This window comes from Couchioplanes caeruleus (assembly GCF_003751945.1).
GTDB lineage: Bacteria > Actinomycetota > Actinomycetes > Mycobacteriales > Micromonosporaceae > Actinoplanes > Actinoplanes caeruleus.
In genome coordinates this window covers 6,160,402-6,215,871 of record NZ_RJKL01000001.1, presented here as the reverse complement: position 1 = coordinate 6,215,871, position 55,470 = coordinate 6,160,402, and the positions used below count along the sequence as shown (strand labels likewise).

Below are 55,470 nucleotides of genomic sequence, written 5' to 3'. Positions count from 1 at the left end.
GAAGCGACGACGCGGCCGACGCCGGCCGCCGAAGCAACCCCGCGGCCGACGCCGGCCGCCGAAGCGACGAGACGGATGCGGGCAGAGGCCTAAAGCTGCTGCCACCAGCCGTCGACGGAGGGCGGGTTGTCGACGTCGACCCGCTCTCCGGGCCGCGGAACGGCCAGGCGCACGTCGCGGGCCTTGGCCTCGCGCCAGGCCCGGTCGGCCGGCTCCGCCCAGTCGTGCAGCGCCAGGTTGAACGTCGCCCAGTGCACCGGGATCATCAGCCCACCCCGGACGTCCACGTGCGTGGCAACGCCGTCCTCGGGCGTCATGTGGATGTCGGGCCACGCGTCGCCGTACGCGCCGATCTGTACCAGCGTCGCGTCGAACGGACCGTGCTCCTCGCCGATCCGCGCGAAGCCGGGGAAGTATCCGGTGTCGCCGGAGTAGAAGACCTTCCGGTTCGGCCCCGCGATCACCCACGAGGCCCACAGCGTCTCGTCGCGCGAGAAGCCGCGCCCGGAGAAGTGCCGGGCCGGGGTGGCGACGAACTCGACGCCCGCCACGGACGCGCGCTCGTCCCAGTCGAGCTCGACGATCCGGGTCGCCGGCACGCCCCAGCGCTCCAGATGCGCGCCGATGCCCAGCGGCACCAGGAACGGTGCGGCCTGCAGGTCCACCAGGTTGCGGATGGTCTCCATGTCGAGGTGGTCGTAGTGGTCGTGGGAGATGAGCACCGCGTCCAGCGGCGGCAGCTCCCGCAGCGGCACCGGCGGCTCGTGCAGGCGCTTGGGGCCCTGCAGCCGCGACGGGGAACAGCGGTCGCTCCAGAGCGGGTCGATCAGGACCCGCCGGCCCTCGATCTCGATCAGCGCGGACGAGTGCCCGTACCAGGTGACGTAGAGGCCGTCGCCGCCGGTCTCCGGGGTGAGCACCGGGATCGGCCTGGTCGGGTACCGGCGCTCGCGGTCGGTCAGGGCCGCGGCCAGCAGGCGCGGCATCGACGCGATCGCCACCTCGCTCGCGGGGATGGTGTTGCGGAACTTGCCCTCGGCGAACTGCGGGGACCGGCGGTAGCGCTCGGCCCGCTCTCCCGCGGCGCGGTCGCCGATCCTGCGGGACCCCATCTGCAGAGGGATGTCGCGTGCGGCCCATACCGCGGCCGCGCCCAGTGCGAGGGAGATCCACACTCCCTTGCGCCCTCGACGGCCGTCTGCCTGCTTCGCCATGCGCGGTTCCTCCGTGTCCGTTCCATCCCCGGCGACCCAGTCTGACCGGCCGCCGGGCCCCGCCGCCACCGGGCGCGGGTGCTCCGTCCAGCATCACGCGTGTGCCACACTGCCGCCGTGACGATCAACACTCTGCAGGCCCAGCAGCAGCTCATCGTGCGTCAGCGCGTCCGCATGATGGTCAACCAGTACGAGGTGCACGCGGCGAACCCGGACGGGTCCGAGGGTGGGCTGCTCGCCTTCGCCCAGCAGAAGCGGATGGCGTTCAAGGAGCAGGTGACGATCTACGCCGACGACAGCAGGTCCACCCCGGTCCTGGGCTTCAAGGCGCGCCAGGTGATCGACCTGGGTGCCACCTACGACGTCACGGACGCCGCGGGTAACCCCATCGGCCTGTTCCGCAAGAACTTCAAGGAATCGCTGCTGCGTTCGACGTGGCGCCTCGAACAGCCGGGCCACGGCGAGATGGTGGGCCGGGAGTCGAACCTGGCCGTGGCCATCCTGCGCCGGTTCGTGGACGCGCTGTCCTGGCTGCCGTACCACTTCGAGTTCGTGCTGGGCGACCGGCCGGCCTTCTCCGTGGTGAAGAAGTGGGGCCTGCGCGACCGGTACGTGGTCACGATCCACGACCCGCAGCTCGACCGCCGCCTCGTCGTCGCGATGGCGGTGGCGCTCGACGCACTGCAGGCGCGCTGACCGGCCGCCGCCGGGCATGTAATAGCGTCGCTCCCATGGAGGATCTCCGCGCCCGGCGCCTGTTCGGCGACAGCCTCGTCGCGCCCGGCGACCTGGCGGCCAGCCCGTTCCGCGTCGACCGGGACCGGATCGTCAGCTCGCCGTTCTTCGCCCGGCTGGGCGGCGTCACCCAGGTGATCAGCCCGGGCGGGGCCGGCCTGCTGGTCCACAACCGGCTGACCCACAGCCTCAAGGTGGCCTCGGTCGGCCGGGCGATCGCCGAACGGCTGCTCCGCGAGTACGCCGACACGCTCGACAAGCTCGGCGGCTGCGACCCGGACGTGGTGGAGGCCGCCGCGCTGGCGCACGACCTCGGGCACCCACCGTTCGGGCACCTCGGCGAGCGGGTGCTCGACAACCTGGCCCGGCAGCGGCTGCGGCTGCGGGACGGCTTCGAGGGCAACGCGCAGTCGTACCGGATCGTGACGAGCACCGAGATCCGGGGCCAGACGACGCTCGGCCTGAACCTGACGGCCGCCACCCGCGCGGCGATCCTCAAGTACCCGTGGACCCGGCGTACGCATCCGTCGCCGCACCCCCGCCTGCTGGACCCGCCGCCGCGGGGTGCCGCCGCTCCCCCGGACGATCCGGACGGCGGTTCGCTGAAGTTCGGGGCGTACACGACCGAGGTCGAGGACATGACGCAGGCCCGGCTGCCCTTCGCGGGCCGGGTCGCGGACTGGCAGCAGACGCCCGAGGCCTCGGTGATGGACACCGCCGACGACATCGCGTACGCGATCCACGACCTGGAGGACGTGCACCGCGTCGGCGTGCTGCAGCAGGGTGCGGTGGCGGCGGAGCTGATGGCCTGGCAACGCACGTCGCTGCGCCAGGTGCCGGACGCCGATCTGGTCGCGCGGCGCCCGGGAAGCTCCATCGAGGCGCTGCGGCGGCAACTGCACCGCAAGGACGGCTGGGTGGCCGACGACGACGCCTTCGCGGCGGCGGTCGAGCAGGTACGCGCCGAGCTGGTCGACGGCCTGCTCAGCGCGCCCTTCGACGGCTCCCTGGAGGCGGAGGCGCAGGTGGCGGCGTTCTCGGCGACGTGGACCCGGCGGCTGGTGGAGTCGATCACGGTGACCGAGTCGCCGGCGGTGCGCTCGGGACACGTGCTGCTGGCTCCCGCGCAGTGGCACGAGGTGCAGGTCCTCAAGTTCGTGCAGAACAGGTTCGTGCTCGCCCGTCCCGACCTGGCCCTGCACCAGCGCGGCCAGGCCCGGCTGTTGAGCTCGCTGGTCGAGGCGCTGCTGGCCTGGCTGGCGGACCCGGACGAGGCCGAGCGGCTGCCGCGCCGGCTGCGCGACCTGGTCGAGCTGGCCGAGCTGGAGCTGCCCGACGGCACCCCGGACGCGCTGACCCGGGCCCGCGGCCGGGCAGTGATCGACTTCGTGGCGGCGCTGACGGACAGCCAGGCGGTGGCGCTGATGGAGGCGTTGTCCGGGCGTACGCGTCAGCTCTGGACCGACGCCTTCGTCCTCTAGGGTGGGGCCGTGCTTCCCGAGATCGCCGCCGTCCGCTACGTCACGCCGCTGCGCGAGGGCGGTTCGCTCCCCGGGATCGTCGAGGGCGGCAATCTCGGCACGTACGTCGTGAAGTTCCGTGGAGCGGGTCAGGGCCCCAAGGCGCTGGTGGCGGAGGTCGTCGCCGGCGAGCTGGCCCGGCGGCTGGGCCTGCCCGTGCCGGAGCTCGTCGTCGTCGGCCTCGATCCGGTCGTGGCTCGCGCCGAGCCGGACCAGGAGGTCCAGGAGCTGATCAAGGCCAGCGCCGGCGCGAACCTCGGCATGGACTACCTGCCCGGCGCCCTCGGCTACGACCCGGTCGCCCACCCCGTGGACGCCGGCCTGGCCTCCCGCGTCCTGGTGTTCGACGCCTTCGTGGAGAACGTCGACCGTAGTTGGCGCAACCCCAACCTGCTCGTCTGGCACGGCGACCTGTGGCTCATCGACCACGGCGCGACGCTGTACTTCCACCACAATTGGCCACGGGCCGCCGACGTGGTGCACCGGCAGTACACATGGGACGATCACGTGCTGAAGCCGTACGCGACCGCCGTCGCCGCCGCGGCCGCCGACATCCTTCCGCGGCTGACCGCGGACCTGCTCGACGAGGTGCTGACGCTGGTGCCGGACGAGTGGCTGGCCGAGTTCGACTTCGACTCCGCGGCCGCCGCCCGGCTCGCGTACCGGGATCATCTCCTCGCCCGCGCGGCACGGCCGGAAGCGTGGCTGCCGTCATGAGCGTCCCCTACGAGTACGCCGTGATCCAGGCCGTCCCCCGGGTGGAACGAGGCGAACTCATCAACGTCGGGGTGATCCTCTACTGCCACCGGCACGACTTCCTCAACGCCCGGACCCTCCTGCACGAGCAGCGCCTGCTCGCCCTCGACCCGAACGCCGACCTGGACGGCATTCGCGCGGCCCTCAAGTCCTGGGAGATCACCTGCGCGGGCGGCGCCGACGGTGGCGCGGCCCGCGAGATGAAGCAGGGCGAGCGCTTCCGCTGGCTGGTCGCCCCCCGCAGCACGATTCTGCGCGCCGGCCCGGTGCACATGGGACTGGCCGACGACCCCTCCGCCGAGCTTGACCGGCTCGTCGCGCTGCTGGTCCACTAGCTTCCCGGGGGGTACGAGCGTCTGGGTGGTGCTCGCCGCCGACCTGCTGCTCGCCTACCGGGTCGCGGATTTCGGTCCCGCCGTTCTCGTGCTGCACGGGCCGGACTGGGCGACGGCGGCCGGCGTCACCGTCGTCGGCGCGTGGGTCCTCCTGCGCCGGGCCGGACGCCGTGGGCTTTCATGGCAGCAGTCTTCACCCGGCACCAGGGGGACGGGTGAAGACCTGTCAGCGCACGCGCAGTCCCCGGCGCAGCGCCAGCGCGGCCGCGGCGCCGAGTGCGAGCGCGCCGGCGGCCGCGGCGCCGACCGCCGTGCGGCCGTTGCGGGCCGGGCCGCCGTCGGACCGGGGTGTGCTGGCGAAGACGTTGCCGGTGTCGGCGGGCGCCGGGCGGCGGGACAGGCCGAGCCGGTACATCAGCGGGCCGACGAGCGCGTCGTACACCGGCGGCAGGCCGTAGAAGCCGAACTCGACGATCCGGTTCGCGGCGCCCACCGACAGCTTCCGGCGGGGCCGGTCGGCGAGGCGTACGACCGCCGCGCCCAGGCGCTCGGCGCTGTCGACGGGCGGTGGCGGGCGCCCGACGACACCGGCGTAGTTCGCGGCGCTGGTGTAGATCGGCGTGTCGACGCTGCCGGGCACGAGCTGGCAGACGTGGATGTCCGGGGCGTCCCGGGTCTCCTGCCGCAGGGTCCGCGCCAGCGCGCGCAGGCCCCACTTCGCTGTCGCGTACGCGGACATGGACGGCGCGGTGACGTGCCCGACCAGCGAGCTGCACAGGATGAGGGTGCCGTGGCCCTGCGCCCGGAAGACCCGCAGGGCGGCGCGCGCCACGTTGGCCGGGCCGAGCAGGTCGGTGGCGATCACCTTGTCGAAGACGTACGGCGGCAGGTCCTCGAAGCGCCCGTACGCCATCACGGCCGCGGTGTCGGCCCACACGTCGATGCGCCCGAAGCCGTCCAGGGCTACCCGGGCGAGGTCGTCGACCTGCGTCCGTACGCTCACGTCGGTCGGGACGACCACGACGTCGCCGCCGCAGTCCGCCGCGACCTTCTGGAGGTCGGTGAGGCCGCGCGCGGCGAGCACGAGCTTGTCGCCGCGGGCCGCGAAGGCCCGCGCGGCCGCACGGCCGATCCCGCTGGACCCGCCCGTCAGGACCACCACCCGAGAGCCCACGACGAAGGCATTACCCGCCGCAGAGGCCGCCGAACGGCACTTCGCGCTTTCTTTTCCGCCGTCAGCGGGGAGACTGTCGGCATGGACCTGCCCGTCAATCCGCCTGTGAAGCCGATGCTCGCCAAGCCGGTCGCCGAGATCCCGCCGGGGCAGCTCTACGAGCCGAAGTGGGACGGCTTCCGCTCGATCATCTTCCGCGACGGCGACGAGGTGGAGATCGGCAGCCGCAACGAGAAGCCGATGACGCGGTACTTCCCCGAGGTCGTCGAGGCGGTCCTCGCCAGCTTCCCGGCGCGGTCGGTGATCGACGGCGAGATCGTCGTCGCCGACACCGAGCGCAACACGCTCGACTTCGAGGCGCTGCAGCAGCGGATCCATCCCGCGGCGAGCCGGGTCAAGCTGCTCTCCGAGCAGACGCCGGCCGGCTTCGTCGCCTTCGACCTGCTGGCGCTCGGCGACGAGGACCTGACCACCCGGCCGTTCGCGGAGCGGCGGGCCCGGCTCGAGGAGTGCCTGGCCGGCGCGAAGCCGCCGGTCTATGTCACCCCGGTCACCGACGACCTGGAGACCGCGCGGCGCTGGTTCGCCGAGTTCGAGGGCGCCGGGCTCGACGGGCTCATCGCCAAGGGCAAGGACCTGGGCTACGAGCCGGACAAGCGGGTCATGACCAAGATCAAGCACAAGCGTACGGCGGACTGCGTCGTCGCGGGATACCGCCTGCACAAGTCCGGCGACAACCGCATCGGCTCGCTCCTGCTCGGCCTCTACGACGAGCGGGACGTGCTGGTGTCGGTCGGCGTGATCGGCTCCTTCCCGATGAAGGTGCGCGAGGAGCTCTTCGTCGAGCTGCAGCACCTTGTCACCACCTTCGAGGGACATCCGTGGAACTGGGCGGCGCACGAGTCCGGCGAACGCACCCCGCGCAAGAACGAGGTGAGCCGCTGGAACAACGGCAAGGACCTGTCGTTCGTGCCGCTGCGGCCCGAGCGGGTGGTCGAGGTGCGCTACGACTACATGGAGGGCGTACGGTTCCGGCACACCGCCCAGTTCGAGCGGTGGCGTCCGGACCGGCAGCCGCACACGTGCACGTACGAGCAGCTCGAGCACCCGGTTCGGTTCAACCTGGCGGACGTGCTGACGAGCCGCTGAGCGACTCTGTCAGGGTCACCGCGTAGCCTCGTGCGCGGAACCCGCCGCTGGAAGAAAGGCGCGCACCGTGCCGCGTACCCCCCGTCTGGTCCTGGCTGCCCTGGTCGCCGCGGTCGTGACCACCGCCGGCTGCACGCTGCCGGTCTTCGCCCCGGAGGACTCCGACGGGTCCGGCCCGACGGTCGCCGGCAGCAAAGCGCCGGCCGCAGTACCCGGCACCTTGGCCCAGTGGGCCCCGTGCCCCGAGGTGCCGCAGAAGCTCGTCGGCCGCGCCGCACAGGGCATGACATACGACTGCGCGTCGGTCGCCGTTCCACGCGACTGGAACGCGCCGCGCAGCGGGCAGACCTACGACGTGGCGATGGTCCGCATCCGCTCCGCCAACCAACGCGACCGGATCGGCTCGCTATTGATCAACCCGGGCGGCCCCGGCGCCTCCGGCATCGACACCGCGGTCTATCTCTCCTTCGGCCAGGCGCTCGGCGGCCTGCCGACCGAGGTCACCGACCGGTTCGACATCGTCGGCTTCGACCCGCGCGGCATCGGCCGCTCCAGCCCGGTGACCTGCATCGGCGCCCGCGACCAGGACGCGACGTTCGCCGCGTCCCCGGATCCGCGCTCCGACGCCGACTTCCAGGAGGTCGTGGCGCTCAACAAGAAGGTCGCGGAGGGTTGCGGCCGCAAGTACGGTGACCAGCTCGGCACATTCAGCACCGAGCAGGCGGCCCGGGACATGGACGCGCTGCGGGCGGCGGTCGGCGACGCGAAGATGACCTATCTCGGCTTCTCGTACGGCACGCTGCTCGGCGCGACGTACGCCCAGCTCTTCCCCGACAAGGTGCGGGCCCTGGTCCTGGACGGCGCGGTCAACCCCAGGCAGGACTTCGTGGCCGGCTCCGAGGCGCAGGCCAAGGGCTTCGAGCGCGCCTTCACCAACTTCACGACCTGGTGCAAGGCCACGCCGGGCAAGTGCCCGATCGCACCGGACGCCCGTGAGGCGGTCACCGACGCGCTCGCGAAGGCGGAGGCCTCTCCGGTCCGGGGTTCCGACGGCCGGGATGCCACCTCGGGGTGGATCTTCGTGGCGGTGATCTCGTCTCTCTACACCGAGTCCGGCTGGCAGCAGCTCGCCGAGGCCGTCGACGACCTGCAGGCCGGCGACGCGGACGGCATCTTCGACCTCGCGGACCAGTACGCCGACCGCCGGCCCGACGGCAGCTACTCCAACCTGTTCGACGCCAACCTCACCGTCAACTGCGCGGACACCGCCGACGCCCCCTCGGTCGAGCGCATCCGGCAGTTGCAGGGCGAGTGGCGCGCCAAGTACCCGCTGTTCGGGGCGGCGCTGGCCATGGGCATGCTGCCGTGCGTCTACTGGCCCGGCAATCGGGATCCGTACCCGGTCGGTGCGGCCACCGGTGCCCCGCCGATCGTCGTGGTCGGCACCACCGGCGACCCGGCGACGCCGTACGAGAACACCGCGGAGCTGGCCCGCATGCTCGGCACCGGTCGCGTCCTGACCTGGGAGGGCGAGGGCCACACGGCCTATCCGAGCACCAAGTGCATCGTCGAGGCGGTGGACCGCTACCTCATCGATCTGACGGTGCCGAAGGAGGGGCTGCGCTGCCCGGCGAAGTAATCCCCTGGCGTTCCGCCAGCTCCTCGAGGAGCTGGCGGACCCGGCGCAGGTTGTCCTTCAGCTCCTCCTGCTCCTCGTGCTTGAAGGCGTCATGGTCCACGATGAGCTTGCTGGCGAAGTGCGCGGTGATGAGCGGCACGACGAGGAGCACCATGATCGAGATGAGCACCGCCGCCATCACGCGCCCCTCCAGCGACGTGGGCGCCTCGTCGCCGTAACCCACGGTCGACGCGGTGACGACGGCCCACCACAGCGCGTCGCCGAAGGATTCCGACTCCTCGAAGATCGGGTAGAGCACGGCGCAGACGAGGATGAGCATCAGGTAGGACAGCATCAGCGTCCGCGGCGAGTTCGCCAGCCAGACCAGGCCCCGGTGGATCTGCCGCAACGGCAGGAGCAGCAACCGCATGGCGCCATGGTGCACCGCGGTGGGCGCCGTCCGGCTCAGCCCGACGGGCGTGTCAGGATGGCCGCGTGGCCGACCTGATCTTCCGTACCGCGACGCGCGCGGACGTTCCCGAAATTTTGCGTCTCCTCGCCGACGATGAGATCGCGCACGCCCGCGAGTCGGCGCCGCCCATCGACGAGACCGTGGACGCGGCGTACTGGTCGGCCTTCGAGGCGATCGACGCCGACCCGCGCAACGACCTGATCGTCGCGGAGGCCGGCGGCGAGATCGTCGGCACCTTCCAGCTCACGTTCACGCCGTCGCTGAGCCGCCGCGGCACCGAACGCATGACGATCGAGGCGGTCCGGATCCGCGGCGACCAGCGTGGCCGTGGCCTCGGGCGGCAGATGATGGAGTGGGCGCTGGAGCGGGCCCGGGAACGCGGCTGCCGCCTGGCGCAGCTCACGACGGACAAGCGCCGCACGGACGCGCACCGCTTCTACGCCTCGCTCGGCTTCGCGGCCACCCACGAGGGATTCAAGATCGCTCTTTGAGGTCCCGGTCCTTGGAGGGCTGCACCCGCTTCGGCTCGCCCGGCATCTTCGGATGGTCGGGCGGATACGGCAGGTCTCCGGCGCCGGCCCTCTCGTCCCGCTCGGACCACTCGAGCAGCGGCGTGATGTCGTGGGCGACGTCGTCGATCCCCGCGTGCGGATCCCCGATCTCGGCGATCCGCTTCGGCATGGTCCGCAGGTCGAAGTCGTCCGGCTCCACGTCGGGCAGCTCCGCCCAGGTGACCGGGGCCGAGGCGGTCGCCCGCGCGTTGGCGCGCAACGAGTACGCGCAGGCGATGGTCCGGTCCCGCGCCATCTGGTTGTAGTCGATGAAGACCCGGTCGCCGCGCTCCTCCTTCCACCAGGAGGTGGTGATCCGGCCGGGGCTGCGCCGCTCGACCTCGCGGGCGAGGGCGATCGCCGCCCGGCGCACCTGCACGAACGACCACTTCGGCTGGATACGGACGTACACGTGCACACCGCGCCCGCCCGAGGTCTTCGGGTAGCCGGTCCAACCCAGCTCGTCCAGCACCTCGTGCACGACCCCGGCCGCGGCCACCACGTCGCCGAAGCCGAGGCCGGGCTGCGGGTCGAGATCCATGCGCAGCTCGTCGGGGTTGTCGGGGGCGTCGCCGCGCACCGGCCAGGGGTGGAAGACGATGGTGCCCATCTGCGCGGCCCAGGCCACGTGGGCCAGGTCGGCGGGGCAGAGCTCGGCGGCCGTCCGCCCGCTGGGGAAAGCGATGGTCGCGGTCTGCACCCAGGGCGGGACGCCCCGGGTCGGAACGCGTTTCTGGAAGAACGCCTCACCCTCGATGCCGTCGGGGAAGCGTTGCAGGGTCGTGGGCCGGTGCCGCAGGGCGCGCATGATGCCGTCGCCGACCGCCAGGTAGTACTCGAACACGTCCCGCTTGGTGTATCCCCTGCCAGGGAAGCAGACCTTGTCGGGGCTGCTCAGCCGTACGGGATGACCCGCGACCTCGACCTCGACGGCGGGTGACCGGGAAGCTGCCATGCGACGACCTTATGCGCAGACGGCGACGGCCGCCCTCTCCGCGGGGAGGACGGCCGTCGCGAAAGAGATGTCAGGCGCTGCGACGACGCCGGCCGTAGATGACCGCACCGACGCCGGCGGCGACCAGGATGGCGCCGAACGCGACGGTCAGGCCCATCGGCGCGCCGGTCAGCGGCAGGGTGCCGCCCGCGCTGACGCCGCCCGGGCTGCTCTGGGTCGGCGCGGGCGTGGCCGGCGTCGAGGTCGCCGGGCTCTCGCCGCCCGGCGGGACGGTGTCGACGCTGGCGGTCGGCGTGCTCGGCGTGGCGGGAGTCGTGGTGGTGGGCGACGGGGTGGGGGCGGCGCTCGGGCTCTCGCCGCCGTATCCGCCGTTGCCCCGGGTCGGGCCGGCGGTGGCAGCGGCGCCGGGCTTGCTGCCGTAGCCGCAGTCCTCGTCGCGCTCTCCCTCGGCGCAGGGGGTTGTCATCACGGCGGGGTGCGGGGCGCGGGCCGCGGCCTCGTCAGCCGTCGCCGCGGCGGGTGCACCGGTGAGGGCCAGGGCGGCGAGGACGGTGACGCCGGTCGCGGGTAGTACCGCAGCCAGTCGGCGCGTCAAACTCATGAGGAGCATCCGTTCTGTTGCTGTAAGTCCGGTCTCGGTCCGCAGGGAGTTTAGCGTCTTACGTCCGTTTTGCACGTAACGCCCCCGTTGATCAGCAGGGAACTCCTCCGAAGACCGCCCCACCCAATGGCGGCGCAACCAGCAGCGCCGGCCACCACACCTCCATCCAGACCGGGGCGACCAACGCGGCGGCGAGTGCCGCCGGGGACGGCAACAGACCCAGGAAAAGGCCACGGCCGAAAGCCTGCCGCCAGGTGGGACGGAATCGCGCAGCTCCCATAGGAGGCTCAACGGCCGAGGGTACGACCGCAGGCCGCACTCCCGGTGCGCCGCGACGTACCGTGGAAGACATGGCACCCGACGACACCACCCTGCCCACCACCGAGGACGAGTGGCGGATCCGCCTCAGCCCGGACGAGTTCCGCGTGCTGCGCCAGGCCGGCACCGAGGCACCCTGGTCCGGCGAGTACGTGAACACCAAGGAAGAGGGCACGTACCGGTGCCGCGCCTGCGGGGCCGAGCTCTACCCGAGCGACACCAAGTTCGAATCCGGCTGCGGATGGCCCTCCTTCGACGACGCCATCCCGGGCGCCATCAAGGAGATCGACGACCACAGCCACGGCATGGTCCGCACGGAGATCCGCTGCGCCCGCTGCGACAGCCACCTGGGCCACGTCTTCCGCGGCGAGATGATGACCGCCAAGAACACCCGCCACTGCGTCAACAGCCTGTCCCTCCGCCTGAACCCGAAGCAGTAGGGCCCAGACTTTCGTCAGTTTGCATGGGTCGACTGCGAAGGCTTGACCGTCAGTAACGGACTACTCGCGATGACTGGGCGCGCAGCACCTCGCAACCCAGAGGACCGCCGGGATGAGCGTGCGTGCTCAGACCGCGTGGAGCTGCTCCACCACGAATCTCACGCCGTTCTCGGCGGTGTGCCACTCGCCCTCCTCGGCGACCCGCCATCGGGGATCCAGCTCCGGTGCGAACGTGTCACCGGCGACATCGAGGTCGATGCGGGTGCGGACGATGTGGCCCGCATGAGGTAACAACGCCGTGTAGACCGACTGTCCGCCGATCACCCAGAACTCGTCGTGGTGGGCGAGCAGATCCTGCACGGAGGCGACCACCGTCGCGCCCGGGGCGGTCCAGCCGGGCCTGCGGGTCAGGACCACGTTGTGGCGTCCGGGTAACGGGCGGACGCGCTCCGGCAGCGACTCCCACGTCGTGCGCCCCATCACGACGGTGGCACCCATCGTGAAGTCCTTGAAGATCTTCTGCTCGCCCGGCACGTGCCAGGGGATGTCGCCGTTCGCGCCGATCACTCCGCCGCGGGCCTCGGCCCAGATCATGTGGATCGTCATGCAGTGCCCCCGGTCGGCATGCCCCTCTGGCCCTCGCCGTCACGGCCGTTTCCCACCGCCGGCGAGGGCGGCTCGGTGCAGTCCGTCATACCGCTACCGGGGCGCGCAGGGCCGGGTGGTGCTGATAGCCGACCACCGTGAAGTCCTCGTACGTGTAGTCGAAGAGGGACGGCTTCGCGGCCAGTTCCAGCGTGGGGAACTCGTACGCCTCGCGGGAGAGTTGCTCGCTCACCTGCTCCACGTGGTTGTTGTAGACGTGGCAGTCGCCGCCCACCCAGATGAAGTCACCCGGCGCGAGGCCGGCCTGCGCCGCGATCATGTGGGTCAGCAGGGCGTAGCTGGCGATGTTGAACGGTACGCCGAGGAACATGTCGGCGCTGCGCTGGTAGAGCTGGCAGGAGAGCCGGCCGTCGGCGACGTAGAACTGGAACATCGCGTGGCACGGCGCCAGCGCCATCTCCGGCAACTGGGACACGTTCCAGGCGGAGACGATCATCCGGCGCGAGTCGGGGTCGCGACGCAGCGTGGCCAGCAGGTCGGCGATCTGGTCCGCGTGCCCGCCGTCCGGGGTCGGCCAGGACCGCCACTGCTTGCCGTAGACCGGGCCGAGCTCGCCGTCGGCGTCGGCCCATTCGTCCCAGATGGTGACGCCCTGGTCGCGCAGCCACTGGACGTTGCTGTCACCGCGCAGGAACCACAAGAGCTCGACGGCGACCGACTTGAAGTGCACGCGCTTGGTCGTGATCAGCGGGAAGCCGCGGGAGAGGTCGTAGCGCAGCCGTTCACCGAAGAGGCTGACCGTGCCGGTGCCCGTCCGGTCCGCCTTGGGAGTGCCGCTCTCGAGGACCCGGCGCAGCAACTGTTCGTACTGGGTGTCGGCCATGGCCGACACGGTAACGCGTCCCGCCGCCCGGGACGGCGACCGCCCCGGGCGAGGTGGGACACATGCGCCCGGTCAGTGTGACCAGGACTCGCTCATCGCGGAGATCTGCTGATTGAGCTGGGCGAGGTCGCGATTGGGTTCCTCGGAGTCCACGGGCTTCTCGGCCTTGAAGCCGAGCGGGGTGCCGAGCTCCTTCCACCGGTCGAACAGGATGTGCTGGGTCAGAACGTCCTTGACGTCATCGTGGGCGGCCTTGAGCTCATGCACGGCGTTCTCGTACCGCTCCACCTTTTTCAGCAGGTCAGACTCGCAATTGGTCATGTCCGCACAGTAGCCAGAAATGAACCATCTTCGGGTTGATATGGGGAAAGCCGGGCGAAGCCCGGCTCATCCCGCTAAAGGTCGAACTCGCCGTCCTTGGCGCCGCCGACGAAGGCGTCCCACTCGGCGGGGGTGAAGAAGAGGACGTCGCCGTCGGGGCGGCGGGAGTCGCGGACCGCCACGCCACCCTCCAGCAGGGCGACTTCGACCGCCGCCTCCTCGGACGTGCCACTGCGGCGCCACACGGCGTCACTCAGGTCCAACTCGAACTTCTTCGCCACAAACGCCAGTCTGCCACCACCGGCCACCGAGCGCCGAGGGTGCTCAGCCCCGGAGCTTGCCCGCGATCGTGACCACCCGCTGCGCAAGATGGTCGAGGGCCGCGTACTCCACCTCGCTCAGGGGCGCGCTGTTGGAGCCGCCGGTGACGTGCGAGGCGCCGTACGGGTTGCCGTCGTTGAACTTCAGCGCGTCCGTGTAGCCGGGCGCCACCACCACGCCGCCGAAGTGGTAGATGGTGTTGTAGAGCGCCAGCAGCGTCGACTCCTGGCCGCCGTGCGCGGTCATCGACGCGGTGAAGCCGGCGTACGCCTTGTCGGCGAGCAGGCCCTGCTGCCACTGCGGGCCGAGCGTGTCGATGAACTGCTTGAGCTGGCTGGCGACGTTGCCGTACCGCGTCGGGGTGCCGAACAGCACCGCGTCGGCCCAGACCAGGTCGTCCGCGACCGCCTTGGGCTCGTCCTTCGTACGGTCGAAGTGCTGGCTCCACGCCGCGTTCGACGCGATCGCCTCCTGCGGCGCGAGCTCCGGAACCTGGCGCAGCCGCACCTCGGCGCCGGCCTTCTCGCCCGCCTGCGCCAGACGCTCCGCCATCTCGTGAATGTTGCCGGTCGCCGAGTAGTAGATGACGGCCAGTTTGACGTTCTCCACAGAAACCCTCCTAGTTATTTGCAATGTCAACTAAAAGGTAGGTGGTTCCCGCGGAGTCCGGGGCAAAACGTCAGAGAAGCAACTCGCTGCCGTGCGGACCCACCGCGTCGGCGTGCTCGTCGTCCAGCCACACGCCGTCGCTGGCGAGGTACCGGAAGCGATAGTGGCCGGGCTCGAGGCTCAGCGTCACCGTACGGGTGCCGTCCCGCCGGATCTTCAGCTCGTGCAGCCCGGGCCTCCAGTCGTTGAACGTGCCGACCACGCTGACGGCGCCTTCCGGGGCGTCCTTGGGCAGGCAGAACGTCACCCGGGTCTTGTTACCGAACAGCTTGCTCCGCTTGATCATGTGTCCCCCTGGAATGCCGCGCTCCAGTGGAGACAACGGCCGAGGACGCGAGAAGTGACGCATAAGATGCCACGATGCATTCCCCGGAGGAGATCCGGGTGGCGTCGTTCCGCGAGCTCGGCGTCGCCACCCTGTACGCGATCCTCAAGCTGCGTGTCGACGTGTTCGTCGTCGAACAGGCCTGCCCGTACCCGGAGCTCGACGGGCGCGACGACGAGCCCGGCACCCGGCACGTCTGGCTGACCCGCGGCGACGAGATCCTCGCCTACCTGCGGATCCTCGACAACGGCGGCGCCGACCAGATCGGCCGGGTGGTGACCGCGGCGAGCGCGCGCCAGGGCGGCTACGCGAGCCGGCTCGTCGCGCACGCCCTCACGATCATCGGCGACCGGCCCGCCACTCTCGAGTCACAGGCACCACTGACCGGCTTCTACGGCCGCTTCGGCTTCGAGGTGGCGGGCGACGCATACGAGGAGGACGGCATCACCCACGTACCGATGGTCAGGGCAGCGCGGCGATGATCTCGGTGACCGAGCGGCGGCGGCCGGTGTAGAACGGCACCTCCTCGCGGACGTGCCGGCGGGCGCCGGAAGCCCGCAGGTCCCGCATCAGGTCGACGATGCGGTGCAGCTCGTCGGCTTCGAAGGCGAGCATCCACTCGTAGTCGCCGAGCGCGAACGACGCGACCGTGTTCGCCCGCACGTCCGGGTAGCCGCGCGCCATCTTGCCGTGCTCGGCGAGCATCGCGCGGCGCTCCTCGTCGGGCAGCAGGTACCACTCGTACGACCGCACGAACGGATACACGCAGATGTACGGCCGCGGCTGCTCGTCGGCGAGGAACGCGGGCAGGTGGCTCTTGTTGAACTCGGCCGGGCGGTGCAGCGCCATCTGCGACCACACCGGCGTCAGGTGCCGGCCCAGGGCGGTACGCCGGAACAGCCCGTACGCCTCCTGCAGCGCGTCGGACGAACCGGAGTGCCACCACACCATCACGTCGGCGTCGGCGCGCAGCCCCGCGACGTCGTAGGTGCCCCGCACCGTGACGTCCTTGCCCGCGAGCTGTTCGAACAGCGCGTCCACCTCGCCGGCCAGGTCGTCGCGCAGGGCCGGCAGCGGCGTCGTGGCGCGGAAGACCGACCACATGGTGTAGCGGATCGTGGCGTTCAGCTCGTTGATCCGGGCGGCGTTCGTCTGCGCCTCGCTCATCGCTCCTCCAGGTGTATCAGGACGTCGTCGGCGGCTTTCTCGCCGCTGGCCACACAGGCCGGGATGCCCACGCCGTCGTACGCGGCGCCGGCCAGCGCGAGGCCGGGGCGCCCGCTCAGCGCGGCCCGGGCCCGCGCGACACGATCGAGGTGGCCGGGGGCGTACTGGGGCAGCCCGCCGCCCCAGCGCTGCACCCACGATGCCACCGGCGGCGGCAGCTCCCCGCCGGCGAGGCGGCCCAGCTCGGCGTGCGCGGCGGCGGCGAGCACGGCGTCGTCGTGCCGCAGCCGCTCCTCCTCGCCGGCCCGCCCGAGCGAGGCGCGCACGATCACCGGGCCGTCGGCGCGGGCGAGGTGCGGCCACTTGCGCGTGAAGAACGTGGCCGCCTTGACGAGGGTGCCCTCGGCCGGCGGCACGAGGAAGCCGGAGAGCTCGGGCAGCGGGGTGCCGGGCGGCAGGGCGAACGCGGCGAGGGCCACGCTGGCGTACCGGAGCTGGTCCACCTCGGCGGACGCGCACGGATCGACCCCGGCGAGCATGCGGGCCGCCGGACTGGCGGGCACGGCCAGCACCACCGCGTCGACGTCGTCGGTCTGCGGTGCGGGCACCGGCCCGAGCAGCAGCCGCCATCCGTGCGTCGTGCGGGTCAGCTCGCGTACCGGCAGGCCCAGGCTGATCCGGGCGCCGGCGGCGGTGGCCGCCCCGGCGATCAGGTGGCTCATCCCGCCGTCGACGGCGGCGAAGACCGGCCGGCCGGGCACGCGGACGGACGCGGCCTGGGCCGAGCGGACGGCGGCGGCCAGGGTGTGCTCGGTGCGGGCGGCGCGGGCCAGGGCCGGCAGGGTGGTGGCCAGGGAGAGCTGGTCGGCGCGGCCCGCGTACACGCCGCCGAGCATCGGATCGACGAGCCGGTCGGCGATCTCGTCGCCGTAGCGGGAACGGACCAGCGCGCCGACCGTGACGTCCTCGCCCGCGGCGAGCAGCGGGCGGCCCTCGTCCCGGTCGGCGTCCGCGGCCGGCCGCGCAAGCTCGCCTAGCAGGCTCAGATCCCCGGGCACGCCCACGAGCGTCCCGCCGGGCACCCGCTCCAGCCGGCCCTCGATCGCCAGCGCGGCCGGGATCGGCGCGGGATGCACGAGCGCGTCGCCCATCCCCAGGCGCCGCACGAACCGCACCGCCGCCGACTCGCCGCCCTCGGGCGCACTCGCCAGGAACGACTCGGCGCCGCGCTCGACCGTGGCGCCCGCGAGCTCGCCGGTGCGCAGCTTGCCGCCGAGACGGCCGGACTGCTCGTACACGATGATGTCGGTGCCGGCGGGTGCCCGGTCCCGGATGCGCACCGCGGCGGCCAGCCCGGCTATCCCGCCGCCGACGATCGCCACCCGCTTCCGCACGCCCACCACACTGTCAGGTCCCGCGCTCACCCGGCCACCGGGGTCGGGCGATGTGATCCCGTTCGGGTAAACGCCGCCGGACGCCCACCGGACGGGCCTAGCCTGGCGCCGTGGACTATCAGGTGGCAGTGACCGTCGAGCAACTGGCCGAGTGGTACGTGCGACTGAAGGGACTCGCCGACGCGCACCACGGGCATCCGACCGCCGACCGGCTCAAGGACCTCGCGCAGGAGGTCTACGAGTCGGTGCCGTCGGAGTGGTGGGCGACGCAGCCGGAGCCGCTCAAGAACTAGCACTCTCCTTGTGGACCAGGTCCACGAGGCGGGTCAGCACGTCCGGGTCGGTCTCGGGCATCACCCCGTGACCGAGGTTGAACACGTGACCGCGAGCCGCGCGTCCCTCGGCGAGGATCCGGCGGGCCTCCCGCTCGACGACCTCCCAGGGGGCGAAGAGCACCGCCGGGTCGAGGTTGCCCTGCAGCGAGCGGTCCGGGCCGACGATGCCCGCGGCCGTGCCGAGCGGCGTACGCCAGTCGACGCCGACCACGTCCGCGCCGGCCTCGCCCATCGCGCGCAGCAGCACCGCGGTGCCGACGCCGAAGTGGATGCGGGGCACGCCCGCACCCTCCAGGCTGGAGAGCACCCGGGCCGAGTGCGGCAGGACGTACTCGCGGTAGTCGGCCTCGGACAGCGCACCGGCCCAGGAGTCGAAGAGCTGGACCGCGCTGACCCCGGCCTCGACCTGGACCCGCAGGAAGGCCAGGGTGATGTCGGCGAGGCGGGAGCACAGCTCGTGCCAGAGCGCCGGGTCGCCGTACATCATGGCCTTGGTCTTGAGATAGGTCCGGGAGGGCCCGCCCTCGACCAGGTAGCTGGCCAGGGTGAAGGGCGCTCCGGCGAAGCCGATCAGCGGGGTGGCGCCGAGCTCGGGAAGCAGCAGGCGGACCGCCTCCGACACGTACGAAACGGCGCCGGGCTCCAGCGGCCGCAGGCGCTCCACGTCCGCGCGGGTGCGGATCGGCGCGGCCACCACCGGGCCGGTGCCGGCGACGATGTCCAGGTCGACCCCGGCCGCCGCGAGCGGCACCACGATGTCGCTGAAGAAGATGGCCGCGTCGACGCCGTGCCGGCGCACCGGCTGGAGGGTGATCTCGGTGACCAGATCCGGCCGGCGGCACGACTCGAGCATGCCGACACCCTCACGGATCTTGCGGTACTCGGGCAGGGACCGGCCCGCCTGACGCATGAACCAGACGGGAGTGTGCGGCACGTCCTGGCCGCGACAGGCGCGCACGAAGGCGGAATCGGCAGATGAGTTGGTCACCCGCGCCATCGTGCCACGTGAGTGAACCGAGGCGTGCGGCGCGCCGCACGCGGGCGGAAGGCAGTGATCGGCATAGGCTTCGTCCATGGCGCCCTCCCCCGCTGCACCCGAGGCGTTCACCCGCGCGGTGGCCGGGCTGCGAGCGTCCGCGCCGCGCGAGGAGATCCTGCTCGAGGAGATCAGCGCGCCACAGCGGCTCGCACCGTACGGCTTCGCGCTCAGCGCCACCGTGCTGCGCGACGGCGACGAGGTGGCCAGCGGCCGGCTGATCCTGCTGCACGACCCGGCCGGGCACGACGCGTGGCGCGGCGACCTGCGGCTGGTCACGCTGATCACCGCGGAGCTGGAGTCGGATCTGGCCGGCGACCCGCTGCTGCCCGCCGTGGCCTGGACGTGGCTGACCGACGGCCTCGAGCAGCACGGGGCGGCCTACACCGCGATCGGCGGCACGATCACCCAGACCACCTCGACCCGCTTCGGCGAACTGGCCGGCCCGGCGCCGACCGCCGACCTGGAGATCCGGGCCTCCTGGACGCCGACCTCCGACGACCTCGGCGCCCACCTCCAAGGCTGGTGCACCATGCTCGCCTCCACCGCAGGCCTACCCCCACCGGGCGTCACGGCCTTCAACCGCCAAAGAGCGGCCACGTAGAGGTTCGACCGCAACCCAAGCCGACCACAACCGAAGCCGACCGCAACCCAGGTCGCATTGCGCCCGCCGAGCGAAGCGAGGCCATGCAACAACCGCCTAACAGACCTTGAAGGTCTCGCAGGCGGTCTTGATGGGTACGGCCAGGCCGATGCCCTCGGCGTCGCGGGCCTTGGCGGTGGCGACGCCGATGACCTCGTCGGCGGCGTTGACGACCGGTCCGCCGGAGTTGCCGGGGTTGATCGGCGCGTCGAACTGCAACGTCGGACCGTCTCCGGCCCGGAAAGCGCTCACCACCCCGGTCGTCACGGTGTCCTCCAGGCCGAGCGGCGCGCCCACCACGACCACCTGCTGGCCCGGCTTGACCGCCGCCGGCGCCGGGGCGAGCCCGGCGATCTGGCGATTCGCCCGCAGCAGGGCCAGGTCCTCGCCCTCGTCGACCTTGACGATCGTCGCGGAGACCTCCTCCTTGCCGCGCTCGAGGAACACCTTGCGGCCGCCCGTCTTCCACACGGACTCGACCACGTGGAAGTTCGTCAGCAGGTTCGCCTTGCCTTCCCCGGCCGCGTCGCCGACCGAGAAGGCCGTACCCGTGAAGTCGCCGGCCCGGACCCGGAACACGCTCGGCAGCACCGACGACGAGATCGCCTCGGGGTCGAAGACCCCGGCGAGCTGCTTCTCCAGCCGGTCGGCGCGCTGGGTGAGCTCGGACTCGCGCTGCTGCGCCGCCGCGAGCCGGTCGTTGAGCCGGCTGTCGGCCCGGTCGAGCCGCCAGGCCATGAACCCGGCGCCGCCGAGCAGCAGCAGCGCCAGCAGGGCCGGTGCCACCCGGCTCCGGCGGCCCACCTCGATCGGCTCGGCCACGACCGGATACGGCGCCCCACCGGACGGCGAGGCCAGGAAGGGCCCGGTGTCGCGCCGCGCCGGACGGGGATGACCCACCCGCGGCGGCGGCGCCGACGGCCGCGCCGCGGTCGCCCACTCGCCGGACGGATGGTCGGGCAGGCTCAGCAGCGGGTCCTGCGGCGGCCGGCGCTGGCCCGGCACCCCGAACTGGCCCGGCACCCCGAAGGGGTCGTAGGCGGTCGTCATGGAAGTCCGGATCTCCGATCGTGAGGCTCCACGGGTTAGTACGGACGGAACCGGCCCCGCGGACGGGTCTGCGGCCATCCGTTTTCCGCGATGAAGTGGATCGAGCTCCGACGCGCCGGTACCCGGCTGCACACGCGGGGGGAGGTACCCCCGTACGGTTACGGAGTGACCGACGAAGCACCCCAGCGCCGTCGGGACGCGCCGGACCACGCGATCGACGGACCGCACGACGTGCCGCCCGACCCTTCCGGCGGTCCCGAGCCTGCCCGCCCCTCCGTACCGCTGACCGCGCCGCGCGATGGCACGCCCCGGCCGGTGGAGACCGCCGAGGAGCTGGCCGAGGTCGTCGCCCGGCTGGCCGCCGGCTCCGGGCCGGTCGCCGTCGACGCCGAGCGGGCGTCCGGCTACCGCTACACCCAGCGGGCCTACCTGGTGCAGTTGCGCCGCGAGGGCGCCGGCACGGTGCTGCTCGATCCGATGCCGTTGGAGGACCTGCGCACGCTGGACGCCGCGCTCGCCGATACCGAGTGGGTGCTGCACGCCGCGAGCCAGGACCTGGCCTGCCTCGCCGAGCTGGGCTTGAAGCCGCGGCGGTTGTTCGACACCGAGCTCGCCGCGCGGCTGGCCGGCTTCGAGCGCGTCGGGCTGGCCGCGCTCACCGAGCAGTTGCTCGGCTACTCGCTGGAGAAGCATCACTCGGCCGCCGACTGGTCCACCCGGCCGCTGCCGGAGTCCTGGCTGACGTACGCGGCGCTCGACGTCGAGCTGCTCACCGACCTGCGCGACCACCTCGCCGACGAGCTCGAGCGGCAGGGCAAGGCCGCCTGGGCCGCCGAGGAGTTCGCCGCGCTCGTGGCCGGCGCCGACCGGCCGCCGCGCACCCGCCCTGACCCGTGGCGGCGCACCTCCGGCATCCACCGCGTCCGCGGCGCCCGCGCCCAGTCCCGGGTCCGCGCCCTCTGGTACGCCCGCGACGGCGTCGCCGCCCGCCGCGACTCAGCTCCCGGTCGGGTGCTGCCCGACTCGGCGATCATCGCGGCCGCCGAGCTGGACCCGAAGGACGAGCGGACGCTGCTGGGCCTGCCGGGCTTCGGCGGCCGCTCGGTGCGCCGGCTGGCCCGGGTCTGGCTGGACGCGCTGGACGGCGCCCGCGCCCTGGCCGACGACGAGCTGCCGGTCAACCAGCCGGTCGAGGGTCCGCCGCCGCCGCACCGCTGGGCCGAGCGTGACCCGGTCGCCGCGGCCCGCCTCCAGCGGTGCCGCCAGGTCGTGATCGCCACGGCCGAGGCACACACCCTGCCGCCGGAGAACCTGATCAGCCCGGACTTCATCCGTCGCCTGGCCTGGTCCCCACCGGAGGAGATCGCTCCACAGACCGTCGGCGAGACCCTGCGCGGCTTCGGCGCCCGCGACTGGCAGGTAGGCCTGATCGCCGACGCCCTCGCCAAGGCTCTCCCGGACCCCACCGCCTGACCCACACTTCGACGAGCCCATTTACAGCTTTGCCACACTTGCTGGCCCGGGTGGTTACCGGCGAGTAGCATCTGCCGTGTCAAAGCCCTGGGTTCACGCCTGCAAGGAGGCTTGTTGTGCCCCGAGTAAGTCGCGAGGTCGTCTTCGTCGACGGCGTCCGCACCCCGTTCGGCAAGGCCGGCGGCATGTACGCCGAGACCCGTGCCGACGATCTGGTGATCCGGTGCATCCGTGAGTTGTTGCGCCGCAACCCGCAGCTCCCGCCCGAGCGGGTCGACGAGGTGGCCATCGCCGCCACCACCCAGATCGGCGACCAGGGCCTGACCATCGGCCGCACCGCCGCGCTGCTGTCCGGCCTGCCCAAGACCGTTCCCGGCTACGCCATCGACCGGATGTGCGCCGGCGCCATGACCGCGGTGACCAGCGTCGCCGGCGGCATCGCCATGGGCGCGTACGACGTCGCGATCGCCGGCGGTGTCGAGCACATGGGCCGGCACCCGATGGGTGAGGGCGTCGACCCCAACCCGCGGATCCTGGCCGAGAAGCTGGTCGACCCGTCCGCGCTGGTCATGGGCGCCACGGCGGAGAACCTGCACGACCGCCTGCCCGCCATCACCAAGGAGCGCGCCGACGCGTTCGGCCTGGCGTCGCAGGAGAAGACCGCCAAGGCGTACGCGAACGGCAAGCTGCAGCCCGACATGGTGCCGGTCGCCGTCCGCAGCGTCGAGGAGGGCTGGGGCCTGGCCACGGCCGACGAGGCTCCCCGCCAGACCTCGATGGAGAAGCTGGCGACGCTCAAGACCCCGTTCCGCCCGCACGGCCGGGTCACCGCCGGTAACGCGGCCGGCCTCAACGACGGCGCCACCGCCGCGCTGCTGGCCGACGAGGAGACCGCCCGCGAACTGGGCCTGCCGGTCGCCATGCGGATGGTCTCGTACGGCTTCGTCGGCGTCGAGCCCGAGGTCATGGGCTACGGCCCGATCCCGTCGACGGAGAAGGCGCTGCGCCTGGCCGGCCTGACGATCGAGGACATCGGCCTCTTCGAGCTGAACGAGGCGTTCGCGATCCAGGTGCTCGCGTTCCTCGACCACTTTGGCATCGCCGACGACGACCCGCGGGTCAACCCGTGGGGCGGCGCGATCGCCATCGGCCACCCGCTCGCCTCGTCGGGCGTGCGCCTGATGACGCAGCTCGCGCGCCACTTCGCCGAGCGCCCCGAGGTCCGCTACGGCCTCACCGCGATGTGCATCGGCATCGGCATGGGTGGCACGGTCATCTGGGAGAACCCGAACTGGGAAGGTGCGGACAAGTGACGGCTCTGCCTGAGTACCCGAACGAGGTCGTGACCAAGGCGCTCGTACGCCTGGTCAAGGTGCCGGGCCTGGACAAGCCCGCCGCGCTCATCACCCTCGACAACGGGCTGGACTACAAGAAGCCCAACAGCTTCGGCCCGGGCGGCCTGCGCTCGCTCGACGAGGCGATCACCAAGGCCACCGAGGCGGAGCCGGCGTTCATCGCGGTGACCGGCAAGCCGTACATCTTCTGCGTCGGCGCCGACATCACCGGCATGCCGCTGATCAAGCAGCGGGAGCAGGCCGTCGCCCTGGGCGAGCTGGGCCACCGGGTCCTCGCCCGGCTGAAGAACTCCACCATCCCGACCTTCGCGTTCATCAACGGCGCGACGCTCGGCGGTGGCCTCGAGACCGCCCTGCACTGTCACTACCGCACGGTCTCCACCGGTGCGGCCGCGCTGGGCCTGCCCGAGGTCGCGATCGGCCTGATCCCCGGTTGGGGCGGCAGCCAGCTCCTGCCCAACCTGATCGGTGCGCCGGGCGCCGCGCAGATCATCCTGCAGAACCCGCTCACCCAGAAGGTGCTCAAGCCGAAGCAGGCGGCCGAGATGGGCGTCGCGGACGCCCTCTTCGAGGCGGCCGACTTCCTGGAGCACTCGCTGGCCTGGGCCGCGGGGGTCGTCAAGGGCGAGATCACCGTGACGCGTCCCGAGATCGACCGGGACATGTGGGACGGCGTGCTCTTCTTCGCCAAGCAGCAGCTCGACGAGAAGCTGCACGGCGCGGTCCCGTCCGCCAACAAGGCGCTGGAGCTGCTCGCCCTCGCCAAGGACGCGTCGTTCGAGGACGGCACCGCCGCCGAGACCGAGGCCCTCGCCGACCTCATCATGGGCGACGAGTGCCGGGCCAGCATGTACGCGTTCGACCTGGTCCAGCGTCGCGCCAAGAAGCCGGTGGGCGTGCCGGACAAGGACCTGGCCCGCAAGGTCACCAAGGTCGGCATCGTCGGCGCCGGCTTGATGGCCTCGCAGCTCGCGCTGCTGTTCGCCCGGCGGCTGCAGGTGCCGGTCGTGCTCACCGACCTCGACCAGGGCCGGGTGGACAAGGGCGTCGAGTACGTCCGCGGCCAGATCGACAAGATGGTCGGCAAGCGCCGGATGGACGAGGGCACCGCGGCCAAACTGCGCGGCCTGGTCAGCGGCTCGGTGGACAAGTCCGTCTTCGCCGACGCCGACTTCGTCATCGAGGCCGTCTTCGAGAACCTCGACCTGAAGAAGCAGATCTGGGCCGAGCTCGAGAAGATCGTCGGGCCGGAGACCGTGCTGGCCACCAACACGTCCTCGCTGTCGGTGACCGAGATGGCGGCCGACCTCGAGCACCCCGAGCGGGTCGTCGGCTTCCACTTCTTCAACCCGGTCGCGGTGCTTCCGCTGCTCGAGATCATCAAGGGCGAGCGTACGGACGACGCCACGCTGGCCACGGCGTTCGAGGTCGGCAAGGAGCTCCGCAAGTCCTGCGTGCTGGTCAAGGACGCCCCGGCGTTCGTGGTCAACCGCCTGCTGACCCGCTTCACGAGCGAGGTCTTCCGGGCGATCGACGCCGGCACCCCGCTGGCGACCGTCGACACCGCGCTGGACCCGCTGGGCCTGCCGATGCGCCCGATCGCGCTGCTGCAGCTCGTCGGCCCGGCCGTGGCCTACCACGTGGGCGGCACGCTGCACCAGGCGTTCCCGGACCGCTTCGGCGACAGCCCCAACCTGAAGAAGATCGTCGACGCCGGCCTGCCGCTGATGGTCGACGACGAGATCAACCCCGAGGTGGTCAAGCTGGTCGAGGGCGGAGACGCCCCGCTGACCGCCGACGAGGTACGCCAGAAGGCGCTCGACGCGCTCGCGCAGGAGATCCGGCTCATGCTGGACGAGGGCGTGGTCGCCGAGGCACAGGACATCGACCTGTGCATGATCCTCGGCGCCGGCTGGCCGTTCCACCTGGGCGGCGTGACGCCGTACCTGGACCGCAGCGGCACGTCCGAGCGGGTGACGGGCAAGCGCTTCCTGCCCGAGGGCCTGGCCAGCGTGCCGGCCTGACGCCACGAAGGCACCGACGCCCCCGCGCCCGCACCGGCGCGGGGGCGTTCTTCGTCCCGGCACTCCTGTGCCGCAACTGTGACGGGTCTCGGCAGTCTTGGACCGCAACAGTGACGGTTTGACGACCCCACCCGCAACCGGTGGTGGGTAGGCTCCGTCGGCTGACCCCATTAGTTCTGGAGTTTTCATGTCACAGCCGCCCTACCCGCCCCCTCCCGGCCAGCCCGGTCCCGAGTCGGGCGGTGGCTACCAGCCGCCGGCGGCTCCCGGCTCGTATCCGCCGCCCGGCGGATACCCGCCGCCGCCCGGAGCGGAGGCCTACCCGCCGCCGCCCACGTCGGGAGCCGGCGCTTTCCCGCCGCCCCCCGGAACGGGCGCCTACCCGCCCCCCGGCGGCGCGGCACCGCAGTTCGGGGCGCCCCCGGCGAAGAAGAAGGGATCGGCACTCAAGATCGTGCTGATCGTCTTCGGCGTGCTGGCCCTCCTCTGCGTCGGCGGCATCGGTGCCGCCGTCTACTTCGGCAAAGAGAAGATCGACCAGGTCGTCGACGCCTCGAAGATCACCGTGGTGGAGCCGGAGACCCTCGGCGGGCGGGCCAAGGCCAGCGACCCGGCCCTGCGGAACAGCCTCAACGGCGCGATGGGCGACGTGCCCGGCGCGACCGCGTCGGTCGGCGCCGTCTACGGCGACGTCCAGAAGCAGGACCTCGTCATGGTGGCGGCGGTCTCGTCGATCAACGGCTCCGCGCAGAGCCGCTACGACGAGTTCTCCAAGGGCATCGGTAAGGGCGGCTTCAACATCAACAACCTCACCGAGACCGACCCGGGTCCGCTGGGCGGCATCGCCAAGTGCGGCGACAGCGAGATGCAGAACATCAAGATGGCGGTCTGCGTGTGGTCCGACAACGGCAGCGTCGGCATGATCGCGATGCTCTTCAAGGGCAAGGCCGAGCTCGAGAAGGAGTTCATCGCGATGCGCGGCCAGGTCGAGAAGAAGGCCTGAGGCGTCACGCCGCGGCACCGCCCTCGCGGCGAGCCCCGCCCACCCGGTCCGTCCGGTGTGGCGGGGCTCGCTCTTTACGGGAGACCACACCGGCCTCGATACGGCTAAGCTCGCCCCAGCCCGAACCCTGGAGCGTTGATGTCACAGCCGCCGAACCAACCGCCCTATCCCGAGCAGTTCCCGGGACAGCCCTATACCCCGCCCGCTCCGGCATTCGGCGGCCAGCCGAGCCCGACGCAGCCGATGCCGCCCCAGCAGGGCTACCCGGCGTCGCCGTACCAGGGTCAGCCGAACCCGGACGTGCCGCCGTCGGTGCCCCCCGGCTACCCGCCGCAGCCCGGGTACGGCGTGCAGCCTCCGTACCCGCAGCCGGAGTACGGCCAGGCCGGATATCCGCAGTCCGGGCCGCCGATGGGTGCCGGCTATCCGCCGCCCCCGAAGCCCAAGTCGCGGACCCTGGCCATCACCCTCGTGTCGATCGCGGTGGTCCTCGTGCTCTGCGTCGGCGGCGGCACGGCGCTCTATCTGGTGGGCCGCAACGCCACCGACGACGTCACCACGTCGCGAACGGTCGCCCCTACCGCGACCGCCAGCCCCACGCCGGAGCAGACCGAGGCGACCGAGGAGCCGGCCGCCGAGATCACCGTCGTGGAGCCCAGGACGCTGGGCGGACGCCCGAAGGTGACCGACCCGCAGTTCACCGGGGCGGTCGACCAGCTCAAGGAAGAGCTCCGCAAGATGCCCCGGGCCACCGAGACGGTCGGCGCCCTGTACGGCACCCCCGCGGAGCGGGATCTCGTCGTCGTCGCCGCGGTGGCCTCCGAGGTGGAGGACCCGCAGCGCGAGCTGAACGCGACCTTCCTGGGCGCGGGCATCAGCGGCCTCATGCTCACCGGCCTCACCACGCCCTCGTCGGGCAGCCTCGGCGGCGTGGCCAAGTGCGGCAAGGGCGAGGCGGGCGGCGCTCCGGTGGTGGTGTGCGGCTGGGCGGACGACGGCAGCGTGGGCCTGCTGATCTCGTACTACAAGTCGATGAGCGCCGCCAAGGCGGAGTTCCCGAAGCTTCGGGCGCAGGTCGAGAAGGTCTCGAACTGACCTCAGCCCGGGGCGATGCCGAGGCCCTTGGTGCGCCGTACGGCGGCTGACGCGGCGACCACCGGGGTCGTGTCGGCCGCCGGCAGGCTCACCGTCACCTCCAGCCCTCCGCCGGGCTGCGCGACGGCCGACACCGTCCCGCCGTGGGCGTCGCAGACCGCGCGGACGATGGACAGGCCCAGGCCCGACCCACGGGACCCGGTGCGTTCCCACCCGCCCCGGCGGAACGGCTCGAACAGCCCCGGCACGTCCGCCGGGTCCACCTCGAAACCGGTGTTGCCGACGACGAGCTGCGCCTGCCCGTCCACGTTGCCGGTGCGCAGCCAGAGCTTGCCCAGCAGGTGGTTGTAGCGGATCGCGTTCTCGATGAGGTTGCCCGCGAGCCGGTCCAGCAGGCTGGGGTCGCCCACCACGTTGGCCGCCTCGAGGTCGGTCGTCACGTCGAGCTTCATCCGCTCCGCCTCCGCCTTCACCGCGGACAGCGCGTTGTAGACGCTCGTCGCCAGGTCGGCCGGGACCTTGCGGACCAGGCGGCGGCCCGACTGGGCCTCGCTGCGGGCCAGCACCAGCAGCGCGTCGACCAGCCCGTTGGCGCGCTCGGAGGCGTTGCGAACCACCTTGGCCATGCGGCGGTACTCGGCCACGTCCGCCTCGTCGTCGCTGAGGGTCACGTCGATCTCCGTACGCATGACCGCCAGCGGCGTCCGCAGCTCGTGCGAGGCGTTCGCCACGAAGCGTTTCTGGGACTCGAAGGCGCAGGCGAGCCGGTCGAGCATCGCGTCGAAGGTGCGGGCCAGCTCGGCTACCTCGTCGTCCGCGCCGGAGTAGCGGATCCGCTGGTCGAGCGTCTCCTCGCCGAGCCGGCGGGCGGTCGCCGTCACGTGGTGCAGCGGGCGCAGCGCACGCCCGGCCACGGCGTACGCCCCCGCGATGCCGATGATGCCGATGGCGAAGAGCGCCAGCAGGCCCTTGACGAGAAGCTCCCGCGAGGCGGTGTCGACGAAGGAGGTCTGCCACGTGAGCGCGTCGAGGCGACTGCCGTCGGCGAGGGTGACATTGCTGCCGGGCTGGAGCTTGTCCTTCGGGTTCACCGCGCCGACGAGCAGCCAGGCGAGCAGGACCAGGATCCCGCCGGCGCCGACGAGCAGGATGCCGTTGAGCAGGGTGAGTCGGAGTCGGAGCGTCGGGCGCAGGCGCATCCGCTCGCGCCGGGTGGCGTAGACGGTCACGCCGGGCCGCCCGCGGGGGCCACCACGACGGGATCGGGAACGCGGTATCCGGCTCCGACCACCGTCTCGATCAGCGGCGGGTCGCCGACCTTCTTGCGCAGGGTCATGACCGTGACCCGTACGGTCGTCGTGAACGGGTCGGTGTTGGCATCCCAGACCCGTTCCAGCAGCTCCTCGCTGGATACCACCCCGCCGCGGGCCTTGAGCAGCTCCTCGAGGACGCCGAACTCCTTGTTGGTGAGCTCGATCGGGGCGCCGCCGCGGGTGACCACCCGGCGGGTCTGGTCGAGGACGAGGTCGCCGACCGTCAGCACCGGCGGCGCCGCCGGCGTGGCGCGCCGGCCGAGCGCCTGGACCCGGGCGACCAGCTCGTCGAAGGCGAACGGCTTGGGCAGGTAGTCGTCGGCGCCGAGTTGGAGGCCCTCCACCCGGTCGGCGACGGTGCCGCTGGCGGTGAGCATCAGCACCCGGGTCAGCGCGCCGGACTCGACCAGCGCCGCGCAGATCTCGTCGCCGTGCATGCCGGGCAGGTCCCGGTCGAGCACCACGACGTCGTAGCGCGTCACGTACGCCATCTCGTGGCCGCTCGTGCCGTCATAGGCGACGTCGACCGCCATGCCCTTGCGCCGCAGCCCTCGCGCGATCGCATCGCAGAGGTTCCGCTCGTCTTCCACCACCAGCACGCGCACCCGCGGGTCCTCCGGATCCTTCTCAGCCCGCCGCCCAGCTTTACCGCAGCGGTGTGAAGAGGCTGTGAGTGCCAGGCTACCCGCGGGTCACGATCCGGTAAGGGGCCAGATCCCGACAGACGCGTCGATGCCGCGGCAGACCAGGACGTCACCGGCGGCCCGGCAGTCGCCCGAGACGCCGGTGGCCTCGCCGAGCACCCGGACGGAGCGGGTCCGCGGGTCGAGGGCCGCGTACCAGACGACGTCGTCGCCGATGCGTTGCCGCAGCCCCACCACGCTGCCGTCGGCGCGGACCGCGCCGACCGCGCGCCACCCGCCGAAGTCGCCCTGCGGCGCGCCGGTCCGGGCGTCGACGACCGCCAGCGGGTACCGCGCCTCGAGGCCCTCCCCGCCGGTGACCAGCAGGTACGGACCGACCTCCAGGGCCGAGGTCCAGCGCGGGCTGGACCACCGAAGCGCCCCGGTGTCCCGGTCGACGACCTCGACGCCGCCGCGATAACCGAACAGGCAGATCCCGCCGGCGCAGCCGGGCTCGACCCAGCGGCCGGCCAGGTCGAGCGGGCTGGTCCAGCGCCGGCGAAGATCGCTCAGGTCGTACGCGGTCACCCCGCCGAGCCCGCCGACCAGCACGCGGTCCCCGGCCGGCCAGACCGTGACGCCGCGGCGCGACCAGCTCGGCGGCACGGCGACGTCCACGGCGGCGACCACCCGGCCGGTGACCGTGTCCCGGGCCTCCACGCGCCCGGCGGCGGTGGCGGTGACCAGGCGGTGCGGGAAGCCGTCGGCGTCGTACCCGGCCTCGGTGGTCTGTCCCGCGACGGGCGGGCGCACAGTCCAGCGGCGCCGGCCGCTGGCGAGGTCGAGGCCGTACCAGGTCGCACCGCCGAGCCGCGGGCCGGTCCCGCGCAGCAGCACGGCACCGTCGGCGACGGAGACACTGAGCAGGCGCGCGGGCGCCTGCCAGAGCATGTGGGAGGTTCCGGCGGCCACCGCGACCGTGGCCTCGGTGCCGACGGTGTCGGCCTGGTACGACACCAGCACCGCGCCCCCGGCGAGGGTCACCGCGAGAACGGCGCCGGGCACCGCCGCCGTGGTGCGGAACAGCAGCTCCCCGGCGGGCAGCGCATACGTGCTGACAACCCGGTTGCGCACCTCCGACAGCCGCGGCGCGGACGCGTCGACCACGTGCAGAAGATCCCGCTCGACGACCATGGTGTCCCCGATCGCGGCGGGCACGACGATCGGCGACCGCTGCGGCGACCGCGGCACCGCACCGCCGGCCAGCGCGATCAGCACGACGGCGACGGCGGCCAGCCCGGCCCTGGGACGCGGTCTCCGGCGCTCGGGCGGGGGCGGCGGCTGCTCCCGGTGGCGCAGCTCGCCGAGGTCGATGACGACGTCACCCACGCCGCCATTGTGCGCCCCACGGCAGCGCGCTGCCCGGCCCTACGGTCCGAAGCGGTAGATCGCCACGCCTCCGGGCACCTCGCAGCCGACGTGAGTGGCGTCGGCGCGGCATCGATCGACGCCGCCGGTGAGGCGGCCGAGCTGCCGGACCGTCGCGGCCCCGGCCCGCAACAGACCCACGACGGTGGCCCCGTCCGGTTCCTGCCTGGTCAGCAGGTACGCGTCGCCGTCCGGCAGGGGCACGGAGCCGCCCCACGGCGTCAGGTCGATCTCCGGCCGCCCGGTGCGCCGGTCGAGCGTCCGCAGCAGACGAGCCCGGGACTCGAGATGCAGCACCGTCCCGGCGCCGAAGGCGAGGAGGTCGGCCTCGGAGCCGGCCTCCCAGAGGGTGGCACCCGTGCCGGGGTCCAGGACCACCAGGCCTGTGCCGGTGTGCCGGCAGGGCAGTCCGGAGCAGGACGCCGCGTTGCCCTGGGCCTCCGGCTGGTCGTGCTGCCAGAGCGGGGCAAGGGTGTCCCACGCATACGCGGTGACGTGGCCCCGCTCGCCGAAGGCACCGTGGTGGACCAGCACGACCTCGCCGCCGAGCTCGAACCAGCTCGGCTTGTCGTCGTTCGCCCGTGGCATCTCGCGTTCGCGCAGCACGGCGCCGGTCGCGGACGCGCGCACCGCGAGGCGACCGGCGGAGAGCACCACGATCTCCCCGTGCGGGCCGCCGGTCGCCGTCGCCGAGATCGAGCCCGGCTCCGAGACGGTCCAGTGGCGGCGGCCGGTGGCGAGGTCGACGCGGGACAGAGAGGTGCTGAGCGCGGGCTCGGTGTGCAGGACCTCGCCGGTCGTGCCGTACAACGGGCCGGGCGCGCCGGAGTCCGGATCGTATTCGGTGCCGGGCCGGAACCGTTCCTCCTGGACCAGGCCGGTGCGGTCGCCGAGCGGCTGCACCAGGGTGGGCGAACGCCAGCGCGGCGCACCGGTCTCGGCGTCGAGGAAGGCGGTGGTCCGGCCGCTGCGGAGCAGGACCACACCGTCCGACACGGCGCTGAGGAAGTACGGCTCGGCCTCGTCGCCGGGCGGTCCGGGCACGTTCCACAACTGCCGTACCGGATCGGTGGCCCAGGCGGCGATCCGGGGCGCCTGGTCGTCGGCGGCGTCGAGCACGTAGACGCGGCCGCCGGAGACCAGGTAGTCCGTGGCGCGGGCCAGCGGCACGTCGCCGAGATGCCGCCACATCCCGGCCGTGGCCGGGGCGGCGCCGCCGAGGGCCAGGGCGAGGACCGCGGCGAGGAGCAGACCCAGGCGGCGGTAGACGTACGCGGGGGGCGGGGTGGTCCCCTCGGGCTGAGCCGGTGTCTCGGCGCCCAGCTCGATCAGCGCCACGGTCAGCCCCTTCGTTCGTACGCCCAGATCTTCAGCTCGCCGGAGGTGGACCGGCAGACCAGCCGGCCGGGTCCGGCCTGGCAGTCCCCGGTGCCGTCCGGCAGGTCGGACAGCAGCCGCGGCCGGGCCTCACCGGGGGTGACGACCGCGACCATGGTACGGGCACCCGCCCCGGTGCTCCGTGTGACGAGCAGATGGTCGCCGCCCGTACCGGAGACCAGCCGCCAACCGCGCAGATCGGTGAGCACCCGACCGGTGGCGGGGTCGACGATGCCGACGAGGTCGGTCTCGCCGGCCGCCGAGCCGGAGGCGATGACCAGGCCGCCGCGCTGCTCGACGCCGCGCCAGCCGGGGCGGAACCACGCCTCGGCGCCGTCGGCCGGGTCGACCGCGCGCACGCCGTCGGCCTCGGCGAGGCACGCCAGCTCCCCGCAGGGAACGACGCCGTAGGCGGAGCCGGCCGGCCGGGTCCAGCGCCGCCGCAGGTCGGGGTCGAACGCGGTGACCGCGCGACCGTCCGTCGCCGGATGCCGCAGCAGCAGGAGACCACCGGCGACGACCGGGTTGTCGGGGCCGTAGTCGGCTGCCGGCAGCTCGGCGTGGGTCAGCATCGCGCCGGTGGCGAGGTCGTGGACCGCGGCGGTGCGGTTGTCGTGCACGAGCAGCATCCGCGCCGGCCGACCGGCCGCGCCGGGCAGTCCGAGCAGTACGGCCGTCGACGGGACGGTGACCCCCCAGCGGGTACGGCCGGTGGCCGGCTCGACCGCCTCGACGGCGCCCTGGACACGCCGGCCGGGCCCGGAGTAGCTACGCACGGTGGTGACGGCGAGCAGGGTGTCGGAGCCGGCGACGGTGACCACGCTGCCGGAGCGCCGCCAGCGCGCCGAACCGTCGGCCAGCGACACCGCGGTGGTGCCGCGATCGACCCGGCCGGAGCCGGCGTACGGGCGGAGCAGCACCAGCCCGCCGCCGATCCGCAGCCGGTAGCTGGGCGCCTCTGAGCCGGCCTCCCAGCGCATCCGCCCGTCCCCGAGGTCGTACGCGGCCAGCGTGCCCAGGCTCTGGGCGAGCAGGTCGCCCCCGGCGGTCAGCGTGTACGGGTCCGCCGGCCCGATCCGCACCGAAAGCACGGGTGACAGGGCCGGTGGTGGGGGCGCGGCGGACGCGGCGGATCCGAGCAGCACGATCACCGCGATGAGCACGGCCGGAAACCATCGGGGCACGGTCGCTCGCCGCGGGGAGGCGTACTCGTCGGGCTCGCCGCGGGACAGGCCCAGGTCGATGACTACCGTCGCACCGCCGAACGTCTCCGCCGCCATACCCTCAAAGGTAACGGCTTAATAACGAAAACGCCCATCCGCGTCAGGAAGTGGGCTGGCGCTCCGCGGCCGGGTCGTCGAGCCGCGACACCCACTCCGTCACGTCGCGGGCGATGTCCTGGGCGGTGAGCCCGAGCGAGGCGAGGATCTCGGCGCGGCTGCCGTGCGGGTGGAATCCGGCCGGCACGCCGAAGTCGCGCAGCGGCACGGTCATGCCGGCGTCCCGCAGCGTGGCCGCCACGGCGTCGCCCACCCCACCGGCGCGGACGCCGTCCTCCAACGTCACCACCAGCCGGTGCGCCCCGGCCAGGCCCACGAGCTCGATCGGCACCGGGCGCACCCAGCGCGGGTCGACGACGGTGACGCCGTACCCCTGCTCCGCGAGCCGCTCGGCGACCTCCAGGCCGAGCTTGGCGAACGAGCCCACCGCGACCAGCAGGACGTCCTTGCGGTCCTCCTCGCGCAGCACGTCGACCGGGCCCACCCGGCGCAGCGCCGGAAGGTCGACGGCGACCGAGCCGGTCGGGAAGCGCACGATGGTCGGGCCGTCCTCCACGGCGACCGCCTCGCGCAGCTCCTCGCGCAGGGTGGCGGCGTCACGCGGCGCGGCGATGCGCAGGCCCGGAACCACGCCGAAGACGCTCATGTCCCAGATGCCGTAGTGGCTGGGGCCGTCGGGGCCGGTGATGCCGGCGCGGTCCAGCACGAAGGTGACCGGCAGCTCGTGCATGGCCACGTCGAGCAGGACCTGATCGAAGGCGCGGTTGAGGAAGGTCGCGTACACGGCGACGACGGGGTGGAGCCCGCCCATCGCGAGGCCCGCCGCGGAGGTCGCCGCGTGCTGCTCGGCGATGCCGACGTCGTACACCCGCTCCGGATACTTCTTCGCGAGCGTGGCGATGCCGGTGGGCTCGGCCATCGCGGCGGTGATGCCGACGATGTCGGGCCGCTCGTCGGCGATCGCCACCAGCTCCTCGGCGAAGACGTGCGTCCACTTCACCGACGGCTTGGCGGTCAGCGCCCCGGTCTGCGGGTCGAAGGCGCCCGGGCCGTGCAGGCAGTCGGCCTCGTCGTCCTCGGCGGGCCGGTATCCGTAGCCCTTGCGGGTCACCGCGTGCACGATCACCGGCGCGTGGAAGCCCTTGGCGCGGCGCAGCGCCGACTCCATCGCCGGGATGTCGTGCCCGTCGACCGGGCCGATGTACTTGATGCCGAGGTCCTCGAACATCGCCTGCGGGTTGACCGCGTCCTTGATGCCCTTCTTCACCGCGTGCAGCACCTCGTACGCCGGCTTGCCCACCACCGGCGTCGAGCCCAGGGCGTTCCTGACCAGGTCGAGCACCCGCTCGTAGCCGGGGTTGAGGCGCAGCGTGGAGAGGTGGTCGGCGAGGCCGCCGATCGTCGGCGCATAGGAGCGGCCGTTGTCGTTGACGACGATGACCAGCGGCTTCTTCGCGGCGGCGATGTTGTTGAGCGCCTCCCAGCACATGCCGCCGGTCAGGGCGCCGTCGCCGACCACCGCCACGACGTGCCGCTCCTCGCCGCGCAGGGCGAACGCCTTGGCCATGCCGTCCGCGTACGACAGGGCGGTGGAGGCGTGGGAGTTCTCGATGAAGTCGTGCTCGCTCTCGGCCCGGCTCGGGTATCCGGTGAGGCCACCGCGCTGGCGAAGCAGGTCGAAGCCGTCCTGGCGGCCGGTGACGATCTTGTGCACGTACGCCTGGTGGCCGGTGTCGAAGAGGATCCGGTCCCGCGGGGAGTCGAAGACCCGGTGCAGGGCCAGGGTCGTCTCCACCACGCCCAGGTTCGGGCCGAGGTGCCCGCCCGTGCGGGAGACCTTGGCGACCAGAAAGTCGCGGATCTCGGCGGCGAGCAGGGTGAGCTGCTCAGGGCTCAAGCGCCGGAGATCACCGGGCGCCTCGATGGTGCCGAGGATGCCGGTCGCCGACTGATCGCTGCGCTCGCTCATGGAGCGAAAGTCTATCCGCGCCGCGCCCCCGCGCATCTCGCCCGATGCATTACTGCGACGTCCTCCACAAAACCTGCACAAGCGGCCGGTGGAGACTCAGGTCACCTTGGTCGTCTCGGGGACCAACAGCGCCACGCACTCCACGTGCTGGGTCATCGGGAAGCAGTCGTACGCCCGCAGCGACTCCAGCCGCCAGCCCTCGTCCGCGAAGGTCCGCACGTCCCGGGCCAGGGCCGCCGGGTCGCAGGCGACGTAGGTCACCGCCCGGGGCCGGGCCGCCGCGACCGCCCGGACGACCTTGGCGCCGGCACCGCTGCGCGGCGGATCCAGCACGACGAGATCGACCGGACCGGCGATCCGGCGCCGGGCGAGCGCGGCGTCGACCCGGGCCGCGACCACCTCGGCACCGGCCACACCGGCGAGGTTGCGGCGGGCCGCCGCCACCCCGACCGGCGACGACTCGACCACCGTGGTCCGCGCTCCCGTCCGGGCGGCCACGGCCGCCGCGAACAGCCCGGCACCGCCGTAGAGGTCCCAGCAGACCTCGCCCGGCTCCGGGCGCAGCAGCTCCAGCACGGCCTCCACCAGCGTGTCCGCCGCGGCCGGGTGGATCTGCCAGAAGCCCTCGGCGGGCACCTGCCACTCCCGGCCGGCGGCCACCTCCCGCACCTGCGGCGCACCCGTCAGCAACGCGCGTTCACCGCCGTGCGCCTCGTCCAGCATCGACTCGCCCGGCGCGGCCTCCCCGGAGCTCCGGGCGGACGCGCCGGCGCCGCGGGCGGCGGCGCGGGCCAGGACGGTCACGTCCCCGCCGGTGGAGGCGACCGCCTCGACGGCGCTGACGCCGGGCCACAGCCGCGCCGTGACGTCCAGCTCCCGCAGCCGCGGGTGGGCGATCCGGCAGAAGTCGATCGGCACGACCTCGTGCGAACGGTGCTTGAGCAGGCCGGGCCGGTCCGCGGCGTCGACGGCGTAGCGGATCCGCGACCGCCAGCCCAGCGGCCCGCCGGGCAGCGGCCGGACGGCCGGGTCCAGCGCGTCGATCCGTTCGCGGTCGAGCCCGCCCAGCCGTTCGAGCAACTCGCGCACGACCGCGGTCTTCCACTCGAGCTGCGCCGCCGGGGCGGCATGCTGCAGGTCGCAGCCCCCGCAACCGCCGGGGTGGGCGTACGGGCAGGGCGGCTCCACCCGGTCCGGCGAGGCGTCGTGCACGGCCACCGCATCGGCGCGCAGATAGCCCCGGTGCAGCTCGGTGATCTCGGCCGTGACCCGCTCCCCCGGCAGGGCGTGCCGCACGAACACCACGCGGCCGTGCTCCCCGCCGAGACGGGCCACGCAATGCCCGCCGTGCGCGGGCGCGCCGGTCACGAGCTCGACCCGGTCCCCCTCCACCAGGTCCTGGCTCCGGTTTTCCGCTGCGGGCAGGCCCAGCTCGACGCCGGCGTCCTCGTCTGGCGGGGTCACTTCGCGTCGTCCGGCGCCGCGGAGGTCGCCGAGGCGGCCGGGGGCGCCGGCGTCACGGCCTCGTCCACCGCCGTGACGGCGACCGGGGCCGCCATGTCCGTACGGCGGGTACGGGGACCGCGGGCGGGCGCCCGGCTGAGGTGCTCGTCCAGCCGTTCCAGGTTGCGGTCCTGGCTGGAGCGCAACTGCCACGGCACGCTGGTCACCATCACACCGGGCTCGAAGAGCAGCCGGCCCTTGATCCGCAGCGCGCTCTGGTTGTGCAGCAGGTTCTCCCACCAGCGGCCCACGACGTACTCGGGGACGAAGACCGTGACCACGTCGCGCGGCGAGCCGCGGCGCACGCTCTTCACGAAGTCGATGATCGGCCGGGTGATCTCCCGGTACGGCGAGTCGACCACGGTCAGCGACACCGGCACCTGCCGTCGCTCCCACTCCTCCTGGATCTTGCGGGTGTCCTTGTCGTCCACGTTCACGGTCACCGCGGTGAGCGTGTCCGGGCGGGTGGCCCGGGCGTACGCCACCGCACGCAGGGTCGGCATGTGGACCTTGCTGACCAGAACGATCGCGTGGTTGCGCGAGGGCAGTACCGGGCGCTCGTCGGTGGGCTGCAGTTCCTCGGCCACCCGCGTGTAGTGCTTGCGGATGCTCAGCATGAGCACGTAGATCACCAGCATCGCCACGATCGCGATCCACGCGCCGAGCAGGAACTTGGTGATCAGTACGACGATCAGCACCGCCCCGGTGAGCGCCATGCCCACGGTGTTGATGGCCCGCGACCGGTACATCTGCCGGCGCTTGCCCGGGTCCCGCTGGGTCCGCAGCAGCCGGTTCCAGTGCTTGATCATGCCGGCCTGGGAGAGCGTGAACGACACGAAGACGCCGACGATGTAGAGCTGGATCAGCCGGGTCACCTCGGCGTCGAACGCCACGATGAGCACGATCGCGGCCACGGCGAGGAAGATGATGCCGTTGCTGAACGCCAGCCGGTCGCCGCGGGTGTGCAACTGGCGCGGCAGGTAGCGGTCCTGCGCGAGGATCGAGCCGAGCACCGGGAAGCCGTTGAAGGCGGTGTTCGCGGCGAGGAAGAGGATCAGGGCGGTGACCGCGCCGACCAGGTAGAGCAGGATCGAGCCGCTGCCGAAGACGGTCTCGCCGAGCTGCGTCGTGACGGTCTTCTGCACGTAGTTCGGCGGGCCCTTGATGATCTGCGCGGCGTCCTCGACGAACTGCAGATGGGTGGCGCGGGCCAGCATCACGATCCCCACCAGCATCACGATCGCGACGCCGCCGAGCAGCAGCAGCGTGGTCGCGGCGTTCCTGCTCTTCGGCGCCTTGAAGGCCGGCACGCCGTTGGAGATGGCCTCCACGCCGGTCAGCGCGGCGCATCCGGACGAGAACGTGCGCAGCAGCAGGAAGACGAAGCCGATGCTGGTCAGGTGATGCTCCTCGGCGTCGATGACGAGGTCCGCGCTGGGCGCGCGCAGGTCCTGGCCGAGGACGTAGACCCGGACCAGGCCGGTGATGATCATGCCGAGGAGGACGACGATGAACGCGTACGTCGGGATGGCGAACGCCTTGCCGGACTCCCGCATGCCGCGCAGGTTGAGCGCGGCCAGCACGGTGACCGCCACCAGAGCGATGCCGATCTTGTGCTCCTCGACGAACGGGATGACCGAGCCCAGGCTCGTCACGCCGGCGCTGACGGATACGGCGACGGTGAGGATGTAGTCGACGAGCAGGGCGCTGGCCACCGCCACGCCGAAGCGCGGGCCGAGGTTGACCGTCGCCACCTCGTAGTCGCCGCCGCCGGAGGGATAGGCGTGCACGTTCTGCCGGTAGCTCGCCACCACGACGACCATGACGACCGCGACGGCCAGCGTGATCCACGGCGAGAAGACGTAGGCGCCGGCCCCGGCGATGGAGAGCGTCAGCAGGATCTCGTCGGGCGCATAGGCGACGCTCGACAGCGCGTCCGACGCGAACACCGGCAGTGCGATCCGCTTGGGCAACAGCGTGTGCTGCAGCCGGTCGGACCGGAAGGGCCGGCCGAGCAGCAGGCGCTTGGCTAACGACGTCGAACTCGCCACAAGCGCCAAGACTACGGCCGTGCCCGTCGGACTTTCGGCCGCCCCGGCCCGCATCCCTCGCCGCGGCATGGCACGCTCTCCTGAGAACGCATCCGGCGGGAGGCACGAGAACCTTGCACGTGGTGATCATGGGTTGCGGCCGGCTCGGCTCGACGCTGGCCCACAAGCTCGACGCCCGCGGCCACTCGGTCGCGATCATCGACCAGAATTCCGACGCCTTCCGCCGGCTCGGCGCCGAGTTCGGCGGCGAGACCGTCACCGGGATCGGCTTCGACCGCGACGTCCTGCGCCAGGCCGGCATCGAGCGGGCGGACGCCTTCGCGGCGGTCTCCAGCGGCGACAACTCCAACATCATCTCGGCCCGGCTGGCCCGCGAGACGTACGGCGTGTCGCGCGTCGTCGCCCGCATCTACGACGCCCGCCGCGCGCTCGTCTACGAACGCCTCGGCATCCCGACCGTGGCGACGATCCGCTGGGCCGCCGACCGCATGGTCCGGCATCTGGTGCCCGAGGGCACCGTCGAGGTGTTCCGCGACCCGACCAGCGCCGTCTCGATCGTCGAGGCGCCGCTGCACCGCGACTGGGTGGGCCGGTCGCTCACCTCGCTCGAGGACGTCCTCGGCACCCGGGTGGCCTACCTGATGCGCTTCGGCATCGGCTCGCTGGCCTCGCCCTCCACCGTGCTCCAGGACGGCGACCAGGTCTTCGTGCTGGTCACCGACGACATCGTCGATCAGGTCCTCGCGGCGGCCGCGAGCTCCGGGCTGGGAGGTCACTGATCATGCGGATCGCCATCGCGGGCGCCGGCAACGTCGGCCGGTCCATCGCCAGTGAGCTCATCGGCAACGGCCATCAGGTGATGCTGATCGAACGCCAGCCGCGCCAACTGCGTCCCGAGCGGGTCCCGCAGGCCGAGTGGGTGCTGGCGGACGCGTGCGAGGTGAGCAGCCTCGAGGAGGCCGACGTGGCGGGCTGCGACGTGGTCGTCGCCGCCACCGGCGACGACAAGGCCAACCTGGTGGTGTCCCTGCTGGCCAAGACCGAGTTCGCGGTCAACCGGGTGGTGGCCCGGGTGAACCGGGCCGAGAACGAGTGGCTCTTCACCGAGCAGTGGGGCGTCGACGTCGCGGTGAGCAAGCCGCGCCTGATGGCGGCCCTGGTCGAGGAGGCGGTGACGGTCGGCGACCTGGTCCGCCTGATGACCTTCCGGCAGGGCGAGGCGAACCTCGTCGAGATCACCCTGCCGGCGAACGCCCCGTACGTCGGGCAGCCGGTCCGCTCGATCCCCATGCCCCGCGACGCGGCGCTGGTGGCCGTGCTCCGCGGCAAGCGGGTGCTGGTGCCGACGCCGGACGACCCGCTCGAGGCCGGCGACGAGCTCATCTTCGTCTGCACCACCGAGGTGGAGGACGCGGTCCGGGCGGTCGTCCTCGGCAAGCTCGGCGAGCTGGGCTGACCGACCCGACGCCGGCGGACCGGCGGAGGGCCCGCGCCGAGGGCCGACGGTAGGCCCGCGGAGGGCCGACGGTGGCGCGCCGGCTAGGCGCCGGCCGGCTCCTTGTCGGCGGCCGCCTTCTCGGCCGCCTGGGCCGCCGTCACGCGGTGCACGGCCCAGGCGGTGAAGGCGAACGTCGCCGCGTAGATGGGCCAGCTGATCAGGATGCGGACGATGCCGATCGCGTTGGCCTCGTCGGCGAGCCAGAGCCAGCCCTGCACGCCCGCGCGCACGAAGAGCGAGGCCGCCCAGAGCAGAGTCAGCCACTGGAACGTACGGAACAGCCGCGGGTTGTCGAACCAGTCGTGCTTCCCGCCGTTGGCCAGCACGCCCCACACGTACCCGATGATCGGGCGGCGGACCGCGACCGATCCGATCAGCAGGACCACCTGCCCCAGCGTGAGCAGGATGCCCGGCAGGTAGAAGTTCTTGGCGTCGCCGGTGCGCCACGCCAGGAAGGCGCCGACCGCGATGCCGAAGATGCCGTTGACCGCGTGCCGGATCGGCTGCCTGCGGCTCAGCCGGTATGCCCCGATGGCCAGCGCCGAGCCCACACTGCCGCCGATCGCCCAGTAGAGCGCGGTCTTCTTCGGCAGGTCCAGGACGGCGTCCCCGAGCAGCACGTTGAGCACCACGAACACGAGCACCGGCAGGCTCGACTCGATGAGTCCGCGGACCCCGCCCAACTGCTCGGCGATCTGCTCGCTCATCGAGGGCAGAGGTTCCTCGACCGGATGCAGGTCGAGTTCCTCGACAACCTCCTCGGCGACCCGCTCCTCCACCGTCTCGTGGGCGGCGTGACGGGGCTCGCTGCCGGGTGTCACCGGGGCGCCTCCAGCTCGTAGTACGGGTTGTAGATGACCTTGCGGTCGTCCCGGATGGCGATCCTGCCGCGCGCGGTGAGCTGACGCCCGGGTTCGATGCCGACGATCGAGCGACGGCCCAGGAAGACCAGCGTGACCACGTCGCTGCCGTCGTAGAGGTCGGCCTCGAGCGTCGGCAGGTTGGTGCGGGGAGTGTACGCCACCGTGCGCAGTCGCCCGGACACGGAGACGACCTGGCCGCGCTGGCACTGCCCGGCCGGCACCGCGCCGCACTTGGCGCTGTCGCGCTGCAGCTCCTGGGCGTCCAGCTCCGCCTCGGAGGCGGTCAGCCGCTCCAGGAACCGGCGCAGTCCGGTGGTGCGCTCATCGGTCGTCATGACCCGTGCCGCCTCTGTCCGCGATTCCGCCGGCGGGGGTACCGGAGGACGGCCCCCAGTGTGATCAGGGACCGTCCGTCCACGGTACGCCGGAAGCGCACCAGGTGACCCACGTCACGGGCCGGGAATTTGATCTCAGTGTGCGTGGCGCCCGTTCGCTCCGGGCATCTCCTGGTGCGGCGGGGCGTCCGGCGGCGTCGGGTCCTCATGGTCGTGCGCGTGCTGCTCGGCGGCCTCGGACATCTCCCGGGGCAGGCGCAGCGGGAGCGCCTCGCGCACCGGCCTGGCCTCGTTGTCGCGGACCACGACCAGGCCCCGCAGGCACTCGCCCAGCACGCCCTCCTGCGCCGGGTCGGCGGCGGCCAGCCCCTGGAACAGGGCGCGGACCATCCAGCGCGGCCCGTCCACGCCGACGAACCGGACGTCCGCCGGGCCGTCGGGGGTCTGCACCCGCGCCGCGAGCTCGGTGCCGTACGGCCCCTCCACCTCGCGGGGCGCGGCGCCGTCCGCCTTCATCGCGCCGGCGATCTCGTCGCGAACCTCGTCCCAGATGCCCTCGGAACGCGGCGCGGCGAAGACGCCGAGCTGCAACGCGCTGTTGCCGTGCACCAGGACGATCTGCTCGACACCGCCCTCCGGGTTGGCCTGCACCCGCACCTCGACGCCCTCGACCGCAGGGATCAGCAGGCTGCCGAGGTCGAGGCGCTGGACCCCACCGGGCGCCTGCGTGCTGTCCCAGGGGCCGAAGTCGGGCGCCGGCGGCAGATCACCCATGCTCTGGGCGAGCGCCGACGACTGGGGCGTGTCGTCCGGGCGTACGTGCCGCGGGCCTCCGCGCTTGCGGGAGAACATCTGCTTGCCACCTTCCCGATCTAGAAATTCTGCTGCGCCGGCAGCGGCCCGGCCCCGACGCCCTGCTCCGGCAGCGCCACGCGGCCGTTCCCGGCCTCGCGCAACGCCACGTGGCCGTTCCCGGCCTCGGGCAGCGCCACGTGGCCGCCGGTGGAGCCGTGGCCGCCCGTGCCGCGCGCGCTGCCGTCGAGCTCCTCGACGACCTCGAACACGGCCCGCTCGACCCGCTGGACCACCAACTGGGCGATGCGGTCCCCCCGCGAGATCGCGACCGTGCGCTCCCGGTCGTGGTTGATGAGATTCACGAGGATCTCGCCGCGGTAACCGGCGTCGACCGTACCGGGCGCGTTGAGCACCGTCACACCCAGGCGAGCGGCGAGGCCGGAGCGCGGGTGTACGAGGCCCACGTACCCCTCCGGAAGCGCGATGGCGATCCCGGTCGGCACGCACTTCCACGTCCCGGGCGCCAGCTCCACGCTCTCCGCCGCGTACAGGTCGGCGCCGGCGTCGCCGGGGTGCGCGTACGCCGGCAGCGGCAGGCCGGGGTCGAGGAGACGGACCTGGATGTTCACGGGCGGAAATTCCTCACGTCGATCGGATCGGGCGGCACCCACCCTGCCATCCTGCCGTCATCGGGGACGGAGGCGCGCCGTACCCTCACCAGCGTGACATCCGAGCCCTCCGCACGCACGGCCGAGCCCGCCGCGTACGCCGAGCGGCTGCACGCCCCCTGGTGGATGTGGCCCGCGGCCGCCGGTCTCGGCGGCCTGCTCGCCACCGAGATCTGGATGGGCAGCGACGGGCTGCGGGCCTGGGTGCCGTTCGTGGTGCTGCTGCCGCTCTCGGCGCTGCTCCCGTGGTGGCTGGGACGCATCCGGATCGCCGTCACGGCGACCGAGCTCCGGGTCGACGACGCCCGGCTGCCGGTCTCGGCCGTCGCGGACGCGGTGGCGCTGGACGCGGACGGCCGGCGCGAGGTGCTCGGCGTCGGCTCGCACCCGCTGGCGTTCGTGATCCAGCGCCCGTGGATCCGGGGCGCGGTGCAGGTCGTCCTCGACGACCCCGCGGATCCCACCCCGTTCTGGGTGATCAGCACCCGGCGTCCGGTCGAGCTGGCGACCGCGCTCCTGGCGGCGCGCCGCAACGGCTGAGCGCTAGGCGGGAAGGGCCGGGCGCTTCTTGCGCAGATCCTTGATCAGGCTGTCACCCAGGTTCCGGGTGGCCCGGCGGTTCAGATAGCTCGCCACGGCGGCACCGGTCAGCAGCGGGCCCAGCGTGGTCAGATTGCGCCCGAAGCGGCGCAGCAGGCTGGCCTGCAGCTCCTTGCGGGCCGCGGTGCCGAGCACGGTGGCGATCCCGACGCCCGGGACCAGCGGGTTGACGCCGCGCTGGCCGGACCAGGACTGGATCAGCGCGGTGGCCCGCTGGCCGGCGGAACCGGTGATCGGCCGGCCGTACACCTCGTGCAGCTCGCCGATCAGCTTCAGCTCGACGGCGACCACGGCGACCGTCTCGGCGGCCAGCAGCACCGGCGCGGAGAGCAACGCAGGGGTGGCGACCCATTCGAGCGAGGCCACGCCGCCGCCTGCCGCCCCGACCCCGGCGGTGGCCCGGGAGGCGTTGCGGACGAGGCGCTCGGCGAGTTCGTCGCCGTCGAGCCCGTCGTGATGGCGGCGCAGAGTATCCACATCTCGGATCGGCACGTGCGGGGCGACGTCGGCGACCACGTCGGCCATCCAGCGCAGCGCCGCCCGCGGGCGGAACAGCCGGCCCAGCCCACGCCGGCGTACGTCGCCGACCAGCCGGCCGAGTAGATGCCGCCGCTTGTCCGGCGCCAGGTCGTCAGCCGTGAGCGCGGCCACGGTGGCGCCGATGCCGTCGTCGACGGCGGGATCCGGCTCCGGGCGTACGGCATCGGTGCGTGCCGGCGCCGGTGCCGGGTCGACCTCGATGAGCTCACGCCCCGGCTCTGCGGTCGATGCCGAGTTCTCGTCTGGGCGGCTCATGGTGGTCGACCTCCCGTTCGTCTGCCGTCAGTGACCCTCTACCCAGTGACACAGGCGGACACACGGGTCACACGCCGCGCGCCCGCCCCGCGGAGGGGTCGCACGACGCCCGGTCGTCGCCGACGACCGGGTGGCTTGCACGGCGGGCGCGCCGATCAGGCGCACTCGCGGCAGATCAGTTCCCCGTTGCGCTCGACCGCGAGCTGGCTGCGGTGATGCACGAGGAAACAGCGGGCGCAGCGGAACTCGTCGGTCTGCATCGGCAGCACCTTGACGGTGAGTTCCTCGTCGGCCAGGTCGGCACCGGGGAGCTCGAAGCTCTCCGCCACCTCGACCTCGTCGACGTCCACTGCGCCCGATTGCGAGTCGGCGCGGCGGGCCTTGAGCTCCTCGAGGCTGTCCTCGCCGAGGTCGACCTCGTCGCGACGCGGGGCGTCGTAGTCGGTGGCCATCGGTTTTCACTCTCCTGTATCGATGTGTCACTTGGCGTAAGTAACGCCGGCGACGACGTTTCGGTTCCCGTTGTGACGGACTTTTCTCCCTGGCCCAGACAGCAGGGAACGACCGTCCGCCGAGGCGCCTCCACCCCCTCGTGAAACTGCCCCGGCAAACGCGGCACCTTACCGCCCCAGTGGGACGCTTGTACGTCCATGGGCGGCCAATTGTTCCCGATGTGACTGAGGCGACATCAAGGTAGGGGGCACAGCGCGTGGATCATCGTCGCCGCGCCGGAAACATTCCCTGTTTCCGCGCGCGTCGGGGGTAGACGCTAACCTCACCCGCAGACCCTTCCGTCGCCGAGCCCGACCTCACCCTGGAGTACTGCACCATGAGCTTTGCGCGCGTCCGAGCGCTCGTCGTGGTCGGCGTACTCGCCGTGGCCGCGGTGGTCTTCGTCGTCGTGGCGCTGGTCCGCGACACCCAGGGTGGCACGGTGGCCGACGGCGGGTGCCCCGACGGCTCCGTCATGGCCAACGTGACCCTGCCGGATCTTCCTCAGCAGGTCACGGTCAAGGTCTACAACGGCACCGACCAGCCCGGCCTCGCCGACAACGTCACCAACGAGTTCAAGAACCGGCGCTTCCAGACCCAGAAGCCCGCCGAGAACAACAAGAAGGTCGACGGCGTCGCCGTCATGCGGTACGGCCCGGAGGCGGTCGGCTCGGCGTGGCTGCTGCGGGCGTACTTCCTGAACCAGGCCGATGTGCAATACAACCCCAAGCGCAAGGGCGGGGTGGTCGACATCGTGATCGGCAGCGAGTTCCAGCAGCTCGCCACGACCACCGAGGTCAACCAGTCGCTGGTCGAGCTCGGCGAGCCGCAGGTGCCACCGGGCGCCTGCCCGGCACCGGACAAGAAGGACTCCTGAGCGTCGCCCGGCCGGGCCGTCAGGGACCGCCGGCGGCGTCCAGCTCCACGAGCGCGTCATGCAGGGCGGGGAAGAGCGCCGGCGGGGCGGCCACGAGCATGTCCTCACCGGCCGGACGTCCGTCGAGTCCGGACACCCGCAGGCCCGCCTCGGCGGCGACCAGGCCCCCGGCCGCATGGTCCCAGGCGTGCAGCCCCTTCTCGAAGTAGGCGTCCACCCCGCCCTCGGCGGCCTGGCACAGGTCCAGTGACGCCGCGCCGAAGCGGCGGATGTCCCGGACCCGGGTGATCAGGGTCGCCAGCACGGCTCCCTGATGCGCGCGCCGCGCCGGGTCGTATCCGAAGCCGGTCGCGATCAGCGCCTGGTCCAGAGACGCCCGTACGGAGCCCTGAAGCCGCCGCTCGCCGCGCCAGGCGCCGCCGCCCCGCGTGGCGGTCCACTCGTCGCCCGTCGCGGCGTTGCGGACCACTCCGGCCACCACGACGCCGTCCACCTCGGCCGCGAGGGACACCGCGTACTGCGGGAGGCCGTAGAGGTAGTTCACCGTGCCGTCGATCGGGTCGAGGATCCAGCGCACCCGGCCGGCGGGCGCGGCGCTGCCGCCGTACTCCTCGCCCAACACGCCGTCGTCCGGCCGCAGGCGTCGCAGCGCCTCGACCACCTCGCGCTCGACGGCCTTGTCGGCCGCCGTCACCACGTCGGTGTCGGTGCTCTTGGTCTGCACATCGACGATCGCCTCGGCGCGCATGCGCCGGGCCGTCCCGGCTGCTTCCCGCGCGATCCGTACGGCGATCGCCAGCAACTCCTCCGGCGCCGGCACCTCGGCGTTCTCGGCCACTTCCCACCGCCCTTCCAGCGGCTACCATTCTCCCGCCCGGTGCACGAAGAGAGGTAGGCGACCCCCCGCGGCGTGCTGCGGCGGGAGGATCTCGCTCGACGGCGCTACAATTCACCCCTGCCCGCGCTACACGGACACCGCCTGCAAGTCCCGTTCGCGTTCCGCTGGCTCCCACACCACACCGGCCAGCCTCGTTTCGCCCCGTGCTGCGCTGGGCCCCTGGCCGTGTTACATCGCCCTCCGGAAGGTCATTCGTGACAGAAGCCCACCAGACCGGTGCCGACGTTCGCTCTCTCACCGAGGCCCTGATCGCCCACGCTCAGGGTGCGGGCGGGCAGATCACGTCGGCCGAGGTCGTGCAGACCGTCGAGTCCGCCGAGGTGACCCCGGCCCAGGCCAAGAAGATCCTCCGCGCCCTCGTGGACGCGGGCGTCACGGTCGTCGTGGACGGCTCGGCCAGCACCCGCCGCCGGGTGGCCGCCGCGCGCGCCGCGACCCCCGCCTCGAAGGCGACCACCGCCAAGGCCACCCGCGCCCCGGCGGCCAAGAAGGCCGCCCCGGCACCGAAGCAGGCGGCCACCGACGCCGACGCCTCCGACGCCGGAGCCGCTCCCGCCAAGAAGGCCGCGGCGAAGAAGGCCGGTCCGGCCAAGAAGGCCGCCGGTCCCGCGAAGGCGACCAAGGCCACGAAGGGCGCGGCTCCGGGCGAGGGCGAGCCCGGCGACGGCGAGGAGATCGATCCCGAGGAACTCGCCGCCGACCTCGAGGACGTCGTGGTCGAGGAGCCCGCCGCGATGGTGCAGGCCGCCGCCAGCGACGCCGCCAGCTCTGCCACCGACGGCGACTTCGAGTGGGACGACGAGGAGTCGGAGGCGCTCAAGCAGGCGCGCCGCGACGCCGAGCTGACCGCCTCGGCCGACTCGGTCCGCGCCTACCTGAAGCAGATCGGCAAGGTCCCGCTGCTCAACGCGGAGCAGGAGGTGGAGCTCGCCAAGCGCATCGAGGCCGGGCTGTACGCCGCCGAGCGCCTGCGCGCCTGCGACGAGGGCGAGGAGAAGCTCGACCGCAACTTCGAGCGCGACCTGCGCTGGATCGGCCGTGACGGCGAGCGGGCCAAGAACCACCTGCTCGAGGCCAACCTGCGCCTCGTCGTCAGCATCGCGAAGCGCTACACCGGCCGCGGCATGGCGTTCCTGGACCTCATCCAGGAAGGCAACCTGGGCCTGATCCGCGCGGTCGAGAAGTTCGACTACACCAAGGGCTACAAGTTCTCCACGTACGCCACCTGGTGGATCCGCCAGGCCATCACCCGCGCCATGGCCGACCAGGCCCGCACCATCCGCATCCCGGTGCACATGGTCGAGGTCATCAACAAGCTCGGCCGCATCCAGCGCGAGCTGCTCCAGGACCTGGGCCGCGAGCCCACTCCGGAGGAGCTGGCCAAGGAGATGGACATCACCCCGGAGAAGGTGCTGGAGATCCAGCAGTACGCCCGGGAGCCCATCTCGCTCGACCAGACCATCGGCGACGAGGGCGACAGCCAGCTCGGCGACTTCATCGAGGACTCCGAGGCGGTCGTCGCGGTCGACGCGGTCTCCTTCTCGCTGCTGCAGGACCAGCTCCAGCAGGTGCTGCAGACGCTCTCGGAGCGCGAGGCGGGCGTGGTCCGCCTGCGCTTCGGCCTGACCGACGGCCAGCCGCGCACCCTCGACGAGATCGGCCAGGTCTACGGGGTGACCCGCGAGCGGATCCGCCAGATCGAGTCGAAGACGATGTCGAAGCTGCGGCACCCGTCGCGCTCGCAGGTGCTGCGCGACTACCTGGACTGAGCCGGGCCACGCCCGAGCACGCGATGAACGTCCGGAGCGGCGCGCCATATGGCGCGCCGCTCCGCCGTTGCCGGCGCGCACTCACCGCCGCGCGCCCAGCCCACGCACCCGCCGCCGCACATTCGCCGCAGCGCACCCAGCGCCGCGCACTCGCCGGCGCCGCGGTGGTACGCCGACCGCGCCGGCGGGCGAAGACACGGACAGCCACGGGAAAGCCGGCCGGCGGGACTCGGCCGGACGGGCGATCTCGGCCGGAGGATCTCCGGTTCGCCGGCCGGCTCGACGGGCCCGGGCGGACGGGGTCCGGCCGGGCTCGAGATCTGTTGTCCGGAACCGGACACGGACACCTTGATCAATACCGGAAAACGGGTCAAGTAGTCAACAGTATGTGCTCTTTTGGTCACTACCCGTACATCATCGGGTGGTGACCAGACCGTTGTGCAGAAGTGATCGTTGACGTGGCACCCTTGGGGCACGGCACACTAGCCCGACCACGTGTGACTTGGGTCCCCCCGGGGCACTGTGGGAAGGCTGCAATGGCCAACGGTGTTGCACGATGGGTGAGCATTAGCCGAGGAACATGTTCATCGGTGACGACCAGAGGAGGAAGGCGATGACCCCGACTCTCACGCCGCCGGCGGGAAGCGTGGCCGGAACAGCAGCCGATGAACGGTGCGACCGCTGCAATGCAGCCGGGAAGCTCCGTTTGACCCTGGCTGGTGGCGGCGAGCTGGTGTTCTGCGGACACCACGCCAACAGGTACGCCGAGGACCTGGTGAAGATCGCGGTGCAGTATGCCGCCGACCCCGAGTTCACGTGGCGCGGTGCGGAAATGATGTCTAACTCCAACTAACCCCATAGGCAGCGAAAGGGCGTCCCGGACCGGGACGCCCTTTTTCATGCCCGGGCCAGCTCCCCCGGGCGGGTGAGAAGCCCCGGCAAAAGGCCTCAGAGGTGCCGCTCGCGCCCGCGGAGCGTCCGCCTGCCCTCGCCCACCATCCCGAGCGGGACAAAGCCGCTCAGAGGGTCTGGATAGTGGCGATGCGCTCCTCGAGCTGCTCGATGGTCGCCTGGGCGCTCGGCGGCCCCCCGCACAACCGCCGAAGCTCCGCGTGGATCTTGCCGTGGGGCAGGTTGGTGCGGTGGTGGTGGGCGGCGACCAGGGCGTTCAGCCGACGGCGCAGTGCCACCCGGCGCTCCGCGGCGCTCATCGTCGCCACCGGCTCCCGGGGAGCCGGCACCGCGTCCGCGGACGCGGTCGCCGCCGCGCGCTTCCGGGCCGCGATCTGCTCCGACTGGCGCTTGCTCAGCAGCACCGCCACCTGGTCCGGGGTCAGCAGGCCCGGCAGCCCCAGGTATTCCTCCTCCTCGGGCGTGCCCGTCCGGGCTCCCGTGCCGAACGATGCGCCGTCGTAGATCACCTGGTCGAGCTCCGCCGTCGCCGACAGGGCCTCGAAGCGCTTCTCGAGCTCGCCCGCGGCGTCCTCGGCCCGCTGTGCCCGCTCCAGGAGGGCGTCGTCCAGGCCGTCCGGGTCCTTGGGGGCGCCGAGGATGTGGTCGCGCTGCACCTCCATCTCGCTGGCCAGGCCGAGAAGATGCGGGACGCTGGGCACGAACACCGTGGCAGTCTCGCCCTGGCGGCGGGCGCGCACGAAGCGGCCGATCGCCTGGGCGAAGTAGAGCGGGGTCGAGGCGCTGGTGGCGTACACGCCGACGGCCAGGCGGGGGATGTCGACGCCCTCGGAGACCATCCGGACCGCGACCAGCCAGCGCTGCTCGGAGACCGCGAACTCGGCGATCCGCGCCGACGCGCCCTGGTCGTCCGAGAGGACCACCACGGTCTTCTCGCCGGTGATGGTCTCCAGCAGCTTCGCGTACGCCCGGGCGGTCTGCTGGTCGCTCGCGATGACCAGGCCGCCCGCGTCCGTCATGCCGTGCTCGCGCAGCTTGGACAGCCGGGCGTCGGCGGCCCGCATGACCTGTGGCATCCAGTCGCCGCGGTGGTCCAGGGCGGTGCGCCAGGCCTGGGCGATCAGGTCCTTGGTCATCGGCTCGCCCAGGCGGGCCGCGAGCTCGTCGCCCGCGCTGGTGCGCCAGCGGGTCTCGCCCGAGTACGCCAGGAAGATCACCGGCCGGACGACGCCGTCGCGCAGGGCGTCGCTGTAGCCGTACACCGAGTCGGAGCGGGAGCGTTGCAGACCGTCGTCGCCGCGCTCGTACTCGACGAACGGGATGGGGTTGTCGTCGGAGCGGAACGGCGTGCCCGTCAGCATCAGCCGCCGCTCGGCCTCGTCGAAGGCCTGCTTGACGCCGTCGCCCCAGGTGCGGGAGTCGCCGGCGTGGTGGATCTCATCGAGGATCACAAAAGTCGGACGGGTCATGGTGCGCCGCCGGTGCACCGCCGGCGCCATGCCGACCTGCGCGTACGTCAGCACCGCCCCGTGGAAGTCGCGCGCGCTGTGCACGTCGGAGTTGCGGAACGCCGAGTCCAACTGGATGCCCACCCGGGCCGCCGCGTTCGCCCACTGGGTCTTCAGGTGCTCGGTGGGACAGACCACCGTGACCGCCTCGACCGTGCCGTCGCAGAGCAGCTCGGCCGCGATGCGCAGCGCGAAGGTCGTCTTGCCGGCGCCCGGCGTCGCCACCGCCATGAAGTCGGGGGAACGTTTGCGCAGGTAACGCACCAGCGCCTTGCGCTGCCAGTCGCGCAGCGGCGGGAACGTCTCGAGATTCGGCAACGGCGGGCTCAAGCGGCGGCGATCCCTTCCATTCACACAAACGCCTCCGCGGCATTCCGCGGAGGCGGACCAAGCATAGCGGCGGAAGGCGTTCACGCCCCCGCGGCATGACCGCCCGGGGCGAGCGACGGACCGACTACGGCACGGCCACCGGCGCCGACCACCGGCGGTACAGGGCGAGCAGCCGTACCCCCGTCACGCCGGCCGCCGCGGCGGCCAGGGTGATCGGGTCGGCGACGTCGAGCCAGCTCAGGACGGTGACCGCGACGGCACCGCCGAGGGCGGCCACCGCATAGATGTCCCGCTGCAGAACCGCCGGGATCTCCGCGGTGACCAGGTCGCGGGCCAGGCCGCCGCCGATACCCGTGAGCATTCCCACCAGGCACGCGCCCACCGGCGGCACGCCGGCGTCGAGCGCCTTGAGCGTGCCGGTCACCGTGAAGAGGCCGAGGCCGGCCGCGTCGAGCAGCAGCACCGTACGCCGCAGCCGGTTGAGCTGGGGGTGCAGCCAGAAGACGGCCAGGGAGGCGACGACGGCCGTGATGGCGTAGCGCCAGTCGGAGAAGGCCAGGGGCGGCACCGCGCCGATCACGAGATCGCGCAGGATGCCGCCGCCGAGCGCCGCCAGGAACCCGACGAACGCCACGCCGAACAGGTCGAGCCGCTTGGCGACCGCGGCGCTGGCGCCGGAGGCCGCGAAGACCGCCACACCGATCAGGTCCGCGACGAGCAGACTGTAGCTTCCCGTCACGCGACGTTTTCCCCGATCAGGCCTGCATCGACTCGTAGATCTCCTTGCACTGCGGGCACACGGGCGAGCCCGGCTTCGGCGACTTCGTCACCGGAAACTTCTCCCCGCACAGCGCCTCCACGAACGTACCCATGACGGCACTCTCGGCGATCTTCTCCTTGCGCACGTAGTGGAACATCTCCGGCCCGGTGTCCGCGTCCTTCGTCTCCGGGCGCTCGAGGATCTGCGTGCTCACGGCGTCTGCCTCTCGTCGATACAAAAGTCCTGCCCACCGCGAGCCCCCCGGCCTCCGCGGCGGAAGCTCCAACCTGCAAGTCTGACACCTCACGCTTGCTCGGTCCAACGACAACGGCCTGCGGCGGGGCCGTACCGTTGCCATGGTGACCGATTCCACGCGGCCGGTGGGCCGCTTCACCATCCGATACGGCGACCATGTGACCCGGGCCCGCCGTGACGGCCACCCGGTGGTGGCGCTGGAGAGCACGATCGTCTCGCACGGGCTGCCCCGGCCCGACAACCTGCGCGTCGCCCGCGAGATCGAACAGACCGTGCGCGACAACGGCGCCGTGCCCGCCACCATCGGCATGATCGGCGGCGAGCTCGTCGTCGGCCTGGAGGATGCCCAGATCGAGCATCTCGCGGGTGCCGACGGGGTCGCCAAGCTGTCCGTACGCGACCTGGCGGTCGCCGCCGCCACCGGCGCGGACGGCGCCACGACCGTGGCCGCGACCAGCGCGGTCGCCGCGGCGGCCGGCATCGGCGTGTTCGCCACCGGCGGCCTCGGCGGGGTGCACCGGGAGGCGAACACGACGTTCGACGAGTCGGCGGACCTGACCACCCTCGCGCGGACCCCGATCGTCGTGGTCTGCGCCGGCGTCAAGTCGATCCTCGACGTGGGCGCCACCCTCGAGCGCCTGGAGACGCTGGGCGTGTCCGTCGCCGGGTACGGCACCCGCCGCTTCCCCGGCTTCTTCGTGACCGACGGCGGCTTCGACGTCGACTGGCAGCTCGACTCCCCCCGGGCGGTCGCCGCGGCGATGGCGGCGCGGGAGGAACAGGGCGTCGCCGAGGGCGCGCTGGTGCTGGGCAACCCGCTGCCGACCGACGAGCAGCTCGACCCGGCCCTGCACGACCGGACTCTGGCCGAGGGCCTCGAGCTGCTGGCGCGCGACGGCGTCACCGGCAAAGCGGTCACCCCGTTCCTGCTGGCGCACTTCCACAGCAGCACGCAGGGCAAGAGCCTGGAAGTCAACGTCCGCATCATCCTGCGCAACGCCGCCCTGGCCGCCCAGATCGCGGCCGCGGCCACCCCGGCGCACGCGGCACTCGGATTCGCACTGCCGCAATGAGCGAGGGCGTGATTGTCGTCGGTGACCTGGTCACCGACGTGCTGGTGGTGCGGGCCGGGCCACTGGCCACCGGGTCGGACACCGACGCTCGGATCCGGGTCGGCGGGGGCGGGCAGGCGGCGAACACGGCCGCCTGGCTCGCCCACGCCGGCGCGTCCGTGACCCTGGTCGCGGCGGTCGGCGACGACGCCGGTGGCCGGGAGCGGGTGGCCGAGCTGGTCGAGGCCGGGGTGCGGTGCGACGTGCGGCACCACCCGGGCGCGGCGACCGGCAGCGTGGTCGTGCTCAGCACCCCCGACGAGCGGACGATGATCACCGACCGCGGCGCGGCGCTGCTGCTGGCACCGGCCGACGTCACGGCCGCGGTCGAGGCCGCACCCGGCGCCGGGCACCTGCATCTGTCGGGGTATCCGCTGCTGCACGCCGGATCCCGGCCGGGCGGGCTCGCGGCGCTCGCGGCGGCCCGCTCGCGCGGCCTGACGACCAGCGTCGACGCGGCCTCCGCGGCGCCGCTGCGGCACTCGGGCGACTTCCTGGAGCTGGTACGGGGAATCGACCTGCTGCTCTGCAACGCGGACGAGGCGGAGGTCCTCGCCGGTCCCGGCGCGCCGGAGCGGCAGGCGGCGATCCTCACCTCCTCCGCCCGCAACGTGGTCGTCAAGCGCGGGGGCGACGGTGCGGTATGGGCAACTCGCGACGGGGTGTCGCGGTTGGTGGCGGGTGTCCGCGTACCGTCGCTGGATCCGACCGGTGCGGGTGACGCCTTCGCGGCGGGCCTGCTCCGGGCCTGGTGTTCCGGCGCGGAGCCGGAGGCGGCGCTGACGGCCGGCGCCGCACTCGGCGCCGCGGCCGTGCAACGGGTCGGCGCGCGCCCCTAGCGTGCTCGCTGCTCGCTCAGGGCTCGGCGTCGATGGTGCGATGGGTGGCGGGGTCGTCCGGGTGCTCCGTGACGGCGCGCGGGGCCGGCTGCGGCCGCGGGACGTCCGGGTGGGCCTTGCTCTTGGGCGGGCGGTCGTTGGCGATCAGGACCGCGGCCCAGGGCAGGAAGACCATGCCGGCCGCGCAGAGGATCAGCCAGAGCGGGAGCAGCGGGGGTTCGGTACTGATCAGCACGGCCCCGAGGATCAGACAACCGGCACGGACGCCCATCATCGTCACATAACGGATCTGTCGGCTACGGAGTTGATCTTCTTGGCTGCGGGCGGCGTCGGTGATCAGCACCGGCCGCTCCGGCTGCTTCTTCACCGACCCATCCTCGCACCGCGGGCGGTTCGCAGACCACCCGGCGCCTGTCGTTCAAGTCCGGGCGGCGACGGCCGATCAAGTACAGCGTGCTGACGAGTACGCCCGTCCTGAAGCGGCGCCGGTGGTCCGGCGTCGCGATCGTGGTCGTGGTCGCGCTCACCGGCATCGCCGCGTCGTGGGGTGCCGCGCGGGGCGCCCACGGCACCGAGCAGCGCTACGCCGCGCAGCTCATGGACCGGTACACGAGCGACCTCAACCGGGCCATCGCCAACGAGCTGCAGCGGTACGGCGACACGCTCGCCGACGTGGCGATCGCGCTCGGCGCCCAGGACGACCTCAACGCCGAGCACTTCACCTGGATCACCTCCAAGGTCAGCAACCGCCGCCTGCCCGGCGCGACGTCGCTCGCCTTCGTGGTCTCCTCGCAGGACACCGGCGTCGCGATGCTCGAGGAGTACTGGCGGGGCAAGGGCGCACCGGACCTGAAGCTGAAGCCGGTGGGCACCGGCATCGAGCACACCTTCGTCGTGTTCACCAAGTCGTTCGACGGCCAGCCGGTCACGACGGGCTGGGATCTCAACAGCACGCCCGAGGCCGACGAGACCCTGGACGAGGCCCGGATCGTCGGCGGGCTAGCGGTGAGCCGGGCGTACGTCTTCCCGGCCGACCGGAATCTGCCCGTCGCCGAGCAGCAGCAGTCGTTCACGCTGGCCGT

General features: G+C 72.5%; 60 protein-coding genes (2 of these 60 cut by a window edge). 26 read left to right on the top strand and 34 right to left on the bottom strand.

Annotated features, from left to right (window positions below):
* A protein-coding gene (locus EDD30_RS27910) for a hypothetical protein (protein WP_071806097.1) crosses the window boundary here: on the top strand, positions 1–2 show a 2-nt sliver of it. It extends 247 nt beyond the left edge of the window; just 2 of its 249 coding nucleotides fall inside the window; the start codon falls outside the window, past its left edge; only part of the stop codon is in view: it crosses the left edge, with 2 bases visible at positions 1–2.
* A gap of 87 nt (positions 3–89) precedes the next feature.
* On the opposite strand, the gene EDD30_RS27905 is transcribed toward EDD30_RS27910, so the two are convergent.
* Positions 90–1,214: an MBL fold metallo-hydrolase gene (locus EDD30_RS27905; protein ID WP_071806098.1), complete on the bottom strand. Its 1,125-nt coding sequence runs from the start codon at positions 1,212–1,214 to the stop codon at positions 90–92.
* A 174-nt stretch (positions 1,215–1,388) separates the two neighbouring features.
* Between EDD30_RS27905 and EDD30_RS27900 the strand changes: the two genes are divergently transcribed.
* The 4 genes from EDD30_RS27900 to EDD30_RS27885 are packed head-to-tail and all read left to right on the top strand — an operon-like array spanning position 1,389 to position 4,560.
* Positions 1,389–1,910 carry an LURP-one-related family protein gene (locus EDD30_RS27900; protein ID WP_394328265.1) on the top strand — a complete coding sequence of 174 codons (522 nt, stop codon included), beginning with the start codon at positions 1,389–1,391 and terminating at the stop codon, positions 1,908–1,910.
* 35 nt (positions 1,911–1,945) lie between these two features.
* Complete coding sequence (locus EDD30_RS27895; protein ID WP_071806100.1) at positions 1,946–3,430, top strand: deoxyguanosinetriphosphate triphosphohydrolase family protein; 1,485 nt, start codon at positions 1,946–1,948, stop codon at positions 3,428–3,430.
* 9 nt (positions 3,431–3,439) lie between these two features.
* Complete coding sequence (locus tag EDD30_RS27890) at positions 3,440–4,186, top strand: HipA family kinase (protein ID WP_071806101.1); 747 nt, start codon at positions 3,440–3,442, stop codon at positions 4,184–4,186.
* Positions 4,183–4,560: a DUF3037 domain-containing protein gene (locus tag EDD30_RS27885; RefSeq protein ID WP_071806102.1), complete on the top strand. Its 378-nt coding sequence runs from the start codon at positions 4,183–4,185 to the stop codon at positions 4,558–4,560. Before EDD30_RS27890 ends, EDD30_RS27885 begins: the two co-directional genes overlap by 4 nt.
* 226 nt (positions 4,561–4,786) lie before the next feature.
* On the opposite strand, the gene EDD30_RS27880 is transcribed toward EDD30_RS27885, so the two are convergent.
* Complete coding sequence (locus tag EDD30_RS27880) at positions 4,787–5,734, bottom strand: SDR family NAD(P)-dependent oxidoreductase (protein ID WP_244945422.1); 948 nt, start codon at positions 5,732–5,734, stop codon at positions 4,787–4,789.
* Between the two features lie 81 nt (positions 5,735–5,815).
* Between EDD30_RS27880 and EDD30_RS27875 the strand changes: the two genes are divergently transcribed.
* The gene (locus tag EDD30_RS27875; protein ID WP_071806104.1) at positions 5,816–6,883 is read left to right on the top strand and encodes an ATP-dependent DNA ligase; all 1,068 of its coding nucleotides are present in this window, start codon (positions 5,816–5,818) and stop codon (positions 6,881–6,883) included.
* A 67-nt stretch (positions 6,884–6,950) separates the two neighbouring features.
* A complete protein-coding gene (locus tag EDD30_RS27870; protein WP_071806105.1) occupies positions 6,951–8,522 on the top strand; it encodes an alpha/beta hydrolase in 1,572 nt (523 codons plus the stop codon).
* Here EDD30_RS27870 and EDD30_RS27865 read toward each other — a convergent pair.
* Complete coding sequence (locus EDD30_RS27865; protein ID WP_071806106.1) at positions 8,473–8,931, bottom strand: potassium channel family protein; 459 nt, start codon at positions 8,929–8,931, stop codon at positions 8,473–8,475. The genes EDD30_RS27870 and EDD30_RS27865 overlap by 50 nt on opposite strands.
* 65 nt (positions 8,932–8,996) lie before the next feature.
* Here EDD30_RS27865 and EDD30_RS27860 point away from each other — a divergent pair, with 65 nt between their 5' ends.
* A complete protein-coding gene (locus EDD30_RS27860; protein ID WP_071806107.1) occupies positions 8,997–9,464 on the top strand; it encodes a GNAT family N-acetyltransferase in 468 nt (155 codons plus the stop codon).
* Here the strand turns inward: EDD30_RS27860 and ligD are convergent.
* A complete protein-coding gene (gene ligD, locus EDD30_RS27855) occupies positions 9,448–10,479 on the bottom strand; it encodes a non-homologous end-joining DNA ligase (protein WP_071806108.1) in 1,032 nt (343 codons plus the stop codon). The genes EDD30_RS27860 and ligD overlap by 17 nt on opposite strands.
* A 70-nt stretch (positions 10,480–10,549) precedes the next feature.
* Complete coding sequence (locus tag EDD30_RS27850; protein ID WP_170208289.1) at positions 10,550–11,080, bottom strand: LPXTG cell wall anchor domain-containing protein; 531 nt, start codon at positions 11,078–11,080, stop codon at positions 10,550–10,552.
* A gap of 350 nt (positions 11,081–11,430) precedes the next feature.
* Here EDD30_RS27850 and msrB point away from each other — a divergent pair, with 350 nt between their 5' ends.
* Positions 11,431–11,838 (top strand): peptide-methionine (R)-S-oxide reductase MsrB, encoded by a 408-nt coding sequence (gene msrB / locus EDD30_RS27845; RefSeq protein WP_071810274.1) that lies wholly within the window; start codon positions 11,431–11,433, stop codon positions 11,836–11,838.
* Positions 11,839–11,964: 126 nt separating this feature from the next.
* On the opposite strand, the gene EDD30_RS27840 is transcribed toward msrB, so the two are convergent.
* From EDD30_RS27840 to EDD30_RS27815, 6 genes are all read right to left on the bottom strand, one after another.
* Positions 11,965–12,444 (bottom strand): dihydrofolate reductase, encoded by a 480-nt coding sequence (locus EDD30_RS27840; RefSeq protein WP_071810273.1) that lies wholly within the window; start codon positions 12,442–12,444, stop codon positions 11,965–11,967.
* An 85-nt stretch (positions 12,445–12,529) separates the two neighbouring features.
* Entirely contained in the window at positions 12,530–13,327 is a 798-nt protein-coding gene (locus EDD30_RS27835) for a thymidylate synthase (RefSeq protein WP_071810272.1), read from the bottom strand.
* Between the two features lie 72 nt (positions 13,328–13,399).
* A complete protein-coding gene (locus EDD30_RS27830; protein WP_071810271.1) occupies positions 13,400–13,648 on the bottom strand; it encodes a hypothetical protein in 249 nt (82 codons plus the stop codon).
* A 74-nt stretch (positions 13,649–13,722) separates the two neighbouring features.
* The gene (locus EDD30_RS27825; RefSeq protein WP_071810270.1) at positions 13,723–13,929 is read right to left on the bottom strand and encodes a DUF397 domain-containing protein; all 207 of its coding nucleotides are present in this window, start codon (positions 13,927–13,929) and stop codon (positions 13,723–13,725) included.
* Between the two features lie 43 nt (positions 13,930–13,972).
* Entirely contained in the window at positions 13,973–14,578 is a 606-nt protein-coding gene (gene wrbA / locus EDD30_RS27820) for an NAD(P)H:quinone oxidoreductase (protein WP_071810269.1), read from the bottom strand.
* A 70-nt stretch (positions 14,579–14,648) separates the two neighbouring features.
* Positions 14,649–14,924, bottom strand: coding sequence for an isoamylase early set domain-containing protein (locus EDD30_RS27815; protein ID WP_071810268.1), 276 nt, complete (start codon positions 14,922–14,924; stop codon positions 14,649–14,651).
* 74 nt (positions 14,925–14,998) lie between these two features.
* Between EDD30_RS27815 and EDD30_RS27810 the strand changes: the two genes are divergently transcribed.
* The gene (locus tag EDD30_RS27810; protein ID WP_071810267.1) at positions 14,999–15,445 is read left to right on the top strand and encodes a GNAT family N-acetyltransferase; all 447 of its coding nucleotides are present in this window, start codon (positions 14,999–15,001) and stop codon (positions 15,443–15,445) included.
* On the opposite strand, the gene hemQ is transcribed toward EDD30_RS27810, so the two are convergent.
* Together hemQ and hemG are read right to left on the bottom strand one after the other, a co-directional pair.
* The gene (gene hemQ, locus EDD30_RS27805) at positions 15,426–16,130 is read right to left on the bottom strand and encodes a hydrogen peroxide-dependent heme synthase (protein WP_071810266.1); all 705 of its coding nucleotides are present in this window, start codon (positions 16,128–16,130) and stop codon (positions 15,426–15,428) included. The genes EDD30_RS27810 and hemQ overlap by 20 nt on opposite strands.
* Complete coding sequence (gene hemG / locus EDD30_RS27800; RefSeq protein WP_084558050.1) at positions 16,127–17,524, bottom strand: protoporphyrinogen oxidase; 1,398 nt, start codon at positions 17,522–17,524, stop codon at positions 16,127–16,129. Before hemG ends, hemQ begins: the two co-directional genes overlap by 4 nt.
* 110 nt (positions 17,525–17,634) lie before the next feature.
* Here hemG and EDD30_RS27795 point away from each other — a divergent pair, with 110 nt between their 5' ends.
* Entirely contained in the window at positions 17,635–17,817 is a 183-nt protein-coding gene (locus tag EDD30_RS27795) for a hypothetical protein (RefSeq protein WP_071810264.1), read from the top strand.
* On the opposite strand, the gene hemE is transcribed toward EDD30_RS27795, so the two are convergent.
* On the bottom strand, positions 17,807–18,856 hold the full coding sequence (gene hemE / locus EDD30_RS27790) for a uroporphyrinogen decarboxylase (RefSeq protein WP_071810263.1): 1,050 nt from the start codon (positions 18,854–18,856) through the stop codon (positions 17,807–17,809). The genes EDD30_RS27795 and hemE overlap by 11 nt on opposite strands.
* 76 nt (positions 18,857–18,932) lie before the next feature.
* Here hemE and EDD30_RS27785 point away from each other — a divergent pair, with 76 nt between their 5' ends.
* Entirely contained in the window at positions 18,933–19,499 is a 567-nt protein-coding gene (locus EDD30_RS27785; protein ID WP_071810262.1) for a DUF3000 domain-containing protein, read from the top strand.
* A 96-nt stretch (positions 19,500–19,595) separates the two neighbouring features.
* On the opposite strand, the gene EDD30_RS27780 is transcribed toward EDD30_RS27785, so the two are convergent.
* Entirely contained in the window at positions 19,596–20,588 is a 993-nt protein-coding gene (locus EDD30_RS27780) for a S1C family serine protease (protein WP_071810261.1), read from the bottom strand.
* A gap of 165 nt (positions 20,589–20,753) precedes the next feature.
* Here EDD30_RS27780 and EDD30_RS27775 point away from each other — a divergent pair, with 165 nt between their 5' ends.
* From EDD30_RS27775 to EDD30_RS27755, 5 genes are all read left to right on the top strand, one after another.
* Positions 20,754–22,061 (top strand): HRDC domain-containing protein, encoded by a 1,308-nt coding sequence (locus tag EDD30_RS27775; RefSeq protein WP_071810276.1) that lies wholly within the window; start codon positions 20,754–20,756, stop codon positions 22,059–22,061.
* Positions 22,062–22,177: 116 nt separating this feature from the next.
* The gene (locus EDD30_RS27770; protein WP_071810260.1) at positions 22,178–23,374 is read left to right on the top strand and encodes a thiolase family protein; all 1,197 of its coding nucleotides are present in this window, start codon (positions 22,178–22,180) and stop codon (positions 23,372–23,374) included.
* Between the two features lie 5 nt (positions 23,375–23,379).
* Positions 23,380–25,440 (top strand): 3-hydroxyacyl-CoA dehydrogenase NAD-binding domain-containing protein, encoded by a 2,061-nt coding sequence (locus EDD30_RS27765; protein ID WP_071810275.1) that lies wholly within the window; start codon positions 23,380–23,382, stop codon positions 25,438–25,440.
* Positions 25,441–25,627: 187 nt separating this feature from the next.
* Entirely contained in the window at positions 25,628–26,443 is an 816-nt protein-coding gene (locus EDD30_RS27760) for a hypothetical protein (RefSeq protein ID WP_123678541.1), read from the top strand.
* A 138-nt stretch (positions 26,444–26,581) separates the two neighbouring features.
* On the top strand, positions 26,582–27,538 hold the full coding sequence (locus tag EDD30_RS27755) for a hypothetical protein (protein WP_143162906.1): 957 nt from the start codon (positions 26,582–26,584) through the stop codon (positions 27,536–27,538).
* A 2-nt stretch (positions 27,539–27,540) separates the two neighbouring features.
* Here the strand turns inward: EDD30_RS27755 and EDD30_RS27750 are convergent, their stop codons facing one another.
* The 8 genes from EDD30_RS27750 to EDD30_RS39970 all read right to left on the bottom strand — a co-directional run bounded on the left by EDD30_RS27750 (position 27,541) and on the right by EDD30_RS39970 (position 39,082).
* The gene (locus EDD30_RS27750; RefSeq protein WP_071808200.1) at positions 27,541–28,737 is read right to left on the bottom strand and encodes a sensor histidine kinase; all 1,197 of its coding nucleotides are present in this window, start codon (positions 28,735–28,737) and stop codon (positions 27,541–27,543) included.
* Between the two features lie 26 nt (positions 28,738–28,763).
* Positions 28,764–29,456 (bottom strand): response regulator transcription factor, encoded by a 693-nt coding sequence (locus EDD30_RS27745; protein ID WP_071808198.1) that lies wholly within the window; start codon positions 29,454–29,456, stop codon positions 28,764–28,766.
* Positions 29,457–29,543: 87 nt separating this feature from the next.
* Positions 29,544–30,863, bottom strand: coding sequence for a PQQ-binding-like beta-propeller repeat protein (locus tag EDD30_RS27740; RefSeq protein ID WP_123678539.1), 1,320 nt, complete (start codon positions 30,861–30,863; stop codon positions 29,544–29,546).
* A 39-nt stretch (positions 30,864–30,902) separates the two neighbouring features.
* Positions 30,903–32,240, bottom strand: coding sequence for an outer membrane protein assembly factor BamB family protein (locus EDD30_RS27735; RefSeq protein ID WP_071807394.1), 1,338 nt, complete (start codon positions 32,238–32,240; stop codon positions 30,903–30,905).
* Positions 32,241–32,242: 2 nt separating this feature from the next.
* The gene (locus EDD30_RS27730) at positions 32,243–33,559 is read right to left on the bottom strand and encodes an outer membrane protein assembly factor BamB family protein (protein WP_071807393.1); all 1,317 of its coding nucleotides are present in this window, start codon (positions 33,557–33,559) and stop codon (positions 32,243–32,245) included.
* Between the two features lie 43 nt (positions 33,560–33,602).
* Positions 33,603–35,528 carry a 1-deoxy-D-xylulose-5-phosphate synthase gene (gene dxs / locus EDD30_RS27725; RefSeq protein ID WP_123678538.1) on the bottom strand — a complete coding sequence of 642 codons (1,926 nt, stop codon included), beginning with the start codon at positions 35,526–35,528 and terminating at the stop codon, positions 33,603–33,605.
* 96 nt (positions 35,529–35,624) lie between these two features.
* Positions 35,625–36,953, bottom strand: a complete 1,329-nt coding sequence (locus EDD30_RS39975) for a class I SAM-dependent RNA methyltransferase (RefSeq protein ID WP_123678876.1) — start codon at positions 36,951–36,953, stop codon at positions 35,625–35,627.
* A gap of 35 nt (positions 36,954–36,988) precedes the next feature.
* Entirely contained in the window at positions 36,989–39,082 is a 2,094-nt protein-coding gene (locus tag EDD30_RS39970) for an APC family permease (RefSeq protein WP_211277978.1), read from the bottom strand.
* A 113-nt stretch (positions 39,083–39,195) separates the two neighbouring features.
* Here EDD30_RS39970 and EDD30_RS27710 point away from each other — a divergent pair, with 113 nt between their 5' ends.
* On the top strand, positions 39,196–39,861 hold the full coding sequence (locus tag EDD30_RS27710; RefSeq protein ID WP_071808592.1) for a potassium channel family protein: 666 nt from the start codon (positions 39,196–39,198) through the stop codon (positions 39,859–39,861).
* Between the two features lie 2 nt (positions 39,862–39,863).
* Positions 39,864–40,538 carry a potassium channel family protein gene (locus tag EDD30_RS27705; protein WP_071808591.1) on the top strand — a complete coding sequence of 225 codons (675 nt, stop codon included), beginning with the start codon at positions 39,864–39,866 and terminating at the stop codon, positions 40,536–40,538.
* 83 nt (positions 40,539–40,621) lie between these two features.
* Here EDD30_RS27705 and EDD30_RS27700 read toward each other — a convergent pair whose 3' ends face one another.
* The 4 genes from EDD30_RS27700 to dut form a co-directional block, all read right to left on the bottom strand.
* On the bottom strand, positions 40,622–41,401 hold the full coding sequence (locus tag EDD30_RS27700) for a DUF3159 domain-containing protein (RefSeq protein ID WP_084557288.1): 780 nt from the start codon (positions 41,399–41,401) through the stop codon (positions 40,622–40,624).
* Positions 41,398–41,778, bottom strand: a complete 381-nt coding sequence (locus EDD30_RS27695) for an OB-fold nucleic acid binding domain-containing protein (RefSeq protein WP_071808590.1) — start codon at positions 41,776–41,778, stop codon at positions 41,398–41,400. The genes EDD30_RS27700 and EDD30_RS27695 overlap by 4 nt, the downstream gene beginning before the upstream one ends.
* Before the next feature lie 135 nt (positions 41,779–41,913).
* Positions 41,914–42,630 carry a DUF3710 domain-containing protein gene (locus EDD30_RS27690; protein ID WP_071808589.1) on the bottom strand — a complete coding sequence of 239 codons (717 nt, stop codon included), beginning with the start codon at positions 42,628–42,630 and terminating at the stop codon, positions 41,914–41,916.
* A 20-nt stretch (positions 42,631–42,650) separates the two neighbouring features.
* On the bottom strand, positions 42,651–43,244 hold the full coding sequence (dut, locus tag EDD30_RS27685) for a dUTP diphosphatase (RefSeq protein ID WP_071808588.1): 594 nt from the start codon (positions 43,242–43,244) through the stop codon (positions 42,651–42,653).
* Between the two features lie 51 nt (positions 43,245–43,295).
* Here dut and EDD30_RS27680 point away from each other — a divergent pair, with 51 nt between their 5' ends.
* On the top strand, positions 43,296–43,781 hold the full coding sequence (locus EDD30_RS27680; RefSeq protein WP_071808587.1) for a DUF3093 domain-containing protein: 486 nt from the start codon (positions 43,296–43,298) through the stop codon (positions 43,779–43,781).
* Positions 43,782–43,784: 3 nt separating this feature from the next.
* On the opposite strand, the gene EDD30_RS27675 is transcribed toward EDD30_RS27680, so the two are convergent.
* Entirely contained in the window at positions 43,785–44,636 is an 852-nt protein-coding gene (locus EDD30_RS27675; RefSeq protein ID WP_244945420.1) for a hypothetical protein, read from the bottom strand.
* A gap of 155 nt (positions 44,637–44,791) precedes the next feature.
* Positions 44,792–45,088: a DUF4193 domain-containing protein gene (locus tag EDD30_RS27670; RefSeq protein WP_023561654.1), complete on the bottom strand. Its 297-nt coding sequence runs from the start codon at positions 45,086–45,088 to the stop codon at positions 44,792–44,794.
* 377 nt (positions 45,089–45,465) lie between these two features.
* On the opposite strand from EDD30_RS27670, the gene EDD30_RS27665 reads away from it, so the two are divergent.
* Positions 45,466–46,005: a LytR C-terminal domain-containing protein gene (locus tag EDD30_RS27665; protein ID WP_071808586.1), complete on the top strand. Its 540-nt coding sequence runs from the start codon at positions 45,466–45,468 to the stop codon at positions 46,003–46,005.
* A gap of 19 nt (positions 46,006–46,024) precedes the next feature.
* Here the strand turns inward: EDD30_RS27665 and EDD30_RS27660 are convergent, their stop codons facing one another.
* On the bottom strand, positions 46,025–46,843 hold the full coding sequence (locus tag EDD30_RS27660; RefSeq protein ID WP_244945419.1) for an inositol monophosphatase family protein: 819 nt from the start codon (positions 46,841–46,843) through the stop codon (positions 46,025–46,027).
* Positions 46,844–47,097: 254 nt separating this feature from the next.
* Between EDD30_RS27660 and EDD30_RS27655 the strand changes: the two genes are divergently transcribed.
* Positions 47,098–48,672, top strand: a complete 1,575-nt coding sequence (locus EDD30_RS27655) for an RNA polymerase sigma factor (protein ID WP_123678536.1) — start codon at positions 47,098–47,100, stop codon at positions 48,670–48,672.
* A gap of 613 nt (positions 48,673–49,285) precedes the next feature.
* A complete protein-coding gene (locus EDD30_RS27650) occupies positions 49,286–49,525 on the top strand; it encodes a DUF7455 domain-containing protein (protein WP_071805837.1) in 240 nt (79 codons plus the stop codon).
* Between the two features lie 166 nt (positions 49,526–49,691).
* Here the strand turns inward: EDD30_RS27650 and EDD30_RS27645 are convergent, their stop codons facing one another.
* From EDD30_RS27645 to EDD30_RS27635, 3 genes are all read right to left on the bottom strand, one after another.
* Positions 49,692–51,422 carry a DEAD/DEAH box helicase gene (locus EDD30_RS27645; RefSeq protein WP_071805833.1) on the bottom strand — a complete coding sequence of 577 codons (1,731 nt, stop codon included), beginning with the start codon at positions 51,420–51,422 and terminating at the stop codon, positions 49,692–49,694.
* A gap of 124 nt (positions 51,423–51,546) precedes the next feature.
* Positions 51,547–52,161 carry a trimeric intracellular cation channel family protein gene (locus EDD30_RS27640; protein WP_071805834.1) on the bottom strand — a complete coding sequence of 205 codons (615 nt, stop codon included), beginning with the start codon at positions 52,159–52,161 and terminating at the stop codon, positions 51,547–51,549.
* Positions 52,162–52,177: 16 nt separating this feature from the next.
* Complete coding sequence (locus EDD30_RS27635) at positions 52,178–52,396, bottom strand: DUF3039 domain-containing protein (RefSeq protein ID WP_071805835.1); 219 nt, start codon at positions 52,394–52,396, stop codon at positions 52,178–52,180.
* Between the two features lie 142 nt (positions 52,397–52,538).
* On the opposite strand from EDD30_RS27635, the gene EDD30_RS27630 reads away from it, so the two are divergent.
* Entirely contained in the window at positions 52,539–53,510 is a 972-nt protein-coding gene (locus tag EDD30_RS27630; protein ID WP_071805836.1) for a pseudouridine-5'-phosphate glycosidase, read from the top strand.
* Positions 53,507–54,388: a carbohydrate kinase family protein gene (locus EDD30_RS27625; protein WP_123678535.1), complete on the top strand. Its 882-nt coding sequence runs from the start codon at positions 53,507–53,509 to the stop codon at positions 54,386–54,388. The genes EDD30_RS27630 and EDD30_RS27625 overlap by 4 nt, the downstream gene beginning before the upstream one ends.
* Before the next feature lie 16 nt (positions 54,389–54,404).
* On the opposite strand, the gene EDD30_RS27620 is transcribed toward EDD30_RS27625, so the two are convergent.
* The gene (locus EDD30_RS27620) at positions 54,405–54,755 is read right to left on the bottom strand and encodes a DUF3099 domain-containing protein (protein ID WP_071805823.1); all 351 of its coding nucleotides are present in this window, start codon (positions 54,753–54,755) and stop codon (positions 54,405–54,407) included.
* 86 nt (positions 54,756–54,841) lie between these two features.
* Between EDD30_RS27620 and EDD30_RS27615 the strand changes: the two genes are divergently transcribed.
* Positions 54,842–55,470, top strand: the start of a protein-coding gene (locus EDD30_RS27615; RefSeq protein ID WP_071805824.1) for a putative bifunctional diguanylate cyclase/phosphodiesterase. 1,756 nt of this gene lie beyond the right edge of the window; 629 of the gene's 2,385 nt are visible here — the first part of the coding sequence; its start codon is at positions 54,842–54,844; the stop codon falls past the right edge of the window.

Coding starts and splice junctions, on each gene's coding strand:
- EDD30_RS27750 (WP_071808200.1), bottom strand. CDS start 28,737: ATGCGCCTGCGCCCGACGCTCCGACTCCGACTCACCCTGCTCAACGGC.
- EDD30_RS27780 (WP_071810261.1), bottom strand. CDS start 20,588: ATGACGACCGCCTACGACCCCTTCGGGGTGCCGGGCCAGTTCGGGGTG.
- EDD30_RS27895 (WP_071806100.1), top strand. CDS start 1,946: ATGGAGGATCTCCGCGCCCGGCGCCTGTTCGGCGACAGCCTCGTCGCG.
- EDD30_RS27885 (WP_071806102.1), top strand. CDS start 4,183: ATGAGCGTCCCCTACGAGTACGCCGTGATCCAGGCCGTCCCCCGGGTG.
- EDD30_RS27830 (WP_071810271.1), bottom strand. CDS start 13,648: ATGACCAATTGCGAGTCTGACCTGCTGAAAAAGGTGGAGCGGTACGAG.
- EDD30_RS27875 (WP_071806104.1), top strand. CDS start 5,816: ATGGACCTGCCCGTCAATCCGCCTGTGAAGCCGATGCTCGCCAAGCCG.
- hemQ (WP_071810266.1), bottom strand. CDS start 16,130: ATGAGCGAGGCGCAGACGAACGCCGCCCGGATCAACGAGCTGAACGCC.
- EDD30_RS27760 (WP_123678541.1), top strand. CDS start 25,628: ATGTCACAGCCGCCCTACCCGCCCCCTCCCGGCCAGCCCGGTCCCGAG.
- EDD30_RS27815 (WP_071810268.1), bottom strand. CDS start 14,924: ATGATCAAGCGGAGCAAGCTGTTCGGTAACAAGACCCGGGTGACGTTC.
- EDD30_RS27705 (WP_071808591.1), top strand. CDS start 39,864: ATGCGGATCGCCATCGCGGGCGCCGGCAACGTCGGCCGGTCCATCGCC.
- EDD30_RS27630 (WP_071805836.1), top strand. CDS start 52,539: ATGGTGACCGATTCCACGCGGCCGGTGGGCCGCTTCACCATCCGATAC.
- EDD30_RS27810 (WP_071810267.1), top strand. CDS start 14,999: ATGCATTCCCCGGAGGAGATCCGGGTGGCGTCGTTCCGCGAGCTCGGC.
- dxs (WP_123678538.1), bottom strand. CDS start 35,528: ATGAGCGAGCGCAGCGATCAGTCGGCGACCGGCATCCTCGGCACCATC.
- EDD30_RS27785 (WP_071810262.1), top strand. CDS start 18,933: ATGGCGCCCTCCCCCGCTGCACCCGAGGCGTTCACCCGCGCGGTGGCC.
- msrB (WP_071810274.1), top strand. CDS start 11,431: ATGGCACCCGACGACACCACCCTGCCCACCACCGAGGACGAGTGGCGG.
- ligD (WP_071806108.1), bottom strand. CDS start 10,479: ATGGCAGCTTCCCGGTCACCCGCCGTCGAGGTCGAGGTCGCGGGTCAT.
- EDD30_RS27670 (WP_023561654.1), bottom strand. CDS start 45,088: ATGGCCACCGACTACGACGCCCCGCGTCGCGACGAGGTCGACCTCGGC.
- EDD30_RS27840 (WP_071810273.1), bottom strand. CDS start 12,444: ATGACGATCCACATGATCTGGGCCGAGGCCCGCGGCGGAGTGATCGGC.
- EDD30_RS27835 (WP_071810272.1), bottom strand. CDS start 13,327: ATGGCCGACACCCAGTACGAACAGTTGCTGCGCCGGGTCCTCGAGAGC.
- EDD30_RS27650 (WP_071805837.1), top strand. CDS start 49,286: ATGACCCCGACTCTCACGCCGCCGGCGGGAAGCGTGGCCGGAACAGCA.
- EDD30_RS27755 (WP_143162906.1), top strand. CDS start 26,582: ATGTCACAGCCGCCGAACCAACCGCCCTATCCCGAGCAGTTCCCGGGA.
- EDD30_RS27905 (WP_071806098.1), bottom strand. CDS start 1,214: ATGGCGAAGCAGGCAGACGGCCGTCGAGGGCGCAAGGGAGTGTGGATC.
- EDD30_RS27695 (WP_071808590.1), bottom strand. CDS start 41,778: ATGACGACCGATGAGCGCACCACCGGACTGCGCCGGTTCCTGGAGCGG.
- hemE (WP_071810263.1), bottom strand. CDS start 18,856: ATGGCGCGGGTGACCAACTCATCTGCCGATTCCGCCTTCGTGCGCGCC.
- EDD30_RS27850 (WP_170208289.1), bottom strand. CDS start 11,080: ATGAGTTTGACGCGCCGACTGGCTGCGGTACTACCCGCGACCGGCGTC.
- EDD30_RS27625 (WP_123678535.1), top strand. CDS start 53,507: ATGAGCGAGGGCGTGATTGTCGTCGGTGACCTGGTCACCGACGTGCTG.
- EDD30_RS27865 (WP_071806106.1), bottom strand. CDS start 8,931: ATGCGGTTGCTGCTCCTGCCGTTGCGGCAGATCCACCGGGGCCTGGTC.
- EDD30_RS27675 (WP_244945420.1), bottom strand. CDS start 44,636: ATGAGCCGCCCAGACGAGAACTCGGCATCGACCGCAGAGCCGGGGCGT.
- EDD30_RS27690 (WP_071808589.1), bottom strand. CDS start 42,630: ATGTTCTCCCGCAAGCGCGGAGGCCCGCGGCACGTACGCCCGGACGAC.
- EDD30_RS27900 (WP_394328265.1), top strand. CDS start 1,389: ATGATGGTCAACCAGTACGAGGTGCACGCGGCGAACCCGGACGGGTCC.
- EDD30_RS27665 (WP_071808586.1), top strand. CDS start 45,466: ATGAGCTTTGCGCGCGTCCGAGCGCTCGTCGTGGTCGGCGTACTCGCC.
- EDD30_RS27730 (WP_071807393.1), bottom strand. CDS start 33,559: ATGGCGGCGGAGACGTTCGGCGGTGCGACGGTAGTCATCGACCTGGGC.